56 protein-coding genes and 2 pseudogenes (2 of these 58 running past the window's edge) are annotated in these 56,817 nt (G+C 57.3%); 27 read left to right on the top strand and 31 right to left on the bottom strand.

The window, feature by feature from the left end; translation table 11 throughout:
- Positions 1 to 142: the start of a phosphoenolpyruvate--protein phosphotransferase gene (ptsP, locus tag MME58_RS03905; protein ID WP_055005650.1), read on the bottom strand. It extends 2,726 nt beyond the left edge of the window; 142 of the gene's 2,868 nt are visible here — the first part of the coding sequence; it begins with the start codon at positions 140 to 142; the stop codon falls past the left edge of the window.
- A 353-nt stretch (positions 143 to 495) separates the two neighbouring features.
- Here ptsP and cra point away from each other — a divergent pair, with 353 nt between their 5' ends.
- The gene (cra, locus tag MME58_RS03900; RefSeq protein WP_054986656.1) at positions 496 to 1,491 is read left to right on the top strand and encodes a catabolite repressor/activator; all 996 of its coding nucleotides are present in this window, start codon (positions 496 to 498) and stop codon (positions 1,489 to 1,491) included.
- A complete protein-coding gene (locus tag MME58_RS03895; protein WP_055005649.1) occupies positions 1,488 to 2,288 on the top strand; it encodes a TatD family hydrolase in 801 nt (266 codons plus the stop codon). Before cra ends, MME58_RS03895 begins: the two co-directional genes overlap by 4 nt.
- A gap of 6 nt (positions 2,289 to 2,294) precedes the next feature.
- Here the strand turns inward: MME58_RS03895 and ampE are convergent, their stop codons facing one another.
- The 3 genes from ampE to MME58_RS03880 all read right to left on the bottom strand — a co-directional run bounded on the left by ampE (position 2,295) and on the right by MME58_RS03880 (position 6,157).
- On the bottom strand, positions 2,295 to 3,131 hold the full coding sequence (gene ampE, locus MME58_RS03890; protein ID WP_122239071.1) for a regulatory signaling modulator protein AmpE: 837 nt from the start codon (positions 3,129 to 3,131) through the stop codon (positions 2,295 to 2,297).
- Positions 3,132 to 3,146: 15 nt separating this feature from the next.
- Positions 3,147 to 3,695, bottom strand: a complete 549-nt coding sequence (gene ampD, locus MME58_RS03885) for a 1,6-anhydro-N-acetylmuramyl-L-alanine amidase AmpD (RefSeq protein ID WP_055006434.1) — start codon at positions 3,693 to 3,695, stop codon at positions 3,147 to 3,149.
- A gap of 206 nt (positions 3,696 to 3,901) precedes the next feature.
- Positions 3,902 to 6,157: a DUF1631 domain-containing protein gene (locus MME58_RS03880; protein ID WP_055006433.1), complete on the bottom strand. Its 2,256-nt coding sequence runs from the start codon at positions 6,155 to 6,157 to the stop codon at positions 3,902 to 3,904.
- A 351-nt stretch (positions 6,158 to 6,508) separates the two neighbouring features.
- On the opposite strand from MME58_RS03880, the gene nadC reads away from it, so the two are divergent.
- Genes nadC through MME58_RS03865 form a run of 3 tightly spaced genes read left to right on the top strand, consistent with a single transcriptional unit; the run spans position 6,509 to position 9,795 of the window.
- Entirely contained in the window at positions 6,509 to 7,357 is an 849-nt protein-coding gene (gene nadC, locus MME58_RS03875) for a carboxylating nicotinate-nucleotide diphosphorylase (protein ID WP_055006432.1), read from the top strand.
- A 47-nt stretch (positions 7,358 to 7,404) separates the two neighbouring features.
- The gene (locus MME58_RS03870; RefSeq protein ID WP_055006431.1) at positions 7,405 to 8,493 is read left to right on the top strand and encodes a TIGR00266 family protein; all 1,089 of its coding nucleotides are present in this window, start codon (positions 7,405 to 7,407) and stop codon (positions 8,491 to 8,493) included.
- Between the two features lie 60 nt (positions 8,494 to 8,553).
- Entirely contained in the window at positions 8,554 to 9,795 is a 1,242-nt protein-coding gene (locus MME58_RS03865; protein ID WP_055006430.1) for a VWA domain-containing protein, read from the top strand.
- A 186-nt stretch (positions 9,796 to 9,981) separates the two neighbouring features.
- Here MME58_RS03865 and MME58_RS03860 read toward each other — a convergent pair whose 3' ends face one another.
- The 13 genes from MME58_RS03860 to MME58_RS03800 form a co-directional block, all read right to left on the bottom strand.
- Entirely contained in the window at positions 9,982 to 10,560 is a 579-nt protein-coding gene (locus MME58_RS03860; protein ID WP_054985708.1) for a TerD family protein, read from the bottom strand.
- Positions 10,561 to 10,597: 37 nt separating this feature from the next.
- Positions 10,598 to 11,173 (bottom strand): TerD family protein, encoded by a 576-nt coding sequence (locus tag MME58_RS03855; RefSeq protein ID WP_055006429.1) that lies wholly within the window; start codon positions 11,171 to 11,173, stop codon positions 10,598 to 10,600.
- A gap of 27 nt (positions 11,174 to 11,200) precedes the next feature.
- Entirely contained in the window at positions 11,201 to 12,235 is a 1,035-nt protein-coding gene (locus tag MME58_RS03850) for a TerC/Alx family metal homeostasis membrane protein (RefSeq protein ID WP_004663703.1), read from the bottom strand.
- Between the two features lie 26 nt (positions 12,236 to 12,261).
- On the bottom strand, positions 12,262 to 12,711 hold the full coding sequence (locus MME58_RS03845) for a tellurite resistance TerB family protein (protein ID WP_054985706.1): 450 nt from the start codon (positions 12,709 to 12,711) through the stop codon (positions 12,262 to 12,264).
- A 51-nt stretch (positions 12,712 to 12,762) separates the two neighbouring features.
- Positions 12,763 to 13,962, bottom strand: a complete 1,200-nt coding sequence (locus MME58_RS03840) for a TerD family protein (RefSeq protein WP_055006428.1) — start codon at positions 13,960 to 13,962, stop codon at positions 12,763 to 12,765.
- Entirely contained in the window at positions 13,959 to 14,552 is a 594-nt protein-coding gene (locus tag MME58_RS03835) for a TerD family protein (protein WP_054985704.1), read from the bottom strand. Before MME58_RS03835 ends, MME58_RS03840 begins: the two co-directional genes overlap by 4 nt.
- Before the next feature lie 47 nt (positions 14,553 to 14,599).
- Positions 14,600 to 15,346, bottom strand: coding sequence for an HAD-IB family hydrolase (locus tag MME58_RS03830; RefSeq protein ID WP_054985703.1), 747 nt, complete (start codon positions 15,344 to 15,346; stop codon positions 14,600 to 14,602).
- Positions 15,347 to 16,297, bottom strand: a complete 951-nt coding sequence (locus tag MME58_RS03825) for an HpcH/HpaI aldolase/citrate lyase family protein (RefSeq protein ID WP_055006427.1) — start codon at positions 16,295 to 16,297, stop codon at positions 15,347 to 15,349. It abuts the gene before it with no gap.
- Positions 16,297 to 17,391, bottom strand: a complete 1,095-nt coding sequence (locus MME58_RS03820; RefSeq protein WP_055006426.1) for a cysteine protease StiP family protein — start codon at positions 17,389 to 17,391, stop codon at positions 16,297 to 16,299. The genes MME58_RS03825 and MME58_RS03820 overlap by 1 nt, the downstream gene beginning before the upstream one ends.
- Positions 17,384 to 18,142 (bottom strand): HAD family hydrolase, encoded by a 759-nt coding sequence (locus tag MME58_RS03815; protein WP_054985700.1) that lies wholly within the window; start codon positions 18,140 to 18,142, stop codon positions 17,384 to 17,386. Before MME58_RS03815 ends, MME58_RS03820 begins: the two co-directional genes overlap by 8 nt.
- Positions 18,135 to 19,268: a phosphoribosyltransferase domain-containing protein gene (locus MME58_RS03810; protein WP_055006425.1), complete on the bottom strand. Its 1,134-nt coding sequence runs from the start codon at positions 19,266 to 19,268 to the stop codon at positions 18,135 to 18,137. Before MME58_RS03810 ends, MME58_RS03815 begins: the two co-directional genes overlap by 8 nt.
- Before the next feature lie 66 nt (positions 19,269 to 19,334).
- Complete coding sequence (locus MME58_RS03805) at positions 19,335 to 20,474, bottom strand: trypsin-like peptidase domain-containing protein (protein WP_055006424.1); 1,140 nt, start codon at positions 20,472 to 20,474, stop codon at positions 19,335 to 19,337.
- A gap of 54 nt (positions 20,475 to 20,528) precedes the next feature.
- Positions 20,529 to 21,527, bottom strand: a complete 999-nt coding sequence (locus tag MME58_RS03800; protein ID WP_055006423.1) for an ATP-grasp domain-containing protein — start codon at positions 21,525 to 21,527, stop codon at positions 20,529 to 20,531.
- Positions 21,528 to 21,646: 119 nt separating this feature from the next.
- Between MME58_RS03800 and MME58_RS03795 the strand changes: the two genes are divergently transcribed.
- Complete coding sequence (locus MME58_RS03795; RefSeq protein ID WP_122239075.1) at positions 21,647 to 22,192, top strand: DUF1523 family protein; 546 nt, start codon at positions 21,647 to 21,649, stop codon at positions 22,190 to 22,192.
- 45 nt (positions 22,193 to 22,237) lie between these two features.
- Here MME58_RS03795 and MME58_RS03790 read toward each other — a convergent pair whose 3' ends face one another.
- From MME58_RS03790 to MME58_RS27545, 3 genes and pseudogenes are all read right to left on the bottom strand, one after another.
- Positions 22,238 to 22,645, bottom strand: a complete 408-nt coding sequence (locus MME58_RS03790; RefSeq protein WP_055007281.1) for a PIN-like domain-containing protein — start codon at positions 22,643 to 22,645, stop codon at positions 22,238 to 22,240.
- On the bottom strand, positions 22,642 to 23,334 hold the full coding sequence (locus tag MME58_RS03785) for a DUF433 domain-containing protein (protein WP_055007280.1): 693 nt from the start codon (positions 23,332 to 23,334) through the stop codon (positions 22,642 to 22,644). Before MME58_RS03785 ends, MME58_RS03790 begins: the two co-directional genes overlap by 4 nt.
- A gap of 239 nt (positions 23,335 to 23,573) precedes the next feature.
- A pseudogene (locus MME58_RS27545) lies at positions 23,574 to 24,180 on the bottom strand (glutathione S-transferase family protein).
- A gap of 152 nt (positions 24,181 to 24,332) precedes the next feature.
- Here MME58_RS27545 and MME58_RS27540 point away from each other — a divergent pair.
- Positions 24,333 to 24,702, top strand: a pseudogene (locus tag MME58_RS27540) (winged helix-turn-helix transcriptional regulator).
- Positions 24,703 to 24,929: 227 nt separating this feature from the next.
- On the opposite strand, the gene MME58_RS03765 reads toward MME58_RS27540, so the two are convergent.
- Positions 24,930 to 25,358, bottom strand: coding sequence for a pilin (locus MME58_RS03765; RefSeq protein WP_055007278.1), 429 nt, complete (start codon positions 25,356 to 25,358; stop codon positions 24,930 to 24,932).
- 224 nt (positions 25,359 to 25,582) lie between these two features.
- Here MME58_RS03765 and pilB point away from each other — a divergent pair, with 224 nt between their 5' ends.
- The 5 genes from pilB to yacG are packed head-to-tail and all read left to right on the top strand — an operon-like array spanning position 25,583 to position 30,197.
- Positions 25,583 to 27,277, top strand: a complete 1,695-nt coding sequence (pilB, locus tag MME58_RS03760) for a type IV-A pilus assembly ATPase PilB (RefSeq protein ID WP_055007277.1) — start codon at positions 25,583 to 25,585, stop codon at positions 27,275 to 27,277.
- 2 nt (positions 27,278 to 27,279) lie between these two features.
- Positions 27,280 to 28,497: a type II secretion system F family protein gene (locus MME58_RS03755; RefSeq protein WP_055007276.1), complete on the top strand. Its 1,218-nt coding sequence runs from the start codon at positions 27,280 to 27,282 to the stop codon at positions 28,495 to 28,497.
- 1 nt (position 28,498) lies between these two features.
- Positions 28,499 to 29,371, top strand: a complete 873-nt coding sequence (locus tag MME58_RS03750) for a prepilin peptidase (protein ID WP_055007275.1) — start codon at positions 28,499 to 28,501, stop codon at positions 29,369 to 29,371.
- Positions 29,368 to 29,991, top strand: a complete 624-nt coding sequence (gene coaE / locus MME58_RS03745; protein ID WP_055007274.1) for a dephospho-CoA kinase — start codon at positions 29,368 to 29,370, stop codon at positions 29,989 to 29,991. The genes MME58_RS03750 and coaE overlap by 4 nt, the downstream gene beginning before the upstream one ends.
- Positions 29,988 to 30,197, top strand: coding sequence for a DNA gyrase inhibitor YacG (yacG, locus tag MME58_RS03740; RefSeq protein ID WP_002552020.1), 210 nt, complete (start codon positions 29,988 to 29,990; stop codon positions 30,195 to 30,197). The genes coaE and yacG overlap by 4 nt, the downstream gene beginning before the upstream one ends.
- 111 nt (positions 30,198 to 30,308) lie before the next feature.
- Here the strand turns inward: yacG and MME58_RS03735 are convergent, their stop codons facing one another.
- The 3 genes from MME58_RS03735 to MME58_RS03725 form a co-directional block, all read right to left on the bottom strand.
- Entirely contained in the window at positions 30,309 to 30,785 is a 477-nt protein-coding gene (locus MME58_RS03735; protein WP_241409118.1) for a hypothetical protein, read from the bottom strand.
- A 104-nt stretch (positions 30,786 to 30,889) separates the two neighbouring features.
- Complete coding sequence (locus tag MME58_RS03730; protein ID WP_055005981.1) at positions 30,890 to 32,410, bottom strand: SEL1-like repeat protein; 1,521 nt, start codon at positions 32,408 to 32,410, stop codon at positions 30,890 to 30,892.
- A gap of 390 nt (positions 32,411 to 32,800) precedes the next feature.
- Positions 32,801 to 33,268 carry a hypothetical protein gene (locus MME58_RS03725; RefSeq protein ID WP_055005980.1) on the bottom strand — a complete coding sequence of 156 codons (468 nt, stop codon included), beginning with the start codon at positions 33,266 to 33,268 and terminating at the stop codon, positions 32,801 to 32,803.
- Positions 33,269 to 33,395: 127 nt separating this feature from the next.
- Here MME58_RS03725 and MME58_RS03720 point away from each other — a divergent pair, with 127 nt between their 5' ends.
- The 12 genes from MME58_RS03720 (at position 33,396) to MME58_RS03665 (ending at position 45,269) form a co-directional block, all read left to right on the top strand.
- Positions 33,396 to 34,025: a DUF1780 domain-containing protein gene (locus tag MME58_RS03720; protein ID WP_003345130.1), complete on the top strand. Its 630-nt coding sequence runs from the start codon at positions 33,396 to 33,398 to the stop codon at positions 34,023 to 34,025.
- Positions 34,022 to 34,555: an MOSC domain-containing protein gene (locus tag MME58_RS03715; protein ID WP_055005975.1), complete on the top strand. Its 534-nt coding sequence runs from the start codon at positions 34,022 to 34,024 to the stop codon at positions 34,553 to 34,555. The genes MME58_RS03720 and MME58_RS03715 overlap by 4 nt, the downstream gene beginning before the upstream one ends.
- Positions 34,556 to 34,771: 216 nt before the next feature.
- Positions 34,772 to 36,070: an NAD(P)/FAD-dependent oxidoreductase gene (locus MME58_RS03710; protein WP_054988350.1), complete on the top strand. Its 1,299-nt coding sequence runs from the start codon at positions 34,772 to 34,774 to the stop codon at positions 36,068 to 36,070.
- A 493-nt stretch (positions 36,071 to 36,563) separates the two neighbouring features.
- Positions 36,564 to 37,778 carry a methyl-accepting chemotaxis protein gene (locus MME58_RS03705; protein WP_055005974.1) on the top strand — a complete coding sequence of 405 codons (1,215 nt, stop codon included), beginning with the start codon at positions 36,564 to 36,566 and terminating at the stop codon, positions 37,776 to 37,778.
- Between the two features lie 9 nt (positions 37,779 to 37,787).
- A complete protein-coding gene (locus tag MME58_RS03700; protein ID WP_002553206.1) occupies positions 37,788 to 38,156 on the top strand; it encodes a response regulator in 369 nt (122 codons plus the stop codon).
- A 23-nt stretch (positions 38,157 to 38,179) separates the two neighbouring features.
- Complete coding sequence (locus MME58_RS03695; RefSeq protein WP_054988348.1) at positions 38,180 to 38,470, top strand: STAS domain-containing protein; 291 nt, start codon at positions 38,180 to 38,182, stop codon at positions 38,468 to 38,470.
- Between the two features lie 46 nt (positions 38,471 to 38,516).
- Positions 38,517 to 40,622, top strand: a complete 2,106-nt coding sequence (locus MME58_RS03690) for a chemotaxis protein CheA (protein WP_055005973.1) — start codon at positions 38,517 to 38,519, stop codon at positions 40,620 to 40,622.
- A gap of 30 nt (positions 40,623 to 40,652) precedes the next feature.
- On the top strand, positions 40,653 to 42,305 hold the full coding sequence (locus MME58_RS03685; RefSeq protein ID WP_055005972.1) for a methyl-accepting chemotaxis protein: 1,653 nt from the start codon (positions 40,653 to 40,655) through the stop codon (positions 42,303 to 42,305).
- 36 nt (positions 42,306 to 42,341) lie between these two features.
- Positions 42,342 to 42,881, top strand: coding sequence for a chemotaxis protein CheW (locus MME58_RS03680; RefSeq protein ID WP_054988345.1), 540 nt, complete (start codon positions 42,342 to 42,344; stop codon positions 42,879 to 42,881).
- Between the two features lie 9 nt (positions 42,882 to 42,890).
- Complete coding sequence (locus tag MME58_RS03675; RefSeq protein ID WP_055005971.1) at positions 42,891 to 43,700, top strand: CheR family methyltransferase; 810 nt, start codon at positions 42,891 to 42,893, stop codon at positions 43,698 to 43,700.
- Entirely contained in the window at positions 43,697 to 44,230 is a 534-nt protein-coding gene (gene cheD, locus MME58_RS03670) for a chemoreceptor glutamine deamidase CheD (protein WP_055005970.1), read from the top strand. The genes MME58_RS03675 and cheD overlap by 4 nt, the downstream gene beginning before the upstream one ends.
- A complete protein-coding gene (locus tag MME58_RS03665; protein ID WP_055005969.1) occupies positions 44,193 to 45,269 on the top strand; it encodes a protein-glutamate methylesterase/protein-glutamine glutaminase in 1,077 nt (358 codons plus the stop codon). The genes cheD and MME58_RS03665 overlap by 38 nt, the downstream gene beginning before the upstream one ends.
- A gap of 33 nt (positions 45,270 to 45,302) precedes the next feature.
- Here MME58_RS03665 and MME58_RS03660 read toward each other — a convergent pair whose 3' ends face one another.
- From MME58_RS03660 to MME58_RS03645, 4 genes are all read right to left on the bottom strand, one after another.
- The gene (locus MME58_RS03660; protein ID WP_310886601.1) at positions 45,303 to 46,346 is read right to left on the bottom strand and encodes a hypothetical protein; all 1,044 of its coding nucleotides are present in this window, start codon (positions 46,344 to 46,346) and stop codon (positions 45,303 to 45,305) included.
- A 341-nt stretch (positions 46,347 to 46,687) separates the two neighbouring features.
- A complete protein-coding gene (ospF, locus tag MME58_RS03655; RefSeq protein WP_055005968.1) occupies positions 46,688 to 47,491 on the bottom strand; it encodes a type III secretion system effector phosphothreonine lyase in 804 nt (267 codons plus the stop codon).
- A gap of 166 nt (positions 47,492 to 47,657) precedes the next feature.
- Positions 47,658 to 48,491 (bottom strand): cellulase family glycosylhydrolase, encoded by an 834-nt coding sequence (locus MME58_RS03650; protein ID WP_162491455.1) that lies wholly within the window; start codon positions 48,489 to 48,491, stop codon positions 47,658 to 47,660.
- 534 nt (positions 48,492 to 49,025) lie between these two features.
- On the bottom strand, positions 49,026 to 51,149 hold the full coding sequence (locus MME58_RS03645; RefSeq protein ID WP_055005967.1) for an NUDIX hydrolase: 2,124 nt from the start codon (positions 51,147 to 51,149) through the stop codon (positions 49,026 to 49,028).
- Between the two features lie 882 nt (positions 51,150 to 52,031).
- On the opposite strand from MME58_RS03645, the gene MME58_RS03640 reads away from it, so the two are divergent.
- The 3 genes from MME58_RS03640 (at position 52,032) to MME58_RS03630 (ending at position 52,909) form a co-directional block, all read left to right on the top strand.
- Positions 52,032 to 52,229 carry a bacteriocin gene (locus MME58_RS03640; protein ID WP_055005966.1) on the top strand — a complete coding sequence of 66 codons (198 nt, stop codon included), beginning with the start codon at positions 52,032 to 52,034 and terminating at the stop codon, positions 52,227 to 52,229.
- Between the two features lie 63 nt (positions 52,230 to 52,292).
- A complete protein-coding gene (locus MME58_RS03635; protein WP_162838974.1) occupies positions 52,293 to 52,469 on the top strand; it encodes a hypothetical protein in 177 nt (58 codons plus the stop codon).
- Positions 52,470 to 52,693: 224 nt separating this feature from the next.
- Positions 52,694 to 52,909 (top strand): hypothetical protein, encoded by a 216-nt coding sequence (locus MME58_RS03630; RefSeq protein ID WP_055005965.1) that lies wholly within the window; start codon positions 52,694 to 52,696, stop codon positions 52,907 to 52,909.
- A 34-nt stretch (positions 52,910 to 52,943) separates the two neighbouring features.
- Here MME58_RS03630 and MME58_RS03625 read toward each other — a convergent pair whose 3' ends face one another.
- From MME58_RS03625 to MME58_RS03615, 3 genes are all read right to left on the bottom strand, one after another.
- Positions 52,944 to 54,560 carry an ATP-binding response regulator gene (locus MME58_RS03625; protein ID WP_055005964.1) on the bottom strand — a complete coding sequence of 539 codons (1,617 nt, stop codon included), beginning with the start codon at positions 54,558 to 54,560 and terminating at the stop codon, positions 52,944 to 52,946.
- A gap of 73 nt (positions 54,561 to 54,633) precedes the next feature.
- The gene (locus MME58_RS03620) at positions 54,634 to 55,995 is read right to left on the bottom strand and encodes a TolC family protein (protein ID WP_122239485.1); all 1,362 of its coding nucleotides are present in this window, start codon (positions 55,993 to 55,995) and stop codon (positions 54,634 to 54,636) included.
- A 14-nt stretch (positions 55,996 to 56,009) separates the two neighbouring features.
- Positions 56,010 to 56,817, bottom strand: partial view of a peptidase domain-containing ABC transporter gene (locus MME58_RS03615; RefSeq protein WP_055005962.1) — the 3' end only. Its footprint extends 1,331 nt past the window's final position; 808 of the gene's 2,139 nt are visible here — the last part of the coding sequence; the start codon falls outside the window, past its right edge; it ends in the stop codon at positions 56,010 to 56,012.

Raw genomic sequence — 56,817 nt, 5'->3', positions numbered from 1 at the left:
GCTCACGGTTCATCAGCCCGGTGAGGTAGCCCTCGGCCACCAGACCATCAGCGACCAGGTGGTCGGCAATCAGCTTAAGTGCGGCAGTTTTATCCACAGCCGAACGGGCCATGGATATTTGCTCCAGAGTGAGTTCGAGCATTGCCTTGACTCCTGTGCAGCGCCAGGGCGCCACCTGATTCTTGTTTTAATGACGATCACGTGATCGACAGCTTGGGGGATGCAAGTGATGCTTTGCCGGACATCGTATCGGACATCACTTTCATCTCGATTGCAGCAGACAACAGGCATGCTGAATCGTTTAATCTACAATTGCCCGGCACGTTACTCGATTCTGGGGCGTCATTGAAGCCCAGTCGGTCTGATCACTGTGGGACACTTCCCAAAATACTTGAAGCACATGGGAATTTCCTACGGTCTGGTGTAAAGATCATCGTCATAGCAAAAATAATTCGACTGTCCTGAGCCACTTACCTGACTAAAGGAAATTCCGGGGTGAAACTGAGCGATATTGCACGTCTGGCGGGTGTTTCTGTCACAACGGCCAGTTACGTGATCAATGGCAAGGCCGAACAACAGCGCATCAGTCCGGCAACGGTGGAGCGCGTCAAGGCCGTGGTCGAGCAGCATGACTTTCGGCCTAACCCACAGGCGGCGGGCCTGCGCAGCCGTCATAGCAAAACGCTGGGCTTCATCCTGCCGGATCTGGAAAACCCCAGCTACGCGCGCATCGCCAAACTGCTTGAACAGGGTGCCCGCAAGCTCGGCTATCAGCTGCTGATTGCCAGTTCCGATGACGACCCTGCCAGCGAACTCCAGCTTTTACAGCTGTTCCGTGCGCGCCGCTGCGATGCGTTGCTGGTCGCCAGTTGCCTGCCGCCCGGCGACGAGAGCTATCGGGACCTGCAGCTCAAGGGCACACCGATCATCGCCATCGACCGGGAAATGAATCCCGGGTTTTTCTGCTCGGTGGTCAGCGACGACCACGATGCAAGTCTGCAACTGACCCGCAGCCTGCTGCAGACCAGACCGCGACACATCGCCCTGATCGGAGCACGCCCCGAACTGAGCATCAGCCGTGCTCGGGCCGCAGGCTTCGAACACGCACTGGATGGTTTTGCCGGGGCAACCATCATCGAACACGGCGAAGCGTTCAGCCGCCAGTGTGGCCAGCGTTTGATGACCGAAATGCTACAGCGACAGGGGCATTTTCCTGATGCGCTCATCACCACGTCCTACGTGCTGCTGCAAGGCGTGTTCGACGTACTGCAAAGTCAGGCGCTGCAATCGACCCAACTGCACCTGGGGACATTCGGTGATACGCAGTTGCTGGATTTCCTTCCGCTGCCCGTCAACGCGATGGCCCAGCAACACCAGTTGATCGCCGACAAGGCCCTGCAACTGGCTCTGGCCGCCATTGAGAAGGATGATTATCAACCTGGCGTGCATGCCATTGCGCGGGCCTTCAAGCAACGCATTCACGAGGCGTGAGCATGACGCTGATCGACACCCACACCCACCTGGACTTTCCGGACTTCGATGCCGACCGCGATCAAGTCCTGGATAGCTGCCTGGCGCTCGGCGTGCAGCGCGTTGTGGTGCTTGGGGTATATCAGCGTCACTGGCAGCGACTGTGGGATCTCACAAAGGCCAACCCTGCCGTGCACGCAGCGTTCGGCCTGCATCCGGTGTACATCGATGAGCACCGTACCGAACACCTGACCGGGCTGGGGGACTGGCTGACGCGCCTGCAAGGCCATCCGCAACTGTGCGCCGTGGGCGAGATCGGTCTGGATTACTACGTCGAACATCCAGACAAGCCGCGTCAGCAGGCGTTTTTTGAAGCACAACTGCAATTGGCGTCAGATTTCAACCTGCCCGCCTTGCTGCATGTGCGCCGCAGTCACGCGGACGTGATAGCGACCCTGAAGCGCCACAAGCTCAAGCGCGCCGGCATCGTTCACGCCTTTGCCGGCAGCCGTGAGGAGGCACGCGAATACATGAAGCTGGGCTTCAAACTTGGCCTTGGCGGTGCCGCGACCTGGCCACAGGCGCTGCGCATGCACCGTGTTATCGCCGAACTGCCGCTTGAGAGTGTTGTGCTGGAAACCGATTCTCCGGACATGGCCCCCGCCATGCACCCCGATATGCGCAACAGCCCGCAGCATCTGCCGGACATTTGCCAAGCACTCGCGGGCCTGATGAAAACTACCCCGCAGCGCCTGGCTGAAGCGAGCACCGACAATGCCTTCGAGCTGTTTGGCTGGTCAAGAGAGAACGCTTGCTGAGCAGGATCAGAGCAACAGGGTCCACAGCGCAAACCCTGCGTACCAGACGATCGCAGCACGAACCAGCAGCTCCCAGAGCATGTCGAGACCGGTTACACCTTGCGGGCCGATCACCGGAGGCGGGACCTCGCTGGCGGCGCAACCCACACGTGTAATTAACTGCGCGGCGCTGATATTCCAGTTGAGCAGCTCGTGCAGCATGACCCGGCTGACCGCAACAAAATTGCCGACCAGCGCAAAGCTCGCGGCAAGCAATCTGACCGGCACCCAGTCAAAGGCGTGGCGCAACTGCCCTGCCCGCTCGACCAGCGCGGGTGTCCTGCCATGCTCGGCGGCAAGCGCCAACAGCCTGTAGGCGAGCGCGGCCACAGGCCCCAGCACGAAGTACCAGAAAATCACGGCAAAGAAACTCTGAAACGCCTGCCAGAGCACGTAACCCTGAACACCCTGCAGCAGTTGCTCGCCATTGTCCGCCTGTACGCTCATGTCGCGCTCGGCAACATGCACCGCCGCCTGCGCATCGCCACGCCTGCAGGCGTCGCGGAATGGCCCGAGAACTGCAATCAGGTCAACCCGGCCCAGGCTGTAGATCAGCACCAGCAGATGAATGGGCAGGACCAGCCAGCCGTAGGCCACCGAGCCGATGATGGTCAATGCCAGTTGCAGGATCAGGACAGGCACAAGAACCAGCAGCGCCAGCATGACCCATGGACGCGTCGCCGTTCGCGGACCGGCCTCGAGTTTTGCCAGCTCTTTCAGCCATGGCCCGTCGCGTTGAACACGCTGACGCAGAGCAGAAAACTTTTCGATAAGAACGGCCAGCAGTAGCACCAGAAAACTCATTGTTCGTCCCTCACATCAATCCAGCAAAGCCGCTCGAAACCTGGCCCAGTCAAAACAGGGGCCAGGATCAGTCTTGCGTCCCGGCGCGATGTCACTGTGACCACAGATACGCTCGGGGGTGATTGCCACAAAAGCCTGACGCAACTGACGCGTCAGGTCGATCAGTGCGTCGTATTGCGCATCGGTGAACGGCTGCTCGTCAGTTCCTTCCAGCTCGATGCCGACCGAAAAATCGTTACAGCCCTCACGGCCCTGAAAACTGGAAACACCAGCGTGCCAGGCGCGATCAAGACAAGAGACGAACTGAATGACGTCGCCATCACGCTCGATCAGAAAATGCGCTGAAACGCGCAGATCGGCAATCCCCACAAAGTAGGGATGCTCGGTGGTGTCGAGCTGGTTCTGAAAGAAGGCCTGCACCTTGCCAGTCTTGAATTGTGCGGGCGGCAAGCTGATGTTATGGATCACCAGCAGCGAGATCTCGCCGTCGGGTCGCGCATTGAAGTTGGGCGAAGGGCAATGCTGTACGCCGTCGCACCAGCCGCTTGCGGAGTCCAGTTGCATGAACGCTCCTTGATCGGGGATGAGTAAGTCGCGCTGATTATGCCCGTGACAAGAGCCGGTGTGGGGTCGGGTACAGATTTGCGGTGCGGGGGATACGCTATTCACCACCGAGCGGTGTGACGCGAAGCATCAGCAACTGCATGCCGACGCGGAGCGCCGGCACAAATAAGGAAACGACAGGAAGACAAGGGCTTCAAGGCAGGCGATCACGCGCCCTTGAGCTTGCGCAAGTTGCTGATGACCGACTCCAGTGCGCGATCAAACAGCAACGCGTCGTCAAGAATCCGCACCGCACCGCGACGAAATTCGATGGCAAGGCCGACGCGGGTCTTTTCCAGGACCTTCATGCCGGTCCGGTTGACGAACACATAGCGCCCCGTCGGCTCGACAATCGCGGTCAGCTTGCAGCGCAGCTTGTGCTCCTCATCTTCCTGAATCTCGACCCAGCAACCGACGCGCAGCTTGTCGACCATCTGCAGACCGGCGTCGTCGTCAGGCAGTTGCACGGTTGGCTCGTTGAGCATTCGCTCTTCAGGTGCGATCAGAACGATCTCTTCAACAACAGCCATCATCGGCGGGCCTTCAGCAGGGTACAAGCCGGTCGGCGGCGTATCGTCCTGCGCATCGTCCTCACTGCCTTCCTGCAACCGCGAGAAATGCTGGAACGCCTGAACGTGCAGCGATTCAAGCTGGCTGAAGAATTCGCTGGTGGCAAACGGATCGAATGCTGCGCTGGTCAGGCCATCACGCAGAGACTTGAGCAACCCCGGCACCAGGTCAAGCAGACGCTGGAGTGCCTGCGGATCGTCATGTTGCTCGACGCTCCAGATCAGCTCGTCCATGGTTGCCAGCCCGGCCTGCCACTCGCTGGACTCTTCGCCATGCTTGAGACAGGTCAGCAGAAGCACCTTGCTCCAGGCCTCCTGCAACAGGCGCACAACCACTTCAGGCAAAGTTCTGCCCAGCAGGCGCTGATTCAACTCATGCTGCACCTGTTGCCGAGCCAGTTCGGCGCGCGCGCGCCCTTCTTCGGCGTCACGGGTGCGCTGCTCAAGCAACTCGCTGCGACGGCGCTCGTCGCTGGTGAACGCCAGAAAATCTGCCAGCAACTCGGAAAAGATTGCCGGGTCATCGACAAAATCGTTGAGCAGACGCTGCACGATCTGTTCGACCCGCTGGTAGAGCGAGTCGCGCTGATAATCGTCGCGGCCGCCCCAGCCCAACGCGGCAGTGGCAATTTCGTTGAGCAGGCGACGGGCCGGATGGCTGCCACGACTGAAAAAGCTCTTGTCGAGCACCGCCACCTTGAGCATCGGGATCTGCAGGCGTCCGATCAGCGCACGCAATGACGGCGTCAGGTTGCGATCATCGAGAATAAACTCGAACAGCATGGCAATCAGGTTGATCACATCTTCATCGCCAACGCCGACAATTCTGGACTTGCCAGTCTTGACGTTGACCCGGGTCAGCAACTGCTCCAGCTGATCACGCAGGTCAAAATCGTCTGCGGTGTCCTGAGAGGGAACGTATTGCTGCAGGTGAGAAAGCAGGCGTAGCAGATCCTTGCTGGAAATCGGACGCACTTCGGCATTGGGCTCATGGCGCGGAGCGAGGTTGCCACGAACCTGCAGCAACAGCTCCTGCAAAGCAGAAAAAACCTCCTGCACGCCCTTGTCGAGCTTGTCGGCGGCTTCGTTCAGAGCAGGATCGGACATTTCGGAACCGCGGTTTCGCGGAGCGGCCCGGTCTGATGATCGGCGGGTCGGCAATGCCTTCATGTCCGGCAACACACCCGTCGCAATCAACAGCTGATTGGCTTCGCTGTACAGGTGGTCAGTGTTGGCCAGAACATATTTCTCGAACAGCTTGAGAATGATCAATTTGACCTTGATCTCGACACCAAGGCTGCGTCCGGCCTCCAGGAAAAACCTGCACAACATGGCCGGCCCCAGCGGGTTAGCGTCCTCGGTGATGGTCTGAGGAATCAGAACATTCAGGCGCGCAGTAAGCTGGCCCAGCGCCAGGCTGTCACGGCTCATGACCTTGCTGACCATCGCATCCACGGCCACCGTCTTTTCCAGGTCGTCGTTATGCACCAGCGCCAGTTTGTCGAAAGACACCGAGGAGGGAAGCACGGGCTCATGAATCTGATACTGGCCCAAAGCCAGAAAAGACTCATAAAATTTGTCGAGAAAGCCACGTTCTATGCTTTTGCGCTTGAGGCGCAAGTCACGCATGGCTTCAAAGAAGATGTTCTGGTCAGTGTTGCTGCGAGCACGATCAGCCATTTCGAACAGCGTGTCGTCGGCGTTGTCGAACAGCGCCTGCAATGCATCCTTGAGCTGCTGAGCGGCCTTGTCGCGGACCTGCAGCAACACAACGGGTAATCGGGCCAAAGGAGTACCGGCCCCTTGCGCGGGGAGCGATTTGCTCAACGGCACTACTTTTTCGTCGTTCGGCATTACACCCCCTGACAGGAAACAACCTGAACCCCATCACAAACGTGGCTTGCTATCCTCGCACTGTGAAGCGACCCGCTTGGCCTTGCACAACGTCAAAGTCATGACGTCAATTACAAGTCGGATTATCTTTCAAAACTTGTCATGAACGCCAGTGAGACTTCTTTCACTCTGGTGAGAAATGTGACAAGGCACTCATATGCTGCGATAGACCGCGATATTCGCTTTCCATCGCAAACGAATTTGCCAAACCGACCAACTGCATGTTCCCAGTGCCGCACCTGAGCATTGCCGCAGGTGGGTTCGCGGTGTGCGGTGCCTTATACTCGGACGACTTTGCTACTGGAGCCCGCTATGCCGAATTTACGAATTGCCGACCTGACCGCCGAGATCGAAGCCAATGTGCGTCGTGCATTGCTTGAGGATGTCGGCAGCGGCGATATCACCGCCCAATTGATTCCGGCAGAACGGCTGGCCAAGGCCACTATCATTTCCCGCGATGCAGCGGTGATCGCAGGAACCGCGTGGGTCGATACCGTCTTCCGGCAACTGGATCCTCGGGTGGCAGTGCACTGGCAGGTGAGCGACGGCGACCGGGTCAGCCCGAATCAGGCGCTGTTCCATCTGGAAGGCCCGGCTCGTTCGCTGTTGACCGGCGAGCGCAGCGCGCTCAACTTTTTGCAGATGCTCTCGGGCGTGGCCACGCGTGCGCAATATTTCGCTGACATGGTTGCCGGCACCCAGGTCAAGCTGCTGGATACCCGCAAGACACTGCCGGGCCTGCGCATGGCGCAGAAATACGCAGTTACCTGCGGCGGCTGCCACAACCACCGGATCGGTCTGTACGACGCATTTCTGATCAAGGAAAACCATATTGCAGCCTGTGGCGGCATTGCTCAGGCGGTAGAAACAGCGCACCGCATTGCACCGGGCAAGCCCGTGGAAGTCGAGGTAGAAAGCCTGAGTGAGCTCAAGCAGGCCCTGGACGCGGGTGCCGACATCATCATGCTCGATGAGTTGAGCCTTGATGATATGCGCGAGGCCGTGCGCCTGACCGCAGGCCGCGCCCGCCTGGAAGCCAGCGGTGGCATCAATGACGACACGCTGCGGGTGATTGCCGAAACGGGTGTGGATTACATTTCCATCGGTGCCATGACCAAGGACGTAAAGGCTGTGGACCTGTCCATGCGCCTGAGCCTCTGACCCATCACACACAGACGACTGTCACGATTCGCTCGGGAGTGGACGCTTTGGAACAATGGTTTGTCATGAATGCGGGCAAGCAGCTTGGCCCGATGGATGCGGACGCCGCACGGCTGATTGCCCGTGAATCACCCGGTGCATGGTGCTGGAAACAAGGCATGCCGGACTGGCAGCCGATCTATCAGGTGCCGCAGGTTCGTGCGATGAAGAAGGATGGCGTGACGCCCTTCCCGGCCCCGACACCGGACATGATCCAGCCGAAACCCTCCGGGCTGCCTGCACAATCCGCCCCGACACCTGCACCTGCACCTGCACCTGCACCTGCACCTGCAAAACGTCCTTCATTTACGCCAGACCCGAACGCATCGGGTGGCTATGGTCTGTCGCAGGCGACCGCCGGGGTGGACTTCAAGCTGTACGGTGCGGAAACACAGTTCGTCGAACTGGAGCTTGATCCTGGCGAAAGTGCCGTCGCCGAAGCCGGGGCGATGATGTACAAGACCTGCGACGTGCAGATGGAAACCATCTTCGGCGACGGCAGCAACCAGTCATCAGGGCTGCTGGGGTCGCTGTTCGGTGCCGGCAAACGCATGCTGACGGGCGAAAGCCTGTTCACCACAGTGTTTTCGCAACAAGGATCGGGCAAGGGACGCGTGGCATTTGCAGCGCCCTACCCCGGCACCATCCTGCCACTGAACCTGGGTGATTTCGACGGCAAGCTTATCTGCCAGAAAGACAGCTTTCTAGCCGGTGCCAAAGGCGTCTCCATCGGCATCCAGTTTCAGAAAAAAATCCTCACCGGTTTGTTCGGAGGCGAAGGTTTCGTCCTGCAAAAGCTGGAGGGCGACGGCTGGGTGTTCGTGCACATGGGCGGCACAGTGCGCAAGATCGAACTGGCTGCAGGCGAAGCACTGGACGTCGATACCGGGTGTCTGGCGGCCATGACGCAGACGGTCGATTACGATATCCGCATGGTCGGTGGCGGTATCAAGTCGATGTTGTTCGGCGGCGAAGGTGTGTTTTTCGCCAGGCTGACAGGGCCTGGCACGGTATGGCTGCAAAGCCTGCCCTTCTCACGACTGGCCGGACGCATGCTGGCAGCAGGGCCAGCCGGAGTGGGCAGAAGCGAACGTTAACGTCAGCATTTCGTCATTCGATCGGGGGCCATGCAGCGCCCCCATTGCCAAGGAAGAGACATGCAGATTACTCAAGGTCAACGCATTCCCCTGTCCAGCCTGATTCAGGGCACTGACCTCACACTGTCGATTGCCATCCAGTCTGCGCAGGTCATTGATTACGTCTGCTTCGGCATCGATGCCAACGGCAAGCTGTCGGACGATCGTTACATGATTTTCTTCAATCAGCCGAGCAGCCCCTGCCACAGTGTCAAACAGCTGAACGGCGGCGATTTCCAGCTATCGCTCGCGAGTTTGCCTGCCTCGATAGACCGGTTGGTATTTACGGCGTCCATTGATGGTGCTGGCACCATGAGCGAGATTCAGGCGAGCCATTTCAGCATCCGGCATGAGGGCCGCGAAGTGGCCCGTGGCGAGTTCTCCGGCGCAACTTTTGCCGCCGAAAAAGCAATCATGGTTGCCGATATCTATCGCAAGGGCGGCGAATGGCGCATAGCGTCCAACCTGCAGGGTTACAACGCCGGGCTGGATGCACTGGTGGTCCACTTCGGCGGCGAAGTGGCTGATGCGCCGGCACCCGCGCCGGCGGCACCTGCGCGAATTTCGCTGGAAAAGAAAATCGCTGACGCCGCACCGCAATTGATAAGCCTGGCCAAGAAGGCTCAGGTCAGTCTTGAAAAAGCCAGACTGACCGATACCAAAGCCCGGGTCGGTCTGGTACTGGATGCATCCGGCTCGATGAATCCGCAATATACCCGCGGCCATGTTCAGGAGGTGGTGGATCGCCTGATCCCGCTTGCCGTGCATTTCGATGACGACGGCGCACTGGACTGCTGGGCGTTCGGCGCCAAGCCGCAGCAACTGAGCGCGGTGACGCTGAGCAACTTTCAGCACTTCATCAAGACCGATCATGGCGGCTGGAAAGACTGGGAACTGGGCGCGCGCATCAACGATGAGCCCAAGGCAATGCGCATGGTCATCGACTATTACAGGAAGTCCGGTGACAAGACGCCGGTCTACATCCTGTTCATCAGCGACGGCGGCGTGCATCAGGACCGCGAAATTACCCGGTTAATGACCGAAGCGGCAAAGCTGCCGATCTTCTGGCAGTTCGTAGGCCTTGGCGGACGTGGTTACGGGATTCTGGAAAAACTCGATGACATGGGCGGCCGCGTTGTCGACAACTGTAACTTCTTTGCCCTGGACCGGCTGGATGAGGTCCCGGAAGAGAAACTTTATGACCTGCTGATGGAAGAGTTCCCGGACTGGCTGAAAGCGGCCAAGGCGGCGGGGATTTTGTAAAACATCGAGCGTGCTCAACTGGCGTGCGGAAGGCACTTGTATGCTGGAGCGCTCCCAACGACAACCTCTACTAGCGTGCGACGCTCTGCGTTGCCATGCCGTTCTGGACGCTCCGCGTCCTCTTTTCGACATAACAAAAAACCCCTGCCATCGCTGGCAGGGGTTTTTATTGTGCGTTGCCCGGGGTTAGCCGATTGCCACGCCGTGCGCCTCTGCCAACGGCTTCAGGCCGCCTGCAAAGCCTTGACCAATGGCCTTGAACTTGAACTCTTCGCCATTGCGGTACAGCTCGCCGAAGATCATCGCAGTTTCGGTCGATGCATCTTCCGACAGGTCGTAACGAGCGACTTCTTTGCCGTCCGCCTTGTTCACAACGCGGATGTAAGCGTTGGATACCTGACCAAAGCTTTGCTTGCGCTCTTCAGCCGAGTGGATAGTGACCGCAAAAACCAGCTTTTTGACCGCAGCGGCCAGACCGGTGAGCTTGACGTTCACCGACTCATCGTCGCCATCGCCTGCACCGGAACGGTTATCGCCCAAGTGCTCGACCGAACCGTCAGCCGATTTTTTGTTGTTGTAGAAAATGAAGCTGTTGTCGTCCAGCACCTTGCCATTTTCACCCACGATAAATACCGAGGCGTCCAGGTCGAATTCGGTGCCATCGGTAACGCGTGGATCCCAGCCCAGACCAACGGTAATTTCTGTCAGGCCAGGAGCCTCTTTCGACAGGGAAACGTTACCGCCTTTACTCAGACTTACTGCCATGTTCGTAATCCTTTCTGGAAAATTGGTTAGGCGCGAATCAGAAACTCATGCCGAAATGGTTGGCGACAGCTTTCAGGCCACCGGCGTAACCCTGGCCAACCGCACGAAATTTCCATTCCTGGCCATTGCGATACAGCTCGGCGAAGATCATTGCGGTTTCAGTCGACGCGTCTTCCGCCAGGTCGTAGCGAACAACCTCAGAACCTGACTTTTCATTCAATACGCGAATGAACGAGCCGCCTACCTGACCGAAATTCTGCTTGCGACCTTCAGCCTCATGAATGGTCACCACAAAGACGACCTTGTTCACATCGGCTGGAACACGGGTCAGGTCGACCTTGAGCACTTCGTCATCGCCGTCGCCAGCACCGGTACGGTTGTCACCGGTGTGTTCGACAGAACCATCGGCGCTCTTGAGCTGGTTGTAGAAAATGAAGTCAGCTTCACTGCGGACCTTGTCATTGGCGCCCAGCAGGAATGCGCTGGCGTCCAGGTCGAATTCCTGGCCGTCAGTGGCTCGCGGGTCCCAGCCCAGACCGATCAATACATTGGTCAGGGTCGGGTCGGTTTTCGACAGCGAAAGGTTGCCACCTTTTTGCAGGGTCAAAGCCATGATTCGTTTATCTCCTCTATCCAGTGTTTACGCTTTTTCTTCGGCGGGTTCTTCTTTACCCGGGAAGAGCAGGCTTGCAACGATACCGATGATCAACACGACGACCACAACCAGCAGGCTGGTATTGGCGCTGATCTCGTAACCGTGATGGAACAGGTGGTTGGTTGCGTTCAGACCCAGTTTGATGGCGATGAAGAACAGCAAAGCAATGACCGCTTTCTCCAGGTGCACCAGATAGCGCTTGAGGGCTTCAAGAACGAAATACAGGGTACGCAGACCGAGAATCGCGAAGAGCATCGCCGAGAACACGATCAGCGGCTCGCGGCTCACCGCGATGATCGCGGGCACGGAATCGAACGCGAACAGCACGTCGGATATTTCCGCCACGACCAGACACAGGAACAACGGAGTTGCGAACAGGGCACCCTTGGCAGCCAGCGTGATACCGGCGTTTTCTGGCTTTTTGACTTCTTCTTCCAGAACCGAGCGACGGACGAAGAAATTGCTGCCGTGCAGCTTTGGCCATACCGGGAACAGCTTTTTGGCGAAGCGATACGCCATGTGTTGCGAGTAGTCGACTTCTTCGTCGTCATCATCACCCGCTCTGAGCATCATGATGGCTGTCCAGGCAACGATGACCGCGAACACCACTTCGACCCAAGGGCCCAGAGCCAGGAGGCCGGTACCAATGGCAACGAAAATGCCGCGGAAGACGATGGCACCGATGATGCCCCAGTACAGAACGCGATGGCGCAGGCCATCCGGTATCTTGAACCAGGAGAACAGCGCCATGAACACGAACAGGTTGTCGACGCTCAGTACTTTTTCCAGCGCATAACCGGTAACAAACAGCGTCGCGACTTCAGAGCCGTGCTGCACATACAGGAACCCGGCAAAAGCCAGCGAAATGGCGACCCAGAAAATCGACCACGCCGAGGCTTGCGCAAGGGTAATTGGTTTGTTTCCCCGGTGGGAGAACATGTCGATAGCCATAGCCGTAATGGCCAGACCGACGAAAACCGCCATCGTGAGTGGAGGGAAGCCTAGAGAGGTGCTTTCCATTTAACTGCGTTCCTTAGGGTAAAAAATTACAGGTCGAAATCGGACGGGTTCAGGCCAAGCTCTCGACAGATCGTGCGGCACACTTCCCGCTCTTTCTCATCGAAGCTGCCATCGGCGCCACCGATAGCACAGCAGACGCGCACCAGCAAACGGGCAGCATCTTCTTTCTTTTTGATCTTGCCGATGGTTTTCAACGCTTCGGCACGGCCAATTTCAAAATCGAACTCGAACTTGGAGCAGGCATCCTGAAAACCCTGAATGACTTCCTTCATGTCAAAAACTTTCAGCTCCTGAGAGTTCTGAATGAAGCCTGCCATTTTCTGCTTTTCACTGGAGCTGATATCGCCGTCTGCGGCCGATACCAGAGCACAGCCGGAAACCACAGCCTCCATGAATTCACGATTCTTGAACTTCGAGACTTCCGAAGCCAGCTTGTCGCGAGCAGCTGTCGCATTTGTTTTCAACCAGTCCAGCATGTCTATCTCCCATGAGGCGGCACAGCCAGCCCAGAAATACCACGGTATTGTTTACTTGGAACCGGCAGCCCAGCGCATGCCCCAGCCATAGGCCTTGTCCATGTTGCTGTGGCCGTTATGGAAATCCACACGACGTGTCACCTTGACCGCACCATTGTCGTTTTCCAGCAAAGCAATTGCACACATGCCCTGACGCCCGCCCTCTTCGTTAAGGCGGACCTCGATAGGTGGCTGACCCGGCGCATGAATGGTGACGACCCCGTCGGTTTCTTTCCAGTTCGGCGCACCTTCATAGATGAACGCATAGACCAGAATGCGGCGGATCTTGTTCCAGTGCGCGCCATTGATGTGCAGCCATTCGCCATCACTGATCGAGCCGGTGCGGTCATCACCCATCAATTTGATGAAAGGCTCGGTGTCGAGCGAACCGAACGAGTTGCCCAGCGCCTGAACAGCGCCTTTCAAGCCGTCCTGCAATTCGAAGAGGCAGCCTACATCAAGGTCGATGGCATTGCTCTTCTTCATCGAGAAGAAGCCGCCGCCTTTGCTGTCACTGCGACGGTTCCAGTTCAGGTTGACCCGGATTTCTCCGAAACCGGCGCTGGATTTTTCCAGACTGATCGAAGCACGGGTCTTGTCCAGCGTGATCTTGCTGAGACTGACGGTCGACCTGACGGCAGGTGCAGGTGCAGGTGCAGGTGCAGGTGCAGGTGCAGGTGCAGGTGCAGGTGCAGGCTGATCCTGAGGCGCGGACACTTCAATGCCAAAGTTTTTTGCCAACGGCTCAAGGCCGCCTGCAAACCCCTGGGCCACGCAACGGAATTTCCACACGCCCTGACGCAGATAGAACTCGCCCAGGATCAGCGCGGTTTCTTTCATGCCGTTGGTGGGGATATCCGCTTCGATACCGCCAGTGATGCTCAATGCCAATCGTGACACGCTGCCAAAGCTGGCCTTGTTCTCGTAAAGGGTGGCCGTCAGGGCAACTTTCTCGATGACGGAGTCCAGACGGCTCGGGTCAAAACTGAACACAGCACGCCCGGCCGATGCTTCTGTTTGCTGGACCGCACCGCCGTTTACGCTTTTCTGGCCGTAGAAACACATGTCCTGGTCGCCACGCACCTTGCCAGTGCCGGTCAGCAGGAATGCAGACACGTCGATATCCGCATCCGCCAGCGGCGAGTAATTGACCTCGATCGTCAATGGACCTGCAGCGACTGGCGCGTTGGCGCCCGGGACAAGTCGGGTCATGCGCGCACAGCTCCAATCGCCAGTTCGACCAGGTCATCGGCAGTGCGGCCATTGGTAACCTGCCCTACCGCGGTGAAATCCCAGCCTGCCGGGGTACGCGCCAGGTAGGACATCACCACGCCGGTGTGCTGACCTTTCTCGGACAGATCGAAGCGACCCAGTTCGTTGCGGCTGCCCAGATCGACGATACGGCAGTAGGCATTGGCGACTTTTTCAAAATTCTGACCGGTGAACGAGTTGACCGTGAACACCAGGTATTTGACGGTGGCTGGCAGTTTCTCCAGGTCGACACTGATGGTTTCATCGTCGCCCGCACCTTCGCCGGTGCGATTGTCACCCGAATGCTGAATGGCACCGTCGCGTGACTGCAATTGGCGGAACCAGACAAGATCAAGAGGCTTCTTGTCGGCGTCGAGCATGATGCAGGACGCGTCCAGATCGATGTCACCGCCGCCACCGCCGAGCAATTTGCCGAAGAAGCCAGTGGCTTTTTCAGGGTCCCATCCAAGGCCCATGCTGACTTTCTTGAGGCCGGTCCCAGCGGTTTTCTCGAGTGAGATCGTCTGGTTCTTTGCCAAAGTGAGTGCCATTTTTCGCTCCATGTGGACGTCGGAATTCGGATAAAAGTGTTACAGCCTTACCGTGTTGGCCCGTCATTGCCATCAGGATTGTGTAACTTGGCGTTAACGGGACCTTTATAACGGCCTCGACGCCACGTCGGATGGAACAGACGCCAGTGCGCATCCTGAGCAGCGGCGAGCAATTCGTGATCCCCCCGCGTGTCGCCCCAGGCACGTACCCGGAACTGCGTAAGCGGCCCGTAAACACTTTCAAGACGCGCAACCTTGGAGTCGCAACGGCAGTTGCTGCCCTCGATCAGTCCGGTCAATTTGCCGTCGATGACTTCCAGATTGGTGCCGATCAGCTCCACTTTCAAGCGATCAGCGAAGGGTTGCAGGACCATAGCAGGCGATGCTGAACAAAGCGTGACAATGGCACCCTTCTCGATTTCGGCGGCGATCGATTCCAGCGCAGCAGGGCGCATGAGGCGACTCCAGTGCGACTGGCAGAACGCTTCGGCCTTTTGCTGCAGCCATTGCACCTCGACGCCGCTGAGAAACGCCTTGATAAGGCGGCCCTTCAGCTCGTCGCGGGTCACGCGCTTGGCCAGATAACCAATGCTCGGCAATACCAGCCGGGCCATGCGCACAGAGAAGGCACGTTGTCCGAAAGCGAACTTGAGAAACGGCACAAAGCTGTCGTGCCGGGTAATGGTCCCGTCGAAATCGAAAACCGCCAGCAGGCGTTGCTCCACTTCGATTTCAAGATCAGGCCCTGCTGGTTGAAGATCAGGTTCTACGGTTTCAAGGTCAGGTTCTATCATCTAGCTAACTGCCTCAGCGAGTCGAATGCTGGCATCCATGATCGAAGCGGGTGCGGATAACACTCCATGCCATTTGGCGCGCTCCATGATGTGGGTTGCCCATTTGTAATGGGTAGCCGGTTCACACATCGCATCGTTGTACTTGAACACTGCGGGGGCCACAGAGTTCAAAATCATCCGGGCGGAGTTCATGTCCTCCAGACTGACGCGGAGTGCATTCTGAATGATATTGACCTGCGAGGGGTGAATTGCCGTTTTACCGACCAGCCCGTTGGTAATATCCAGCGTCAGCTCATGCTCCAGAATGTCCGGAGTGGCCAGTTGCTCGAACACCGGCGCGGTGAGTGCAAAGCCCTGCGAGCCCATTACGCCAGCCAGCATCGGGATGACATAACCCATTGGGGTCGAATACAGGGTCATGGCCGGATTGCGACGCAGCCCCAGACAGCCCATCAGGTCATTGCCACCGATGCGCAAGGCAATTATCCGCTCGTAAAGGCTGGCCTTCAACGCCTCACCCAGCTCGACCATTGCCGTCGGATTGAACACTTCCGGTGTTTCCAGCGTAGGCATCAGCGCCAGCGCCGGGTTGGTCACAGCCTGCTCCCAGCTTGTCAGGCTTTTCAGCGAGAGCTTGGGGACAACGAACCCGTCAACGTGCGCCATCAGCGGCCAGTCGTTGAGAATCCGCGCCATCGCCGCGTCTCTCGGGCGAACGAACAACAGCGGACCATTGGCCGGACGGCCGCCACGGTCCTGAATGCGGGTCAGCACCTGGCGAAGGTTGACCAGCGCAGTGTCGACATCGATCAGCGCTACCGCATCTTCCAGGCACACAACCAACGAACGCAGCTCGGGAATCTTTTCACCGAACACCACATCGACGATGTCGTCCCGGGTAGCAGGCATGTACAGCGTTGCCCCCAGCGCGTAAGGCGAGAATAAGGCCATTAGCTCAGACTCCGAATGATGGTCACTGCCCGATAAGGGCCCAGGACATCGCCGACTTCTTCAACGGGAATGCCCGCTTTTTCTGTCAAATGCAGTAGCAACTGCACATCGCTGTCAGCGAGATTGCGTACCAGCACATGATCCGGTACGCGGCGCATCACCGCTCTAGTGGCTTCGGCAATGCCCGGCTTGATGCGATTGAGGTTATTGATCTCGAAGCGCTCGGCCAGGCGGTCGATCACCTGCAATGCGCCAGCCTTGAGTTCGGTTCGCTGACGCAGCGTCCAGGGTGTCAAGGTGAGCGTAGAAGTGTTTTGACGACGCTGGTTGTCGATCTGTTCAATAAAAGACTGCGTGACGTCGTGCCCCTGCAACTGCTCGTACACCACACAACCGTGCAGCCCGCCGTCGGTCGGCCAGATGGAGCGTGACACCAGACCGGACACCGTGGCACCCAGGATCCCGGAGGGAATCACCCAGTCTTCCGCCGACGCTGCCAGCCAGGCGCTGCCGCAGGGGTCGGCCAGCACGACCAGCCGTGGCTCATCGGGAAAACGTGCATCGCCCGCCAGACTGCGACGGATCTCACCTGAAATCGCACCCTTGCCGGTCCAGCCGTCGACAAACACGATGTTCTGCGCGCCATGGGCCTGGATGATGGCTTCCAGTGCCACGTTATCGATACCACGATCACGAACGATACTGATGCCGTAGTGATGCGTTTCGCGGCCAAGATCGATCAGCGCCCGACGCAGCAGCACACCCAGCGGCAAGCCGGCGCGTACAAATGACACCAGAACGATTTCAGCGCCGGTGCATTCCCGGTCAAGCGCCTGTGCCAGGGCTTGCACGTCACCGGCCATGCGCGTGCCGTTCTGGCTGAGCGCCCGCTCATACAACGCCTTGTGAGCGGCGCTGGGGGCAGACTCCTCGCTGATCATTTCCGAATAGTGCTTCTGCCGCGTCTGGATCAGGCGCTCCTTTTCCTCGACGCTGGTGGTCTGCATCGCGATGCTGCGCAGCAGAAAATGCACGTCATCGTGCAGATAACTGCCGCTGCCAACCGTGTCGAGCCCGTGAACGGGATCACTCATGTGCTGCTCCGACAAACATTTTCGCCAACTGACTGCGGGCAGGGGTCGCCCACCAATGGCACTCGTCCATGAAACCCAGGTCGGTAATGCTGTCGCCAAAACCGAGCACCGGGCGTTCGCCATTGATCGCCCTGTCGCGCCGCAGCCATTCCTGTACCGCGTAGCGCTTGGCCAGCCCCTCGGGCAGAAAGGCCAGATTGTTGCCATTGCCGTGAATGTGCATGCCATCGAGCAAGCCGCGGGCCTGCACTTCGGCCAGCACTTTGGTGAGGATGCTGTCATCGCTCTCGTTGTGCTTGGTCACCACGTAATGAAACAGCTGCGCCTCTTCAACCACCCAGCCGCGCAGTGAAAAACCCAGTTCCTGACCAATCGCCAGTGTGGTGGCAGACAGTTCATGCAGACGCGACTGATAGCTGGCCAGGGTCTGTTTCATCTGCTCGTTCCAGTCAGGGTCCAGTCGACCCATGACATCGAGCATCACACCACCGTGCGAACAGATCGCGCCTGCGGCGAACGGCAGTTTGACCCGACTGTAGGCCTCGACACTGCGTGCCGTCACCGGCACTACGTCCGAATGCGCCAGCAGCCAGTGCGCGAAGGACTTCTGCACGTTGGTCATGTAACCGTTGGCGTTACCAGCGATGTCGAGGGTTGCGACATGCTTTTCAATGTCAGCAGGGGTTTTGCGCGCGGTCTGGAACAGCGTGTCGTCCAGATCGACGAAGATCAGCGGGCGCTCGTTACTCATCGCAGATGACCTCGGCGTTCAGCGCTTCGATAAGCTCGGCAGGCACCGCCTGCCTTGGGGTTTCGGTGCAGATCAGCACCCGGTCGAACTGACCCGGCCTTACGTTGTAAAGAAAATTGGGAATGCCCAGCCCATAGTTGTCGGAGAAAGACAGCGCATGATCGATGGCATGCCCCAAGGCAATCGGTGAACGGCTGGTAGAGCTGAAATGCACATCGGCCCCAGCTTTTTCCAGACGCTCGGCCAGCAGAAACGGACGCCAGACGAACTCGCTGGTGCCCACGACCAGAACGCGTTCACCCGTTTTGACCGTGAGCCCGGGAGCCAGCGTATCGGCCACCGACAGCACGCCCATCCGCCCCCAGTCGTTGGCGGTCACCAGCGGCCAGTCGCCCATTGCGACGGTGCCGACCTCCGGCATGTCCGGCAATGGCGCACTCACGTCCTCATCGAAGGAATACGAGCCTTGCAACAGCGAGACCTGCTCCGCCACTGCCCCCATCGATGAGCTGACCGCTCCGGCCGACCAGTCGGTGAGCACGCAGGTCACCACCCGCTCGATCTTGCTCAACCCGGCTTCGACCAGCGCCTGATGCAGATTGATGAAGGTCTTGCCCGTCGAAGCCTCGTCGTCGACCAGCACCAGCGAGCGTGCGCCAAGCATCATCTCGCGTAACGCCGGATCGACAGGCAGATGAATAAGGTGAGCGCTGGCGTGGCTATGCTCTTCTTCAAAACGGGCAAACAGCTGGCTACCGGTCGGATGGCGCGTGCTGACCAGATACAAGGCATCAGGGCGCGTTTCGCTGTAGGCACGGTGTACCCCGGCACCGAGGCCGACTGCCGTTTCGGCCATGCCGATGACCAGCACCGGACCGGGCAGGTCTGCCGGGATCTTGTGCGCCAGGTCCTGAAAGCTTTTCAGCATCACGCCCGGGCGCGCAGGGATATGGCGCCCCAGCACTCGGGACACGAACAGAAAAGCACGCTTGGGGTTGCGCCGCTCGGCAAAGCCGAACAGGGAGTCCGGAGCAATGGTCGACGAATCGACACTGACATCGAGGCGACCACGAAGCAGATCAGCACGAAGCTTTGTAGGGTTGGAAAAAGCTGCGCTGCTGTCCATCGATAAATTCCTGATTAACGGGGCCGCAGCCCCAGACGCCTGCGGATTGAGCAGGCAACACCGATTTCATTGACGTGAGGCTTCAACGAGCCACAACGATGACTGGGCGGTGCGCGAGATTTCGGTGGTGGTGTACGACCTTTCCGCACGGTCATGCGGCGCATCGATGCGGCAAGCCTGCAGAAAGGACATAAGCAGTGCGGACTTCACGGCGAAGTTCATGTTTTGCCCGTCCGGCACGGTGGACGTCACCATGCCGATCACCGCACCACCGTTATCGAATAACGGACTACCACTGGACCCCGGCTGAATCGGGGCCGTGAACTGGAACAGGCTGGCGTCATTGTGCAGGCCGAACAAACCGGAGATACCGCCCTGAGTCACCTGCAGCCCGCCGCCGGAAATGGACGCCAGTGGATAACCCAAGACCGCTACGGTATCACCCGGCTCACAGCCCTGCCCGTCCCGGAATGTAACCGGAGACAACGGCGGTGCACCTTGCACGCGCAGCAGCGCGATGTCGTTGCGACGGTCGATCACCACCGGCTCGGCCTTGTAACGACCCTCCAGTGAAGTGATATAGAACACGCCCATGTCTTCGATAACATGCGCACAGGTCATGACGTGCGCAGGACCGACCACAAACGCCGTACCCGTCGCCGACTCATGCCGAGGCGCGCTACCGGCCGTTCCGGACGGGCGGCGCGGATGACGGTCGTCGACCTCCAGCCCGATCTTGCGCCCGAACGCCGACAGCCCATACGCAGAACCTTCGCTCAGCGCACGGAATTTCCACTGTTCGTTACGCTTGTAGAACTCGCCGATGATGATCGCCGCTTCGCCGTTATCGCGCAGGTCCAGGCGGTGCTCGATGTCGCCATCCACCATGAGGTGCAGGCTGCCGATATCACGGACCGGCCCCATGGCCGCATACACGTAGACCATCAACAGCACGCGATCACTGCCGCTCGGGAGCCTGTCCAGCCTGAGCGTACAGCCGACATCCTGAGGGCCGCCGCTCCACTCCATCCAGTTCTGTTCCTGATGCAGCAGCGCCGGATCGCCCATAGGCTGGCGCTTGTCGTTGACCGCCAGCAAGGCGACAGCGGCGTATTCACCGAACACCGAAGATTGACCGCTCTCCAGGTTCCAGGAGCAGTGGGCGCCAGCTAAAGCAGTATTTGCACCTGGCGCAAGAAGCTTCATGCCCGATCCTCCCTGATAAGAGCGATTAGTGATAGCAAAAATCTATTATCGCGATCAAACCCAGGCCCGTACAGCGACCGTGATGGCCTTCACGCGGATATCTTCAAGCCAATGTGTTTCCGGTTCTTTCAAGCCGAGACGGCGGGTCGCAAAAATACCCGGCAGGTTAACGCCGGTTTCACGCACATAACCGATGCCGCCCGAGTAACGCGGGTTGATTTCCAGCAAGCGCGGCTTGCCGTCGGCATCGTCGCGGGTCTGCACATTGATCAGCCCGTCGCAGGCAAAATGCTCCGCTGCGCGCACCGCCAGTTGCACCGCTTCGCTGTCACGCTCGAAGGTCTGATTGAGCCCCACCTTGCGCCGTCCGACGAAGGCAACCGCCTTGCCGTGCTCGCAAACCATGTCCACCGAGCACTCACTGCCCGGCATATACGGCATCAGCAACATCGCCGGAACGTCATCGGACTGGCGATAAGCATCAAGGTACGCCTGAAAGGTGGTTTCACGAGCATCCGGGTTGGCGAAACAGCGAAAATCGTCGACATCGGTCTTGAAGCGCCAGAAACCGCGGCCATAAATCCCGACCACCGGTTTGATACACACCTCGCCATATACCGACAACGCTTCGTAAGCCGCCTGCAACTCCTCGGCATTGCTCGCGGCGATTCCCGGAATACACGCCAGCCCTGCCGCCTCGGCCGCTGCCGTGAAGCGGCTCTTGTCATCGACATCCATGAAAGTCTGCCGGGACGTTCCGCCTGTGACGAGGTCAAAACCCTCGGCAACAAAACGTGCACGCTGCGCTTCGTAAAAGCTGCCTATGCGCCCGGCGACGATAACCCTGACGCCCAGCGCCCGAGCGGTCTCCAGCACCCAGTCGATACGCTCTTCATTGTCGACCGGCTCTTGCAGTGCCACATGGGCCTGCCCGGTAATTTCGGAGCGCTGCTGGCGATGGGAGGCGATAATCTGCACTGACGCGGGCAATGCGTCGCGCGCGCCCATGATCACTTCACGCTGGCTGGACTGCCCTTCAAGGAACCAAATCATGTCAATCTCCGGGAGACAACGCCATCCGCAACGGCCTTGTCGAATTTTGTAATAACTGTTTTGCTTCGAAATGTTCGGATTAGGGCAAAGTCACGCAATTTTAAACAGAGGACGCTGGTATGAAGTGGCTTAAAAGGTCGATTTGGCTTGTGGTATTCGTTGCACTCGGGATCGGCGCATTAAGCCTCTATTACGTCCTGCCGCGCCATGATGTCGTGATGATCACCGGCGTGGAAGTCAAAAGAATGGACGCCGACGGCGTCATCAACGCCGAAAACCCGGCAGACGGCCCGACCCGCGACGTGTACTTCATCAACACCGAAGACCCGGACAGCAAAAAGGTCGTGGTCTACCGCAACGAAGACACCGGCTGGAGCTTCCCGTGGTACTTCAAATTCGACTCCGCCGACATCCAGGCCAAAGCCCAGGGCTACTCGCGTGACTCCCAACAGCTGGCGCTGATTCGTTATTACGGCTGGCGCATAACGATCCTGTCGATGTTTCCCAACGTGACCGAGGTTGAGGCGGTGACGAGTCGTGATCAGCCGTTTCCGATTTTTAATACGGTCTTTTTTGTGGTGGTGGGGTTGCTGGTGGTGATGGTGGTGGTTGGGGTGAGGAGGCGGTTTAAAGGGCGGGCGCGGGTTGATGGGGTGGTGAGGTAATTTTTCGTACTTTAGATACTGCGAAAAGCCCGGTCTATGATCGGGCTATATATGGAGCTGCTGGAACTTGCGGGCCGCAGAAAACGTCCATGGCACACGAAAGGCTGCGCCGCCTTCGATTAACAAAGCCTGCTCGGTAATTGAAGGCCACCACCTGACCAGGTTTTCTGCCTTGTTCCAGTAGGTCATTTTCCCCCATTGCCTGGCAAGGCAGAAAATGGGCATCCCACACTCCCGGAATGCCCGACGCTCAGCGTCTCCCTTGGAAAACTTGTCCTGAGACACGACCGCCCAACCGCCTTCTTTTTTGAGATGGGTCACCCAGTCAATATCAGCGGAGTTGGCAGGGAATCTTTCACGCAGCGATACCACTGAGTGACCTTCACTCTTTGTCAGCTCATTGAGCGCTCTGGCGATAGCGGGCGGCAGATTGTTATCGATCAAAAAATTCAAGCCGCGATCCTGTGCTCAAAATTGACTGCGGCTTCCACTGCTGCAGGCGGAATCTCATAAAGTAACGCTACACGCTTCGCGTTCTGGCCTTCAGCCAGATAAGAATGATAGATCGCTGCTGTGTCGATTCCCGTCGTTGCCAACACCGGTTTGCCAAAATTCCTTGCCGGGTCCAAAACAACTGCCTTGCTTCGCTTTAATGGATACCAGCGCTTTGCCGACTCTTCACCTGCGTAATCAATGCCCTCGTACAGAGAGGGCGTAATGACCTGCTTGAACGCGTATTGCCGCTTCACCAGATCCAGAAGCGCCTCATCACCCGTTTCATACAGAACGGTCGCGAAAATATCTCGTCCGTCAGTTTGAAAACGTCTGCACGTAAACGGGTAGAGCTGGCCGAACATTTCTCTGGCTTGTAACGAGGCGCTGCGGATCGCTTGCAAGCTGACGCCGTGCTGGCGAAACGCATGGACAAAGCGAATTTCCAGCAGGTCGTGGAAGCCGAGCAGCTTGTCGTCCAGAAATGCGACCTCTGGCGTCCAGAGGCCGGGGTGATCGACGCCTGCCGCGCTATAGCCGAACATCCATCTGCGAATGTCTTTCGCCGGAATGCCGGTGTATGAGGACGCTTCTGCTGGGGTGTATAGGCCCACACCGAGGAGGCGGCTGGGTGATGTAGTGGTGTTCATAGCTCCTCTCTTCATGTGTAGGGTAATCAGGAGAGTAATTCTGGGCTTGATTCGGATATCAATCAACGGACGTTTTGATAACCGAAGCGGATCAGGAAGTGACCTAATGCAAAAGCTGAAATTTCCTACGATGCCATCGTGATAACACCAAGTAATCGAATCAAAGCGCCCGCAACGAAGCACATCCGCCGGGGGCGCTATTGTTTAAAAGGTGAGTCTAACCTGAGTCTTAAGCAGGCTCAGGTCTTGTTGAACAGTTTGGGCAAACCCTTCGCTTTCAGTACAGCCTTGACGGATGGACGTGCTTCTACTCGCGCCACGAACGCTTGCAAAGCAGGTTGCGCTTCCAGCGAAATGCCAAAATTGACAGGCCAGCGTGTTACCGCGAACAGGTAGGTGTCGGCAACGCTGAAATCGTTACCCAGCAGGTAATCAAGACCATTCGCCAGCAGACCATTCAAGTAGGTTTGTTTGGCGATGACCGGGCGCTGGGCGTCGGTGGCATCCACCCCCTTCGCCAAATAGAAAAGCGGTGTCCAGGCCTTGTGATATTCAGCAGCCAGATAATTGAGTATCTCCTGCAGCCTTGCGCGCTCCAGCGTCCCGTTGGCTGGCACCAGCATTGGTACGAAGTGGTCACCCAGATATTGCCTTCAGTCAGAACAGCACCGCCATCCAACCCCAACGCAGGAACAGCCCTTTGGGGTTGATCGCGTAATAGTCATCGCCGGATTCAATCGTATGCTGCCGCAGATTGACCTTGACCAATTCGTGAGCGACACCCGCTTCGTGCAACACGATGTGAGCAGCAAGCGAACAGGAGCCAGGTGAGTAGTAAAGCTTCATAGGTGATTGTTCCGGTGGCTGAGAATGACCAGATCCTAGCACTCAGATAACTTTTTATAGCTGGTAACTTAAGGTTACTCTAGTTCTCCGGTTGCCGTTATGTAACCTGGTTACGCTCTGGAAACTCGCGATCCGACAAGGAAAACCCTGCCATGTCATTGAAAATGCGCAAAAGCAAGTCAACCATCCCGTCCCCGAATGCGCGATAGCGGCGTGCATGTGGCTCCTGAGCGGTGTCTGGACTCCAAATTTGCTGTGGAGTTAAAGTGGTGGGCCTCGGCGATTCGGCGAACTGCGCGTCGACATCCCCGGTATTTCGGCAAAGATACTGTCGGTAGGCTTGAAGAGGTGGGAGATAAAGGTGTGGTTGTTCGGACGGTGCTGGCGACTTCGCCACCTCCTGCGGAGTACAGTCTTTCGGAGTTGAAATTGGAGTTGCTGCCGGCGATTGCGAAGATTGAATATCGGTTGAGGTTGAAGCGGGGGAAGGACGTGGCAGATGGTGTGCGACTTGAGAATTAAATTCCGTTAGTTGCAAGCAACAGATACAGTCTTGAGTTTGAAATACTTGCCTGAAAAAAAAAGCAAAGAGAGAAGGCTCGACCAGCATAGATCGAAATTTTTCTCTGATTAATACTGAGAACTGCCCCCTACAAACTTATAGCAAAGACAATCCTGTGCTAACAGGCTATCTAAATCGGCCTCTTTAACGCTAACATTAAAGAGGCGCGATTAGCTGCATGTTGGAATTAGTTTTTCACGTAACCCTGTGTCAAACAACCACCGCTGTACTGCCAAGTAAGAACGTCGGTGTTACCAACCAAGCGGGTAGGGGTCAATATGCAGGTATCCGCAGCAGCAATGCCCTTGTAAGCATTAGGTGTACCGGTGATAACCGCTGTTGTAGCCGTAATACCAACGCTAGCCAAAGCACCTGGGGTGGCGGTTGGAAGAGTGATGCCTAATTTTGCTGCAGTATCGCATGCGGTGAGGTCAGTCGTCTGCGCATAGCAAACGGCGACGGCAGATTTAACGGCGTCCATAGCCAACACGACCTCTGTGTAAGCCGCTTTTCTGGTGTAATTCTGATATGCAGGCAGTGCCACCGCAGCCAGAATCCCGATGATCGCCACTACGATCATCAGCTCGATCAACGTAAAACCTTTTTGTGTTTTCATAGCTTACTTCTCCGAGGCGTCAGTTTTTAGTGCCTTGATCCACCTAAAGCACACGGCGTGCCAAAGTGCAATGCGTTGCGAACCATTTGGAAAGCCGTTATCCGTGGCATCAGGTTGCTCCGTAATCCGCAGAAACTGACAATTTACGTCACATCCCGCACTGCCATTTGGCAGCACCGCCCGACTGCGCTATAACCCACCCATTGTCTGTGTCTGGTGGTTTTATGACTGATGCTGTCCTCACTGGTTTGGCCAAGCAATTGGTCCTCGCCGAGCTCCTTACTGAACCTGTTGCGCAGCAAGCGTATCAACAGGCGCGCCGCGACAAGATTTCGTTGGTGAGCTATCTGGTTCAGAACAAGCTGGTCAAAAGCCTCACGCTGGCGGAATTGGCTTCTGATCAGTTCGGCGTGCCGTTCATGGACCTCGCCAGCCTGGACAAGGAAAGCCAGCCTAAAGGTCTAGTGAGTGAAAAGCTGGTTCGGCAGCATCACGCCCTGCCGCTCTGGCGACGAGGTAACAAGCTGTTCATTGGCATATCGGATCCGACCAATCATCAGGCTGTGACCGATATTCAGTTCAGTACTGGCCTAAACACCGAAGCGATTCTGGTCGAAGATGACAAGCTGACCACTGCGATAGATCGATTTTTTGACAGTGATAGCGGTCTGGGCAATCTGGAAGATGTCGATCTGGGTGTGGATATCGAACCGGCTGATGGTAAGGAAACGTCCCTCGCGACGCAGAATGACGCTGACGATGCCCCGGTGGTCCGTTTCGTCAACAAAATGCTGTTGGATGCCATCCGGTTAGGATCGTCCGATCTACATTTCGAGCCCTACGAAAAGATCTTTCGCGTGCGCCTGCGTACCGATGGCATTTTGCATGAGGTTGCCAGGCCGCCGATTCATCTGGCAAATCGTATTGCTGCACGCCTGAAAGTCATGGCGAGCCTCGACATTTCGGAACGGCGCAAACCACAGGACGGCCGGGTCAAGTTACGAATGTCCAAAACCAAAGCTATTGATTTTCGTATGAATACCTTGCCCACTCTATGGGGCGAGAAAATCGTGATGCGGATTCTCGACCCGACCAGCGCACAGATGGGCATCGATGCTCTGGGCTACGAGCCAGAGCAAAAAGCACTGTATCTGGAGGCGCTGAAACAGCCGCAGGGCATGATTCTAGTGACCGGCCCCACGGGTTCCGGCAAGACCGTTTCTCTGTATACCGGTCTGAATATCCTCAATACTGTGGACATCAATATATCCACGGCCGAAGACCCGGTAGAGATCAACCTAGAAGGTATCAATCAGGTCAACGTCAACCCGCGTCAGGGGCTAGACTTTTCTCAAGCATTGCGCGCGTTCCTGCGTCAAGATCCCGACGTGATAATGGTCGGTGAGATACGAGACTTGGAAACGGCAGAAATTGCCATCAAAGCCTCGCAGACCGGGCATATGGTGCTTTCCACACTGCACACCAACAGCGCAGCGGAAACGCTGACTCGACTGCATCATATGGGTGTCGCGGCATTCAACATTGCTACGGCAATCAACCTGATTATTGCGCAACGGCTGGCACGTAAGCTGTGCAGCCACTGCAAGAAAGAATTGGATATTCCTCGCGAGACACTTATTCAGGAAGGTTTTCCAGAAGAGAAAATCGGCAATTTCAAGATATACGGCCCGGTGGGCTGTGAGCACTGCAACGGGGGTTACCGAGGCAGGGTGGGCATTTACGAAGTGGTCAAGAAAACACCGGAACTGGAACGCATCATCATGGAAGAAGGCAACTCGCTGGAGATCTCTAGACAGATGCGCAAGGACGGTTTCAATGACCTTCGCACATCAGGGCTTTCGAAAGCCATGCAGGGCATCACCAGCCTTGAAGAAGTCAACCGCGTGACCAAGGATTAAACATGGCCAGCAAGGCAGTCAAAGTCATCGTTTACACATGGGAAGGCGTGGACAAAAAAGGCGTCAAACTTAGCGGAGAATTAAGCGGCCACAATCCGGCGCTTATCAAAGCACAATTGCGTAAACAGGGTGTCAACCCTACCAAGGTGCGCAAAAAAGCTGCCTCGATCTTCGGCAAGGGTAAAAAAATCAAGCCTCTAGACATCGCTTTTTTCTCTCGGCAAATGGCGACGATGATGAAAGCCGGAGTTCCGCTGCTACAGTCGTTCGATATTATCGGTGAGGGTGCAGAAAATCCGAATATGCGAGCGCTGGTAGGCTCACTCAAACAAGAAGTATCAGCAGGTAACAGTTTTGCAACGGCTTTGCGGCAAAAGCCCGAGTACTTTGATGATCTCTTTTGCAACCTCGTGGATGCGGGCGAGCAAGCTGGTGCTCTTGAGAGTCTGCTGGATCGAGTAGCAAGCTACAAAGAAAAGACAGAAAAGCTCAAAGCAAAAATAAAGAAAGCCATGACCTACCCCGCTGCTGTTTTAATCGTTGCACTTATTGTGTCCGGCATTCTATTAATTAAAGTAGTTCCGCAGTTTCAGTCAGTTTTTGCAGGCTTTGGTGCAGAACTCCCTACGTTCACATTGATGGTTATAAGTCTTTCAGAGATTGTGCAGAAATGGTGGCTGGCGATTGCAGGCATGTTTTTCTTCAGCATTTTCATATTCAAACGTGCTTATAATAAGTCTCAGAAATTTCGCGACAGCCTTGACCGTCTTTTGCTGAAAGTCCCCATCATTGGGCCGCTGATTTTTAAGTCATCAGTAGCGCGTTATGCCCGCACGCTCGCAACAACTTTTGCCGCTGGAGTTCCGCTAGTAGAGGCTCTCGACTCTGTCGCAGGGGCAACGGGCAACGTGGTGTTCAGAAACGCTGTGAACAAGGTTAAGCAAGACGTGTCCACCGGAATGCAGCTTAATTTCTCAATGCGCTCTACTGGAGTTTTTCCCAGTTTAGCAATTCAGATGACTGCCATTGGAGAAGAGTCTGGTGCGTTGGATAATATGTTGGATAAGGTCGCAACTTATTATGAGGATGAGGTCGACAATATGGTAGACAGTCTGACCAGCCTTATGGAACCTATGATTATGGCCGTTCTCGGTGTGGTAGTGGGCGGATTGGTCATAGCAATGTACTTACCGATTTTCAAGCTCGGAGACGTTGTCTGAAATGCCTCTCCTCGACCTACTGGCCAGCTCCCCCCTGGCCTTCGTCACCACCTGCTGCATCCTCGGCCTCATCATCGGAAGCTTCCTCAACGTGGTCGTCTACCGCCTGCCACTAATGATGGAGCGCGACTGGAAAGCCCAATCCCGCGAAATGCTCGGCCTGCCCGCCGAACCCGATCAGCCTGCCTTCAACCTGAACCGCCCCCGCTCCAGTTGCCCGCACTGCGCGCACAAAATCCGCCCGTGGGAAAATCTGCCGGTCATCAGCTATCTGCTGCTGCGCGGTAAATGCTCGCAGTGCAAAGCGCCGATCAGCAAACGCTACCCGCTGGTCGAGCTGACCTGCGCAGTGTTATCAGCCTACGTCGCCTGGCATTTCGGCTACGGCTGGCAGGCGCCGGCGATGCTGGTGTTGAGCTGGGGGCTGCTGGCGATGAGTCTGATCGACGCTGATCACCAGCTGTTACCTGATTCTCTGGTGCTGCCATTGCTGTGGCTGGGCCTGATCGTCAACGCTTTCGGGCTGTTCACCTCGCTGAATGATGCGCTATGGGGAGCGGTGGCCGGCTATCTGGCGCTGTGGTCGGTGTTCTGGCTGTTCAAGCTGGTGACCGGCAAGGAAGGCATGGGTTATGGCGACTTCAAGTTGCTGGCCATGCTTGGCGCGTGGGGCGGCTGGCAGATTCTACCGTTGACCATCCTGCTGTCGTCGCTGGTGGGCGCGGTGCTGGGGGTGATCATGATGCGTGTGCGCAGGGTCGAAAGCGGTACGCCGATCCCCTTTGGTCCTTATCTGGCCATTGCGGGGTGGATCGCTTTGCTCTGGGGTGGTCAAATAACCGACTCTTACATGCAGTTTGCCGGTTTCAGATGACTCACCCCGATCAAAAACCCTGGATTCTTGGCCTGACTGGCGGCATTGGTAGCGGTAAAAGTGCAGCGGCACAGTGCTTTATCGACCTTGGCATCGACACCGTGGATGCCGACCACGCCGCCCGCTGGGTGGTCGAACCGGGGCGCCCGGCGCTGGAACAGATAGCCGCGCATTTCGGCAAGGGCGTGTTGCAGGCCAGCGGCGAGCTGGATCGTGGCGCGCTGCGCAAGCTGATCTTCGAAAACCCCGAGCAGCGGCGCTGGCTGGAAGCGCTGCTGCATCCGTTGATCAATCAGGAAATCGTCAGCCATCTGGCCAAGGCCAAATCGCCGTATGCCATTCTGGTCTCGCCACTGCTGGTCGAGTCCGGGCAATACCGCATGGTTCAGCGGCTGCTGGTGATCGATGCTCCGGCGCACCTGCAGATAGAACGCACCATGCTGCGCGACAGCTCCAGCCAGGAGCAGGTCGAAGCCATTCTCAAGGTGCAGATCCAACGTGAAGACCGCCTGCGTCATGCTGACGATGTGCTGGTCAACGACCGCGACCCTGACTGGCTGATCAGCGAGGTCGAGCGGCTGCACCACTTTTACCTTACTTTGCGTGGAGGCCAATCATGAGCCAACCAATGACCGTTCAATGCCCAACCTGCGACGCCCCTGTGGAATGGAGCGCGGCCAGTCCAAGCCGCCCGTTCTGCTCAGAACGCTGCAAACTGATCGACCTGGGAGCCTGGGCTTCTGAAGAGCATGCGATTCCGGTGAGTCCGGATGCTGAGGATGAGTTGTTCTCAGGTGATCTGGAGGCTCCGCATCGGGGGCATTGATCGACACGGTCCCAGACAACTCTCTTCTTGCCAACGGACGAGTGACTAGAGCGACGATCCGAGTTGCACACGAAGGCTGTCTCACAGTCGCCTGACTCCAAGCGGCTGTGGTCAGCCTCTCGAGGGTATATTCACCCGCCCCCTTTTCTTGCCCCCAGAAACAGCAATCAGAATATCTCGTGCAGACCAAACCCAGCCGCCCAGCAAAAGACAGGGAATCAGTATGGAAAAGAATTGATGAAAGTCAGAAAAAGGTCTCTTGGCAACCCCCACTCCAACAATCCCCAGAATAAAAAGACAGAAAAATAAATAACCGAGCATTCTAAAAAATAAACAAATAACGTTTGAAAAACTTATACTCTCCACCCACACCACACCCCGTCGTGAGAAAAATGTACTCCAACAAGCGTGACATACTGTTGACCACCCAAAGCACGTAAACTGATAGACCGATATCTGAACTCCCGCGTCAAGAAAAATCCAAGCATACATGGCGTCCATTATCTCACCCGTAGCTCTTAAATGCCCAGTCACATAATAGAGACCTATACCGCCCAACACGTAAACCACCAAACCCAAAATAAACACTGCCAGGTTCCTGCTTCAGGATAATTTTACCTTCACTGCCACATCAGCCTTTTCAGCCCCACATGACGCTTCTACCAGCGCGCTAATAAACTGCGCAAAAAAGTCTATTTCAGGTAGTTACCAATAGCAACGCTCTTGCTTCTACAAACCTCGTGCGACAGTCTGTCTCCATCGATAGTCTTCCCGAGATCCATCTCCTCGACAACCTTACGTATTGCGTCTTTGTAGACCTTGCTGTCAGGATTTATGCTAGACGCGCATTTCATCAAGGCATAGCTAATCACTGAATTTTTCGAAACGCCCAAACCTTTCCCATAGATTAAGCTGAGGTTCGCGAAAGCGGCGGCGTCGTCCTGCTCCGCTGCCTTCCAGTACCAATCCATAGCTTTCGGGTAATCCTGGGGAACACCATAGCCATGTTTGTACATGTTGCCTAACTCGTTTTCCGCATAGGCAATTCGCTCCGCAGAGAGCGCACGAAAATACAGCAGCGCTTCTGCATAGTTACGTTCGACACCACGCCCCTCTTTCAGCATGCGCGCAAGCTGATACTGGGCACGCGGCATATTTTGAGCAGCCGCTAATCGGTACCACTTTGCAGCTGCGGCGTTATCAACAGCACCGCCACGGCCCGATTCAAAAAGACTTGCAAGATCCGCCTGCGCAACGGCAAGCCCTTGAGTAGCTGCGAGCCCAAGCCAATAACGAGCCTCTGTGTAGTCCGTCGCCACTCCTTTGCCAACGATAGAAAAATACCCAATCTTGTACTGCGCAGGGGCATAGTCAGCTGAAGCGCTACGCCTATACCAGGCAAGGGCGCTTTTATAATCCTGTTCTACACCTGCGCCATACTCATAGGCTTGGCCCAGCGCCAGTTGACCGACAGGGTCGTTTCCCGCAGCGGATTTTTCATACCATTTAAATGCCTCACGCTCATCTCTCTCGACGCCCTTTCCGTCCGCGAGGCTTTTAGCCAGGTTTCGTTGCGCAAGGGTGTCGCCCTTCTCGGCTGCCAATTTGAGAAAGCGAAAACCTTTGGCCGCATCACGGTCGACACCACGACCTTCGATGTATCCCACGCCCAGAATATTCAACGCCTCGGCATCACCGCTGTCAGCGGCACGCTGTATGAAGTCTACCGCTGACGCTTCATCTTTTTCTACGCCTCTTCCTTCGCCAAGCATAAGTGCGTATCGGGACTGCGCAGCAGGCAAACCTTGTTCCGCAGCGACCTTATAAAACTCAGCAGCCTTTGCTAGATTTACAGCTGTGCCAACACCGTTTTCGTAAAAAAAACCTAACCTGTATTGAGCCAGCACCAGCCGTTGTTGTGCGGCGGCAGAGATATTCTCAAAGGCCTTTATCGCATCTTTGGAGACACCTTTACCCTCCTCATACTGCAACCCGATGTAGTACTCGGCCTGAGCATTGCCTTTTGCAGCCTCTTTTTGGAAGAGAGAAAATGCTTGCTGATACAGTCCTTGACTGTACGCATCCAGGCCCTTCTGCATTGATGCCAATGCACTCGTTGAAAGACAAAAGAACAAAAAGCCGGCGAAGAGTGCATCAGCTTTCAATATCCGCTTCCTGAATACATGTTTAGAGACCCTCATCACCCGCCACATTCGCCCGCAGGCATTTGGCGTTGAACAGGCACAGAACGCTTGTGCGTAGGTAAAAATGCAGATCAAGATCGCCCGACCCAGAGAGAAAAATAGCTTCATTTACGATCCATGTGAGAAGAAACCCTGAGTACCATTTGACTGGCTTTTCATGCCTTCGGCGCTGGACAGAAAAGCTTTAGGCGACTGAATGGAAATCTACCACGCGCTATACACACGGCAAAAAAATTGAAAGCGGCACAGTCTATTTTCATAGCCATCGCCTTGAGCGGTGAGCAAGCGCCTTATAAATGCTCGACCCCAGATCAGGCAGGTTTATCTAACCCATGCTTTGATCCCAACCTGAATCTGCCCTAACGCAGTACATGTATAAGCAAGTGCGCAAGCACGCCGTCAAGACTGAGGCTTCTCCAACGCAGCCCTCAACGCATCCGCACTGCCAAACTGCTGCTGACTGACCAACTGCCCGTCGCGCAACTGTAACCACAGCACTTTATCGTCATCGCCTGCGTACTGCGGCACGATGCGCGCTTCTCGATCAAGCATTACGCGATAGCTGTAATCCCGCATTTTGGGGATGGCGAACATTTTGGCGATGAGGGTCGGCATTTTCTGGATGTCAGCGACGAACACCGTCTGGCGCGATTCCAGAAAGCCTTTGGGCTTGTTCTGAAGGGCGGCATTGACCAGCTTGGCGGCGTCCATGCTGCGTGCGACGAGCAGGGTTTGCGTGTGGTTATTCAACGTATAGGGCTGGTCGTATTGATCAAGCAACGTCCAGGAGGATAGACGTTCGTCGACTTGCAGAGCGTTGGCGGTGAGGGGCAGCAAGGCCAGCAGCAGGATGGGCAGGAGCTTCACAGATCGATCCTCGATAAAAGCAGCGCCTGCGAGCATTTATGGCAGGCAATCAAAAAATGAATTGCCAGTCTACACCCCGGCATTCACTCTTCCAGTCATGGCAACTTGAACGCTAAGCTAGCCCCCTATGGATGACTCAGACTACCTGCGCCTGTTGACGATCCAGGCCGAACAAGCCAACGCCTTTCTGTCCAATGCGCGGAAGTGGGAGCGTGAGCGTTGGGTTTGTCAGCGGTTGTTGCAGGGGCTGAACATTGCGCATCGCAATGAGGACTTCACCCCCGCCAGTCAGGAGCCGCCCGATGTGCTGTTTCGTGACGGGCGTTTCGAGGTGTTTTTCGTACTCGACGAGGGGCGGCGTCTCAATGACGAGTGGCGCGAGGAACTGGCGCGACGACGAAGCGCGTTCTCGTTGAGCCAGCTGGTACGTCGGGAAGCCAAGCCCAAGCGGATTCCTGCCTCTGAACTGCTGCACCGACTCGCCCCTACCCTGCGCAAGAAATCCACCAACTATCGCGAACGCGGCATTGATCTGGGCGGGCTGGATATCATCGCCTTCGCCAGTCTCAAGCGTGAGGTTCTGGACCTCAACAGTCACTTTCCGCCGCCGACCGAGTACCTGCGTCAGGGCTGGCGTTCGTTGTCGCTGGTGGGGCCGACCTTCGCTCGGGTATTGTTCGCGCATCCGGGCGCTCCGGATTTTCTGCGTACCAATCTGGGGCGCAGTGTCGTTTTCGATGTTGGAATCAGTTTATGAGCCCCTTGCAGGAACTGCTGGCCGATGTGCCTCAACAAGGTCGCGTGCGCTGGATAGGCGTGCGCCCGCAGTCGCGGGTCGAGATGATCGAGCTGGATGCAGTGGAGGCGCGTCGCGAAGCGGGTCTGACCGGCGACCATTCACGGCCTGGCCCGCGTAATGCGCGGCAGGTGACGTTGATTCAGTGGGAACATCTGGCCGTGATTGGCTCGTTGCTGGGCCGTGCGGCGGATAACCCTGTCGTGCCGCAGGACTTGCGGCGCAATCTGGTGATCAGTGGCATCAACCTGTTCAGCCTGAAGAATCGACGTTTCAGAATAGGTCAGGCTATTTTCGAAACCACCGGCTGGTGTCAGCCTTGTGCGCGGCTTGAGCAGCGCCTCGGCCACGGCACCTTTCAAGCGGTGCGCGGGCATGGTGGAATTACTGCGCGAGTGTTACAAAGCGGAATCATCCGCCTGGATGACACGCTGCAGGTCGAGCCGCTCGAAGTCACCGATCCCTGGCCCCCTGCCCGCCAGCACGCCTGAGACGACGGATAAATTGAGCAGCCCTCTGAACCCGGAACCGCAAAGGTGTGTCGAAGAGTACCTTCAGGCAAACCGCTATCCAGTCGAGCGCAGGCCGCTACTGATTCCGGTATTGCCGTGATGAACCTGTTATCGAGCCTTCTGACGCTATGAGCTGCCTTGCGCTCGCGAAGATCGAGCTCCCCCCGAATTCCTTAAACCTTCCGAGTAATCCTTATGACGCATCGTATTGTTATCGTTGGCGGAGGCGCTGGCGGTCTGGAGCTGGCTACCAGTCTGGGCAAGACCCTGGGCAAGAAAGGCACGGCCAGTGTCACGCTGGTCGACGCCAACCTGACGCATATCTGGAAACCGCTGTTGCACGAAGTGGCTGCCGGTTCGCTCAACTCGTATGAGGACGAGCTGAACTACGTCGCTCAGGCCAAGTGGAACAACTTTCAGTTCCAGCTCGGGCGCATGACCGGCCTGGACCGCGCCAGCCGTCAGATTCATCTGGCCGAGACGCTGGATGAAAACGGCGCAGAACTGGTTCCGGCGCGCAGCCTGGGTTACGACTCACTGGTGATCGCGGTGGGCAGCACCACCAACGACTTCGGCACCAAGGGCGCAGCAGAGCACTGCCTGTTTCTCGACAGCCGCAAGCAGGCCGAACGTTTTCACCAGCAACTGCTCAACCACTACCTGCGCGCCCACGCCGGTCAGGCCGACAGCGCGCAGGAAATTACCGTGGCCATCGTGGGCGCTGGCGCCACCGGTGTCGAGCTGGCGGCAGAGCTGCACAACGCGGCGCATGAGCTGGCAGCTTACGGGCTGGGCCAGATCAAACCGGAAAACCTGCGTATCACGGTGATCGAAGCCGGGCCACGGGTGTTGCCTGCGCTGCCAGAACGCATCGGCGCGCCGGTCCACAAGACCCTGGAAAAGCTCGGTGTGACGGTACTGACCAACGCAGCAGTCAGTGAAGTGACCGCTGATGGTTTGATCACGGCTACCGGGCAGCTCATCCCGGCCAGTTTGAAAGTCTGGGCGGCAGGTATTCGTGCCCCGGCGTTTCTGCATGAACTGGATGGCCTGGAAAGCAACCGGATCAATCAGTTGCAAGTGCTGCCGACGCTGCAAACCACCCGTGACGAGAATATCTTCGCGTTCGGCGACTGCGCAGCCTGCCCGCAAAAAGGCACCGACCGCAACGTCCCGCCCCGCGCCCAGGCTGCTCACCAGCAGGCGTCACTCCTGGCCAAATCGCTGCGCCTGCGGATCGAAGGCAAGACACTGCCGGAATACACCTACAAGGACTACGGGTCACTGATCTCGCTGTCGAGCTTCTCGGCAGTCGGCAATCTGATGGGTAACCTGATGGGCAGCGTGATGCTTGAAGGCTGGCTGGCGCGGATGTTTTATGTATCGCTGTACCGCATGCACCAGATGGCGCTGTACGGCACCTTCCGCACCCTGATGCTGATGCTGGGCAGCAAGATCGGCAAAGGCACCGAGCCGCGAATGAAGCTGCACTAACAGCCCGCGCCGGGCTTATTGCCATACCGGCGCTGGAGCGTACGCAGCGATAGCCTCGACTATCGTGCGACGCTCCGCGTCGGCATGCCGCTCTGGACGCTCTGCGTCCTCTTGCGATGCAGAGCGTCGCGAAATGCATTCCACAGCGCTCAGCGTTTTATACAAGTCTGCTTTAGATTCTGGCCGGAGGCCGTGGGAGCGGACGGGCGACGCTTCGCTTGTTCGCGAAGACAGTGTTTCAGGCGACGCATTTTCGGCGATTATGCCGGCCCTTTCGCGAACAAGTTCGCTCCCACGTCCTGCGGGCAGAAGCCTGAAAACCCACTTCCGACGCTGACTTGCAGCGTTCTGAATACCCGCTATTTTTAAAGTGATCGGGCTCTACACGCAGTGATCAGACGGAAGGCACCCGCACAGGTATAAAGTTCGTCTACGCCACGCAGATAACTAGGGAGTCGTGTATCACGCTGCACTGTTCAGGGATCGAACCCATATGTCGAATCAATTCAGCAGTACTCCTGCGCAAAGCCATCCACGCTTTATCTGGTTTCCCCTGATTCCTGTCATACCTGCCGTTGCCTGGATACTGACGCAATCGGGTACGCGCCCTGCCGAACTGGTTGCGTGCGCTGCCCTTGTTGCCATTGGCGTTGGCGCTGCTTTCTGGGCTGCTCAGTCACAACGTAATGAAGTGCGTCGCGCCGTGACTCAAGCGCTGGACCATCATCAGGCGCACAGCGGGCAAAGCGCCGCGACGGCCACCAGTACCCAACTCAATGAAATCTTCCTCGGTGCCATGCCGATCTGGGCCAAACAGGTTGAAAGCTCACGTCAGCAGACCGAAACCGCCATCGTCGAGCTGAGCAGCCGTTTCATGGGGATTTCCGAGCGTTTGCAGGAAACCGTGCAGGCCTCGCAACACGCTGCCGGCGAACTCGACGGTCAGAACGCCGATGGTGCGTTGAAAGTCCTGTCCCAGAGCGACAGCGAGCTGAGCCAGGTAATCGACTCCCTCAAGGCCACCCAGGCCAGCCGCGACCAGACGCTGTCTCAGGTTCGCAGCCTGACCGCCTACACTGGCGAATTGCGCACCATGGCCGCGGACGTTGCCGCCATTGCTGCACAGACCAACCTGCTAGCCCTCAACGCCGCCATCGAAGCCGCACGCGCAGGCGAAGCAGGCCGAGGTTTCGCCGTGGTAGCCGACGCGGTGCGCAGCCTGTCGAGCAAGTCCAGCGAAACCGGTCAGCAGATGTCCGCCAAGGTCGACATCATCAACAACGCCATCACGCAACTGGTGCAGGCCGCCTCCAGCGGTGCCGACCAGGACAGCCATTCGGTGGCGGCTTCCGAGCAAAGTATCCAGAACGTACTGGAGCGCTTCCAGAGCATTACAGGTCGCCTGGCCGAATCCGCAGACCTGCTCAAGCAGGAAAGCTACGGGATTCGCGACGAAATGACCGAGGTGCTCGTAAACCTGCAGTTTCAGGATCGGGTCAGCCAGATCCTGACCCACGTACGCGACAACATCGACTCTTTGCATGCGCACTTGCTGCAGGCCAGCCAGTCTCCCGATCAGGCCGTCGCCATCGACGCACGGCAATGGCTGGCGCGTATGGAGTCCACCTACGCGACCGACGAGCAACGCCGTACTCACCACGGTGAATCGGCTGCCCAGCAGAATTCGCAGGAAATCACATTTTTCTAGGAGTAGATCATGGCTAAGAGTGTTTTGGTGGTCGACGATTCAAGCAGTGTCCGGCAGGTGGTCGGCATCGCGTTGAAAAGTGCCGGATACGACGTTATCGAAGCCTGCGACGGCAAAGATGCACTGGGCAAGCTGACCGGGCAGAAAGTGCACCTGATCATCAGCGACGTGAACATGCCGAATATGGATGGCATCACGTTCGTCAAGGAAGTGAAGAAGCTGGCCAGTTACAAATTCACGCCGATCATCATGCTGACCACCGAGTCTCAGGAATCGAAAAAAGCTGAAGGTCAGGCTGCCGGCGCAAAAGCGTGGGTCGTCAAACCGTTCCAGCCAGCACAAATGCTGGCGGCTGTTTCCAAGCTGATCCTGCCCTGAGACCCCGGTCCCTGGAGGCCAGCATGCCGACGCCAGACGAGAGTGCCACCGACACTGCACGCGTGCAGATAGATGGCGAGCTGACGATTTACACCGTGACCGAACTTGCTGCCCGACTGCTGCCACAGATCGGCGCTGCGGCACGTCTGGAGGTGGACCTTTCGCAGGTCACCGAGATGGACGGTGCGGGCCTGCAATTGCTGGCGGTCATCCAGCGAGAAGCCGGCAAGACCGGGACTTCGCTGCATTTGACCGGGCAAAGCAAAGCGGTCAGCGAAACCTTCGAGTTATGTAATCCGGGTGTCGTGCTGTAGCGCGTCCATTTGCAGTACTGCCCAGTGATCGATCAAGGAAGTCACCGTGAGTATTAATCTCGATCAGGCACAGCAAACGTTCATCGTTGAAGCGCGTGAGCTTTTGCAGGCTATGGAAGAATCCCTCCTGCAGCTCGAAGGCGAACCCGGCGATCAGGATGCGATTGGCGCAGTTTTCCGCGCAGCGCACACTATCAAAGGCTCGGCGGGACTGTTCGGGCTGACGCCCATCGTCAGTTTTACTCACATCGTCGAAGACGTGCTGGATCGTCTGCGTGAGGGCAGTGTTTCGGTTGACGCGAGGCTGATCGCGGTGCTGCTCAAATCCGGCGATCACATGCTTGAGTTGATCGACGTGGTGGCCAGCCGTGGCGAGCAATTGCAGGCACCTGCTCTGGAACGCGAAGCGGCATTGCGCCAGGCATTACAGGTCTATCAGGCCCCCGCCAATGCCCAGCCTGCCGACGATGCGCGAGCGCCGGACGTGATCGATGAGCCGCCGGCCGAAGGGTTATGGCATATCTCGCTGCGTTTTGGCGTGGATGTGTTTCGTAATGGTATGGACCCGCTGTCGTTCCTGCGCTACCTCAATACCCTGGGGCAGATGGTTCAGGTCACGACGGTAACCGACAGCATTCCGGCAGTGGAAGCGTGGGACCCGGAATCCTGTCATCTGGGTTTCGAGATCGATTTCCGCTCTTCTGCCGGGCACGCCGCGATCAATGAAGTCTTCGATTTTGTACGTGAAGACTGTGCCGTAGAAATAACCCTCATAAACGAGCCCGCAGACGGCATCGAGCCAACCGGTACAGAACTGGTCTCGCAGACCGGACACAGCCCTGCGGTTGCCAGCGGCGAACTGCTGGGCGATCAGCGTGCTGTGCCGCGCACGCCCGCTACGGCTACGGCAGTAGAACGCCCACCCTCTTCGGGCAGCGAACAGAAAAGCAAGGACGGCCGTTATGTGCGCGTCAACGCTGACAAACTTGATGAACTGATCAACCTGGTCGGCGAGCTGGTCATTGCCAGCGCCGGTGCCAATCTGCTGGCCCGTTCGTGTGACAACGACCCGCTTCAGGAAGCCAGTTCGACCGTTTCAGGCCTGGTCGAGCAAATTCTGGACGGTGCGTTGCACCTGCGCATGATCCCCATAGGCGACACGTTCAATCGTTTCCGCCGCGTGGTGCGCGATGTCAGCCAGGAACTGGGCAAGGACATCGACCTGATTATCAACGGTGCGGAAACCGAACTGGACAAGACCGTCGTCGAAAAGATCGGCGACCCGCTCATGCACCTGCTGCGCAACTCCATGGACCACGGCATCGAAAGCGCCGAAGCGCGCCGTGCGGCAGGCAAACCGGCCAAAGGCCATTTGAGCCTCAATGCGTACCATGACTCGGGCAGCATCGTCATTGAGATCGCCGATGACGGTGCCGGACTCAACCGCGAGCGAATCCTCGACAAAGCCCAGCAACGCGGGCTGGTGGCAGCTGGCGCAAGCCTCACTGATCAGGAAATCTACAACCTGATCTTCGAACCCGGTTTTTCCACCGCCGAGGCCGTCACCAACCTGTCGGGGCGTGGTGTCGGCATGGACGTGGTCAAGCGCAATATCACCTTGCTGCGCGGCACCGTAGACCTGGACAGCCAGCCCGGTGAGGGCACCATCGTGCGCATTCGCCTGCCGCTGACGCTGGCAATCATCAACGGTTTTCTGGTCGGCATCGATCAATCGACTTACGTCATCCCGCTGGACATGGTGCAGGAATGCATCGAACTGGACGAACAGAATCGTCACCTGACCCGGGACAGCGGCTATCTGGACCTGCGTGGCGAAGTGCTGCCGCTGGTCTACCTGCGCGACCATTTCAATCATGAAGGCCCGGCCGCGCGTCGCCAGAACGTCGTGGTGGTGCGTTACGCCGAACATAAGGCCGGGCTGGTGGTAGATGACCTGCTGGGCGAGTTTCAGACGGTCATCAAACCTCTGGGCAAGCTGTTCGGCGCACTGCGCGGTATCAGCGGCTCGACGATTCTGGGCAGCGGAGCAGTGGCGTTGATTCTCGACATCCCGGCTCTGCTCAACCAGATCGTACAGATGGAAGCCCGCTCGACCCAGGCGCCTCAATCCCTTTTGCCCACTTCTCGCTGACGGATTCGCAATTCCCAAGGAGTTACTTCAATGAAATGGTTCTACGATCTGAAGATTTCCACCAAGCTGATTACCTCGTTTCTGGTGGTTCTGGCGTTGACCGCAGCCATGGGAGTTTTTGCCATCATCCAGCTCGGCCAGGTCAACCAGGCCGCTCAGGACATCAAGGAAAACTGGATGCCGTCCATGCGTGCGGCGTCAGGCATGCGCTTTTATGCAGCTAACTTCCGGCTGAAGGAAAACCGCCACATTGCTGCCGACACTGCCCAGGAAAAGACGCAGATGGAGCAGGAAGCTGCAGAGTCCCGCAAACAGTTTGAAACGCGACTGGCCACCTACGACAAGCTGATCATCAGCGATCAGGACCGGCAGATGTTCAGTGCCGTAAGTGCCTCGTGGTCCGCCTACCTGAAAGTCAGCAACGACCTGTTCGAGCTTTCCCGGCAGGGCCAGGAAACCGAAGCGCGTGCATTGCTGCGCGGTGAGTCCAAACTGCACTTCGACGAAGTGACCAACCAGTTGCAAAAAATGGTCGAGCTCAACGACGCCGGGGCAACCGCCGCCGGAGAAAAGGGCACGAGCCTGTACGAAAGCGCGCGCATCTCGATCATCGCCGTACTGGTTGCAGCCTTGTTGGTCGGCCTGGGGCTGGCACTGTTCATTGCACGGATCATTTCCCGCCCGCTCAAAGAAGCAGCGACTGCCGCCGAGCAACTGGCAGAGGGCAATCTCAACGCGCACATCGGTCACGGCTCCAGGGACGAGACCGGCATGGTGCTGAACGCCATGCGCAATATGGTCGGCAAGCTGTCGCATATTATCGGCGAAGTACGCAATGCCGCCGATAACCTGGCCAGCGCCTCGGAAGAAGTCAGCGCTACCGCGCAGTCGATGAGTCAGGCCACCAGCGAACAGGCCGCCAGCGTCGAAGAGACCAGCGCATCGGTCGAGCAGATGAGTGCCAGCATCAACCAGAACACCGAGAACGCCAAAGTCACCGATGGCATGGCCAGCAAGGCCGCCAAGGAAGCCACCGATGGCGGCGAATCGGTACAGCAGACCGTGGTCGCGATGAAGAAAATCGCACAACGCATCAGCATCATCGACGACATCGCTTACCAGACCAACCTGCTCGCCCTCAACGCGGCCATCGAAGCGGCCCGTGCGGGCGAGCACGGCAAGGGTTTCGCGGTAGTGGCCGCCGAGGTGCGCAAGCTGGCTGAGCGCAGTCAGGTCGCCGCCCAGGAAATTGGCGAGCTGTCTTCGAGCAGCGTGGAAATGGCCGAGAAGGCGGGCAAGCTACTGGACGAAATGGTCCCGTCGATCAACAAGACCTCTGACCTTGTGCAGGAAATCAGCGCAGCGTCGGAAGAACAGGCGGCCGGTGTGGCGCAGATCAATACCGCCATGACCCAACTCAACCAGGTTACCCAGCAAAATGCCTCGAGCAGCGAAGAATTGGCCGCTACCGCTGAAGAAATGAGCAGTCAGGCCGAACAACTGCAACAGGCCATGAGCTTCTTCACCCTTGATGCGTCGCCAAGGGGCGTCCCACAAGGCGGCCCTGTCGACAGCCGCAGCAGCCCGAACCGCCAGCCGTCGCGTCCGCCGCAACAGGCTCCGCGCAAGGCATTTGCGCAAAGCATGGGAGCCCCGGACGAATCGGAATTCACCCGGTTCTGATTGCCGGCTTCGTTAGCGATTCAAAGGGAGAACGACATGGGCTCATTGGTCACGACTCGGCAGACCGCCCCGGCGGTCGAAGAAGAGGCGCAGTACCTGACTTTCATGCTCGGTGGCGAGATGTTCGCCATCGGCATTCTGGGCATCAAGGAAATCATCGAGTACGGCAGCCTGACGGTGGTGCCGATGATGCCCGCCTTCGTGCGCGGGGTGATCAATCTGCGCGGCGCGGTGGTGCCCGTGGTTGATCTGTCGGCGCGCTTCGGGCGACAGAACTCGGACATCACACGACGCTCGTGCGTGATCATCATCGAGGCCAACAGCGAGGACGGCCAGCCCCAGGACATCGGCCTGTTGGTCGATAACGTCTCGGCAGTGCTGGAAATACCGGCCTCGCAGATCGAACCGCCACCGAACTTCGGTGCGCGCATTCGTGCCGACTTCATCAGCGGCATGGCCAAGGTCGACGGCAAGTTCGTGATCGTCCTTGAGGTCGATCGCGTGTTGTCCATCGATGAAATGTCCAGCCTGGCAGAGGCTGGCCAGTCACTGCCGCCCGACACCGACGCGACGTGAGGCCTGCACATGCCTGATACAGCGTCGCTCACCGATCGCGAGTTCGGCCAGTTCCAGGCCTGGCTGTACAACGCTGCGGGCATCAAACTGACGCTGGCCAAGAAAGCACTGGTGGCAGGCCGTCTGTTCAAGCGCCTCAAGCACTACCGGCTGGACAACTATGGCGAGTATTTCAAGCTGATCATGGGCGACCAGCGCAATGGCGAGCTGCAAGTGGCGCTCGACCTGCTGACCACCAACGAAACGTACTTCTTTCGCGAGCCCAAGCACTTTGACTTCCTGCGCCAGCAGGTCCTGCCCAAAGTGACGCCGGGCAAGGTGTTTCGGATCTGGAGCGCCGCCAGCTCTTCCGGCGAAGAGCCTTACAGCCTGGCCATGACGCTGGCGGAACATCTGGGCACCACCCCCTGGGAAGTGGTCGGTTCGGACATCAGCACTCGCGTGCTGAGCAAGGCGCGCAGCGGGCACTATCCCATGGAGCGCACCGAAACCCTGCCGCAACCGTTGTTGTTCAAATATTGCCTGAAGGGCATTGGGCGACAGGAAGGCACCTTTCTGATCGACAAGTCGTTGCGCAGCCGGGTCAGCTTCGTGCAGGTCAACCTCAATGACACCCTGCCCGATCTGGGTGAATTCGACGTGATCTTTCTGCGCAACGTAATGATTTATTTCGATCAGGAAACCAAGAGTAAAGTCGTTGCGCGATTGCTGCCGCGTCTCAAGTCAGGGGGTTATTTCATCATCAGCCATTCGGAGAGCCTCAACGGCATAAACGACACGCTGAAACTCATCTCCCCTTCGATCTACCGCAAACCATGAACACGCCGGTCGGCGTTGCCGAGATAGTCCTGGCTCCCGGAGAAGTGGTCTTCCAGACTCGACCGGTGCGCCTGCGCACGCTGTTGGGCTCATGTGTTGCGATCACGTTCTGGCACCCGTGGCGGCGTATCGGCGGGATGTGCCACTTCATGTTGCCGGGGCGCATTCGCAAGCATCAACCACTGGACGGCAAGTACGGTGATGAAGCGATGGAAATGCTTATCCGCCATGCGCTGGCCAGCGGCACGTTGCCGGAGGAGTATCAGGTCAAGCTGTTCGGCGGCGGCGAGATGTTTCCTGCACAGCGTCAGGATCAGCAGATGCAGAACGTCGCGGATCGCAATATCCATGCGGCGCTGGAACTGGCCGACCGGCACCGTCTGAAGCTGACGGCTCAGGACTTGGGCAGCACTGGTCATCGCAACATCATTTTCGACCTGTGGAACGGAAACGTATGGGTCAGGCACCAACCAATGGAAGCAATTGAAAAAGATGCCAAACAAAAAAATCAGCGTATTGCTGGTCGATGATTCGGCCGTCGTTCGCCAGGTACTCGTGGCAATTCTCAACGACACCCCCGATATTCATGTGATGGGCGCGGCGTCGGACCCGATTTTCGCCATGGGCAAGCTGGCTCAGGAATGGCCGGACGTCATCGTGCTGGACGTGGAAATGCCACGCATGGACGGCATCACCTTTCTCAAGAAGATCATGAGCGAACGGCCGACGCCGGTGGTGATCTGCTCGTCGCTGACCCAGAAAGGCGCGGAAACCTCGTTGCAGGCACTGTCTGCCGGGGCGGTGGAAATCATTACCAAACCCACCACCGGCCTGAAGAACTTCCTCATTGATTCGGCCGCCGAACTGGTCGCGGCAGTCCGTGCTGCGGCAAACTCCAATGTAAGGAACCTCGGCAAGCGCGCTGCCGCACCGGTGTTGACGCCTGCCAGCAAACTCACTGCCGACGCCATCCTGCCTGCTGCCAGCGGTCATGCCATGGCGCAGACTACCGAGCGGATCGTAGCCATCGGCACCTCGACAGGCGGCACCCAGGCGCTGGAAGCGGTGCTGACTGCGCTGCCCAGAGTCTGCCCGGGTATCGTCATCGTCCAGCACATGCCGGAAAAATTCACCGCCTCGTTCGCCGAACGCCTCAACGGCCTGTCACAGATCGAAGTACGCGAGGCCAGAAACAATGACCGCATCCTGCCCGGCCTGGCCCTGATTGCGCCCGGCGGCAAGCACATGATGGTCACTCGTAGCGGTGCCTTTTACCACGTGCAGGTCATCGACGGCCCGCTGGTCAACCGGCACCGTCCTTCCGTGGACGTGCTGTTTCGCTCCGTGGCCAAATTCGCCGGCAAGAATGCGACAGGCATCATCATGACCGGCATGGGCGACGACGGCGCACGCGGGCTCAAGGAAATGCTTGATGCCGGCAGCTCGACAGTCGCCCAGGACGAAGCCAGTTGCGTGGTGTTCGGCATGCCCAAGGAAGCCATCAAACTGAACGCTGCGCAACGCATCATGCCGTTGCAGGAGATTCATCAGGCGATCCTGCACAGGTAACGTCAGCGCGCTTGCCGATCAGCTCAGGACACGTCAGCGCTCGCCATAAGCAAGCCGCCCGGTGACTGCAAAACCTTGCTCAAGCATCACGATTTTTTCCGGCTGAAAGTAATGCCCTGGATTGAGCAGAATTTCCTGCTCACCCGCTTCGCTGATGCTCATATCCGGATTGTGAGCATCCTGAATGGCATCCACGTGGATACCCGCAACGCGGTCGGCCTTGAAGCGGAAAAAGATCGACGAGGCATCAACGCGATTGCTCTGCAGATCACGCAGCGTTTGACGCCGCAACACTTCAGATGAAAGGTCACCGCTTGAAAGGTCCACCGTATACCTGGCTCTGCCCAACCCTCGCTCATCCGACACACTGGAGAATTCTACTGCCGCGTCCGCGCTGGATGTCGTACTGAGAAAACCGTTGAAGCGCAGCGCCTTGCCCGAGAGCAGAGCGTGCAGCGCAGACTCGCCATTGAGTTGAGTCGTGAACAGATCGTCATGCCCTGTCGCACCTTTCAACAGAGAGACACCTGAAATACGCGGAGCGGCATGAATGAACTGTCGTAAAAGAGCCGTTTGTGGCGCCAACTGGGTTTCGATGTGGGTCTTGTGGATTTCAAACTCCTCGGCGTTCAGTTCGCCCGCCTCGTAATGTCGAGCAAAATCACGGACAAAATTATTCACCTCGGCTTCGTTGTGGTATTTAGGGTCGAGCGATTGCAAGTAGTGGCTCAGAGAGCGATAACCCATCGCGCTGATATTCATCAGATAGTTATCGCCATAATCCTGCTGATAGATATGCAATGCATCAACGACTTGCCTGCCCTGCGAGGGTGAATAGCGGCTAAAGTGCTGCAGACTGTTATGTGCAATCCTGCTTTTTTCTGTCGGGAAATTATTCAGCTGATTGTTGAGGATATGCTGTTTTTCAAGCTCTGCCGCGTGCGCCAGTCGGTGGCGCTGATTTAAAACCTGTTGGGCAGAGGCAGGCGCTATGCCTCTTTGCCCCCATTGCGTGGTGTGCACTGTCTGGGAGGTTGCAAACGCAGACGCAAACCCGGTCCGATTCATCGCGGTCAATTGAACAGGGTGTCCTCCGACAAGCGCCACGGTGTTGCCTGGTCTGGCACGATGAGCCTGTTGTGAAGCACTGGGTGCTTGCGAAGGACGCTGGCTACCGGAAGGCTGATTGTAGAGATAAGCATGACTGGCAGAGTGTTGAGAAACTGGATTCGGCATGACATTTTTCCTGTAAGGCGCCTCGTTGTACGACGGCTTTTTTCTAGTTCCAATACGTGCTTTGTAAGCACGCAGGTAGCACGTGGGGTGATCACAGAATCTGCACACACCCGATCAAGGGTTGCGGGCAATGTGATGTAAAGAGAACTGGTTGGTATTCAACGATCCACAGCCGGACCTGTTCAGCGGGTCCAGGGCGGTGGCAGCAACGAGCGACTTCCGGCATTCGGCATCGCTGGCGAGGCGACCATGTCAGGCGATGAAACCAGCTGGAAAAACGGCTCTGTTTGCAGTTCATTGACCTGGCTGGCTGATCCCGCTCTTTCGCTTCGGTGCTCATTGCGATAAGACGCATACGCCCAATGCCCGGGGGCAACATCCGATGCAGGGCGATGACGGCTCTGCGCTACGCCGGCGGCTCGTAACGCATGCTCGATGCTGCTGATCATGCCCCTCATTTTTCCCATGTATTGAGGGCTGTAAGTGTTATCCGCGCGGTCAGGCTTGGCATACAGGGTGAACTGAGCCCCCTGCGTAACACGCGCTTGTTCAGCCGACGAGTGTGTCTGCACACTATTCATGTCGGTCACTTTCCACTTGTCGACAGGACTGTCGTCCGCTTGCAAGAGTTTGCCTATTGCATCAAATGCGCTGGCGACATGTTCGGGCGCAACACTCAGGTGAAACTTGTCACCGGCAAAGTCACCCTTGCTCTTGGGCTCCCGGCGATCCATGTGAATGAACAGGTCAGTCCCTGTCGCCCTGGAGGTATTGAAAACCGTCCAGCCACCATGATTTTCACCCCGCGCGCGCTGCGCTACCGCGTACGTGGGGGCACGATGATTCAAGGCAAAGCGCGTTTGAGTGTTGGCGCGCACTTCTCCCGGATTCAAACGGCTTAGTTCGGCGCTTGTGTCCTTTTTGACAGGGGGTGGCGTTAACTGGGTGTTCAACTTCAGATTGAGCATGGGTTTGGTGACAGCCATGGCTTTGATTACCTCCTTTTTCAGACAAATAAAGAGCAGAGGCGGCGACGCTGTTGCCTATCGTCGCCCTCCCCTGTGTTGATACGCTGAATGGATCGCTGGCCACCTTTGCAGGTAACCCGGCGACGGTCAGTTGATGAGCGTGATCAGATGTCCACGAGCAATGTCAGGAAAATTGATCGTTGTTAGAGAAGCCGATGTCGTGCTTGATCTTTCCGTTTCTGAACTGGTCCATCCACGGCAGGACATCGGCACCAGCGGCTTTCAGCGCATCCATGTTGTCGTTCACAGCCTGGTTGGCCCCGTCGCGCTGTTCAAAGTTACCGCCCCCGGTCCAGTTGGCGTTGCCGACTTCGCCGATCTGAGGTTTGAAGCCCGCGCCCGTCAGCGCCTTGATCTCCGATGACAGGCGTGAAGAAGCGTCGGCACCGCTGGCGTACTCATGGATACTGCCGATCAGGCCGGGGTTGTTGCTGCCATTGGCGGCCTTCAATTGATCGGCGTATTTGACCAGCCCGCTTTCCCCGCCAGCGGTCAGGCCACCTCCCCAATTGCTGTCTTCCACCACAATGTCGCCTTTGTAGCCTGCGTCTCGCGCAGATTTGATCAGCGTGCTTTGCATATCGGCCCAATCCTGGGTGGCGCTCTTGCCGCCCTCATTGAACGTGTCGAGTACAAAGCTTGGGTGTTTTCCGAGTGCCGAAACTACGTTTTTGATATCGTCAGCGGCTTGTTTGAGTTTGTCCCCGGACAAGACGTTGCCACCGCCGCCATTGGCGTTGTCACGAAACGTGAACTGAACCTTGACCCCTTGTTTGTCACCGGCATCGACCATCGCTTTGAGCTTGGCCATCTGCGCGGGGTCATTGATCTGGTCGTGAGTCATTTGTATGCGAAGTGTTCCGCCGCCGGCACTTTTCACATCGTCGACCATTTTTCGCGCCGCCTCAGGGGAAGCAATCCGGTCAGGAACCGTATTCGCGCCGCCATGAGTGCCCAGGCCAGCGTTATTGAAGGCACGACCGTCATCAGGCTGCCCGGACCGGCTTGAGTCTGGAGTCGAATGAGCAGCACTGCCGGGAGAAGCAGAAGCCGGCCCTGGTCCGGACGACGCAGAGGGCTGGCGCTGAGAAGGATCACTGGCAGAAGAACGACCCAGCAGGTTTTTCAGCAACGCATAAATGAGCGTCTTCAACGCCTCGACCAGGTCATTCCGATCGGCTCCACCGGCTCGTGCATTCGCTGTGGTGGCTGTTGGCGTGCCATTCCCCCAACTGACGGTATTGGGCGAACGATGGGTGTTTTCTGGAGGAAGAAAGTGCACCGCATTGCTCGATGACTTCCCGGAATATTCCGAACCCGACGCCTGGTTGCCCGACGGGGCAGGCAACCAGGCGTGGCCATTATTGCTTACGGGTGTGTTCATACTCATTTCATTACTCCTTTCCTGTGGAGGTAACGCGTTTGGGTGAACTGTTTTTTCGCAGGGTTTGAAGATCCTTCTACCGTCCGTCAGCGCTGAAGCATCCGATGCTTAGTGGAAGGAGGTCTTTTGGAAAACCTTCACTGCGTCCAGCAAGATGGTTGTGTCCAGCTCGCTGGACAGCAATCTGCCGGCCTCGGTAAGCCTGGCCAGCTTCAGGCTTTGAGATTCAAAACCCATGTCAGAAGGTGTTCCATCCACGCGTTTGGCAAGGTAGTAACGGGTGCGTGACGTTGTTCTGTCGTAATCGCCAATGAAGCCGTAGAGCTGAACGTGTAGTCCGGTCTCTTCATAGACTTCCTTGACCGCGTTGGTCCTCAGGTTCAGTCCGTTTTCCAGACCGCCCTTGGGGAAAGAATGAGCGGTGCCGAATACATGGTTGGTCGGCTCGGTGACCCATACCCTGCCATCGGGCTCGAAAACTATCGCACCGCTGGCTGAGCGAAGACGATCATGCTTCTGGAACGAAGGCTCTGCGAAAGCGACAGCGCGCGTTCTGATCCGACTCCACTCCGTAAGCGTTCCAGGGGCCTGAAATGATTTGAACGGGGTATTGTTCAGGCTGCCCCGGACAGAACGGTGAGGTACGAAAACAGCCGTTCGGGATGAATCACGCCATGTGTCCACGCCGCTGGGTAACGTTGGATTTTTAACGGTGATTACCTGGCCGAGCTCATTCTTTCGAGGATGAATATAAGGGAGCTCTTGCTTCACACTGACCAGCCACCTTTTCCTTCTGATCAACACTTCACCGAGTGCCTCACGTGCGAGACGATTATCAGGGCCGTGTTTTGCACAGAGTTCGGCAATGCGTGCGTCCGGTATTTTTTCTATCGCCGCAATGCCGGCGCGGATGTCATTACGCTCAATATTCTGGAAGACATAACTGGACGTGTTTTCTTTACGAGACAGCAGGGTGACCAGTTCCATAGGCGTGACACCGAAGTTACCCTTACGCTCGCCACCGGCGCGGAAGACCAGTGCGCCGCCCAGGTCGATACGCACAGGCTTGTGGTTGTGGCTGAACACAACATTGTCCCCCTCCCTGCCGATGACATCCCAGTTGCCCAACCAGACGTCCACAGCAAAGCCGCACTTCAACTGGCTACTCCTTGCCATCGTCGCAAGGTCTTTTTGAGTTCCGTCTACAAGTCGGGAAATCAACGCGGGCTTGCCATGCCGGGACGCCAGCCGCACATCGGGGACAGCAACACCTGCGGCGCTATACAGCTTGGAAGCGAGCACTTCATTGCGAAAGGAGGCAAGCGCTTCGTTATGGAAGTTATCCGTAGAACGCCCTGTTTTCACATACCATTTAACGCCATCAGGGGCCTGAAACAATCCGCCCGGGTTAGAACCTTTGGCCGTCGAGAGTTGTTTCCATTTATCCGTCTCGAGCGCGGCGAGTTCGTCTCCCCTTTTTGACCGGCCCAAAACGGTCATTTTGACAACCATGCACTTGTCTTTCTGGGTGACCTCCGTGATTTCGTAGCGATTGGTGATATCCAGAATGACTTCATGTTCACTCTTGCCGGCTGCCGACGAGGGCAACCGGCTGATGCTAAGTGTCACGCCCTTCGCACCACTGTGTTTGAGCTCTGGAACGGGGGGCATTGCCTCCAGCTCAAAAAGGATGGGTACTTCCTTTTTCCTGATTGCGTTGGTCAGCGCGAAGCTTTCTGAAATGGCCGACACTGTCGAGGTACTGGCCACGCCCCGTCCGGAGTAACTGCCGTCCGACAACTGCATGCCATGCACAAGGCCATGTGCTACTTCACGGCTGTAATAGCCCTTGGGAAGAGTCAGCAAGATCGACGCAGACGCTCTGCCCAGCGATATCCCCCGATAAAGCAATTTAGAACGGCCCGGTTCAGCCAACTCAATGGAATAGCGCGGAATGGCGGCCCTCAGAACAGCAAACTCTTCGTTGGTTGTTTCAGCCGCTGTGTACTTCTGCAACAGCAGCATGAAGTCTCTGCCGTCTATTGATTCCAGAACGTTGTTCTGCCGGTTTGCCAGATGACGCTCATCGTGGGTGTCGAAATGGGTCAGCGAGACTTTTCCAGTCCGTCCTCGAGACACAAAGTTAGGCACCAGGTCACTGTGTGATGTCGAGGCACTTTGAGCGTTGGAAGACCCAAGGTGACTGAACGAGTGTTTTATGGGATTTATCATTAAACATTCCTGCACATTCGTCGGGGGCAAGTGATGAAATTTCGTCATTGGCAGCACAGGCATCAGGACGTTCAACTGGCCCAAAGGCTGTCAGCCGATGCTCGTAAAGCAGATAGCCACTTTCTGAATCGAGCGAGTCATGAATACATCCGATTGATCATGGGCAGCCCGAAATAAGCAGCTCATTGCCACCGCCCGGCAAATATCGAAAATAAGCACTGTTTATAATCGGTTGGATATTCTTCATGGCGAAGGCTCATCGGCTAAACCCGTTAGAAAATTGAGTAGATGAGTGTCGCAGTGCGCCGTGAGGTTCCATTAAATAACGAGAAGAAGTTACAGTATAAAAAAGTATCACTGCGAGTGATTCAGAATACTGGAAAAATCTTTAAACCCGATAGAGCCGGGTTTAAGCCACGTTATTTTTATCGCCCCTGTGCAGCCATGTGGTCAGTCGTAAGTTATACGACAACCTATAAGAAAGTCACTGCTGCCCGCCGGCGCATTAGAAGTTTCAAACAGAGCACGTTCATTAAACAAAGGCATGCCGCACACTTGCCAACCACCAACGAGGCTTGGCAGCACTCTTTTCAGTGAACGTTCGACAGGCGTCTGCCTGCTACGGAGCGCAGAGCAATGGTCGAGTACTTGACAATGTTGCCGACAAATAAAGCACCCGCGAATAATGGCTTTATAATATTAACCCGCTCAGTTAGCACACCTGTACTATTTAATTAGCGAGCACAGTCGTTAAGTATTGTCCCTGCCACTCGCGAGTCACCGGCGCTCAGAGAACCGCCGACGACAACGCGGTTGGTCTACTGACCAGACAGGTTAAACACTACGATAACGAGGTAACGTCGAATGAATAAGGAATCGATCATGCGCGAACTGACTCATGAAGAACTGGCACAGATATCCGGCGGCATGAGCGTAGGAGAAGGTGTTGCAGCCATCGGCGTAGTGGCCGCTGCAACGGCGCTGGCCCCAGTGACGGCGGTCGGTGCCGGGGTCATATTGGCTGGCGTGGCAGGTGCCGCCGCGATTGACGCTTTTCAGACCTACCAGATGGCGCAGTGACACGCCTGCCATTCCGAATGGACAGCGCAGTGCAATGACCCACTGGGCATACAGGAGAACATTATGATGCCTGATCGTCATAAGCTCTTTGGGAAGACCGTTAATTCGTCGAAGCTGTTCTGGCTGGCAGCGCTAGCGTTTCTGATTGCCGCCAGTCTTGATTTTCAATGGTATTACATCGGGCTGGCCGGCATGTTCGTAGCAATGGCCGCCACCCATCAACGTCGGCAAGAAGTCTAGGGTTCAAACACGTCTGCCCACAGACTGCTGTCTTTGCAAATGCTGCACGGCGAGTGCGCTCATGGTTGACGTGCTCATTATCAAGTGCCTTTCAACGGTTGATCCGGCTACAGACACGCTCGGGACGCTAGCCTCTGGACGCCGTTGACAGCACCTGATAATCGAGCCCCTGAATAACCGGCCTCGCTTGAAGCGTTTTTTTCATAACGACCAAGAGGTTTGACATGAATAACCGCAATCAGAAAAACACAGTCGATGGCTGTTCGGCTCATGCGCATTTATTGACCGACGCCGAGATGCACAGCGTCTCCGGCGGTGCCGATTTCACCATCATGCCGGTGCCCGGTATTGGTGTAATCAAACCGGACCCGATCTGCGTCTACCCATTCCCTGACGTGCCCCCGCCGTCGGATATTCGCGGCCCCGTCATCACCGTCTGATGCACCTGTATTCCCTGGCCCGCGTGCCTGCAGGTCAGGGAGTACTCAACCTCCGCTCGCGGATCGAGAGCAGGTTCAGGCGCAGTTCCGAAGGGCGCAACGGTTTGGACAGCACTGACACCTCTGCGCCCTGCATGGACTCAAGAACAACGTCCACCTCCCTCCCGGTAACAATCAGGGCGGGGACATCCCAGCCACGGGCGGCGCGTATGCTCTCGATACAGTCCAGCCCATTGGCCACGGTACCCAGATCGTAATCGGCAACGATAATGTCGCAATCGGTAATCAGCCCTTGCGCCGAACGGGCTGTCTGTACCTCACATCCCCACCTTTCGAGCAGCGCTGCAGTGGCCATCAGAACGTTCTGGTCGTCTTCCACCAGGCAGACCCTGACCCCTTTGAGCAGACTCTCGCCCAACGTTTTTTTGCGGACCACCCGCACAGGTGCGCTCACCTCTTCGAGTCCATGAATGGTGACCGTCGTCCCACGATCTATCCGCGAAACAATCGCGATGTGCACATTGAGGATCTGGCTGAGCCGCTTGACGATCGACAACCCCAGCCCCACGCCCTCCACGTCCTTGTCGCGTACATGGCGGATCCGGTAGAACTCGTCGCAGACTCTGGGCAGATGTTCAGCAGCAATACCCCGCCCCTGGTCATGCACACTGATAGACAGGTGCCCCGCGTGACTGCGCACACCGATCAGCACCGGGTGGTCAGGCGCATACTTGAGGGCATTGGAGATGATGTTCTGCACCATCGTGGCGAGCAGCGTGGCATCGACTCTGACCCATCGCCGACAGGGGCGCACTCTGAGCTCCACACCGGCCCAGCGAGCCGCCGCCGCGTTCTGATGCGCGACTTCATTGAGCATGTCGCCCAGATTCACTACATCCAGCTTCGCTGAAACCTTGCCACTGTCCAGCGTGTAAATGTCCAGAATAGAGCGAAACAGTTGCGACACGTTGTGCAGGGAACGATCGATGTTGTCGACCAGTTGACGCTCGTGATCGCCCAGCGCGCTTGAGCGCAGGCAGGCAGTAAACATGCCTATGGAGTGAATGGGCTGACGCAGGTCATGGCTGGCCTGAGCCAGAAACCGCTCTTTCTCGCGATTGGCCACGGTCGCCTGCTCTGACGCCTGACGAGCCCTCACCAACAGAATGTGAGCGTAGGCAGGCACCAGAATCGTGACGGCGACGAGCATCAGGACCATGAACGGCTGCGCCTGCCAGTAAGGCGTCAGTTGATAGGTAATCAGTATCGCCAACAGGGCCAGAGACGCGGCAATTGCAAGATAGCGCGAGCCAAAGCGCATGCCGTTGCCCAGAGTGACCCAGACCATCACGCTGAAAATCGGCAGTGTGGCTTCACCGCCAACAATCAGCCCGACAGAAATGCCAGTGTAGTCATGCACCATGCCCAGGACGCGGCGCAGTGGAAACACACCTGGGTAACTGATGATGTGCTGGCGCAGCAGCAGAGACACCACCAGAAAACCCGCATAGTAGAAAATGATGGGCTGGTAGGTGGCAACGCTGAGCCCCGGCAGAAAACCGATCAACGATACGTAGGTGATCGCAAATGTCGCCACGATCAACCTCAAGGTAGCCTGATCCAGCTCAGCGTTTTTCTTTCTGTCTTTCATCGACACACCTCGTTCGCAGCGAACCGGAACCGCTCACCCTATGCAGTTGATCAGGCAAGTCCCGTGACGGCGTTCAGTCGCCGATGTTCAGGCTGCCAAGATCGGATGCCAACTGCAGCTTGGCGTTATGCCAGTTGACCAGAGACTCCACGCGCTTCTGAGTGGCCGCGCTCAGATCGTTTTGCGAGCGCAGGAGCTCCAGAATACTGCCTACGCCCGCTTTGTAACGACCCTGGGCAATTTCGTAAGACTTGCTGGCACTCTCGACAAAAAGACGACTGATGGCCAGCGCCCGGGTCCTGGACTCCAGTGTCTGTCGACTTTTCCAGACACTGAGCGCGATGCTGTTTTCCACCTCGTGCAGGGCCTCTTCCCGGGCAGCGCTTTCGTAACCGGCGGCCCGCGCCCTGCGCCGATTGAGAAAACCATCGAAAATCGGCACGGTGATCTGCACACCGACGGTCCAGGTGTTCACCTCCTGACGGGTCGAAACCTGTTCGATAGGCGTGTCCTGGCGGCTGTAATTGCTGAACAACGACACCGTCGGCAGCCCTTGGGCGCTTGCCGCATCGGCCTTGGCGCGGCTTGCCGCCCAGTCGGCACGGGCCTTTTCGATAGCCGGATGCCCTGCCCTGGCCTGCTCCATCAGACTGCTGACGTCGCCCAGAAACACCATTTCATCAGCCCCGGGCTCATCCAGCGCAACCAGTTTGAGCGGTGCTGCCGGTGACAACCCCAGCTGGCTGGCCAACTCGCCTTGCGCTGCGGCCAGATCCCCCTCCGCCATGACCCTCTCCAGCTGCGCTTCGGCATAACTGGATTGAGCCTGGAGGCGATCAGTCTGCTCACCGGCCCCGGCGCGATATTTCGCATCAGCGGCTTTCAGACTATTGGCCGCCAGACGTTCGGCGCTGAGTCTGGCTTGCAGCAGCGCCGTGTTCGCCTGTACCTGATAGAAAACCCTGGCAGTGGCAAGCATCGACTTTTGCACTTCTTCAACCCGGCTGCTGCTGGCGACATTCAACAACTGCCGGGCACTTTCGACTTTTGCGGCGCGCAGGCCAAAATCGAACAGCACCCAGTTCAGGTTGAGACCGTAGACGCTGGTATTGGAGTTCAGTCTGGAGTCCGCTTCGGGAAACCCCGGATAGCGCGTGGTCTTGCCAGCGCGGCCTTTTTGAAACTGACCCTGCACGGTCGGATAGTAAGCCGAATGCTCGGCATCCAGTTCTGCCTGCCGAGCCAGCTCGGTCAGCCACACCTCACGCAGTTTCGGATCGGCGCACAATGCGACAGAGACTGCTGTTGCCAGACTCAGCGCGTCAGGCAGTCGACTGGAGCCGGGGCACGCGTCCACACGGGCGTCCGCCATGCATAACGAGGCGGCCAACACGCCGAAAACGCACCACATGGACCGCCAGCGAGTACGGCGCATCATGCCCGCGAGGCTCACGCTGAAGGAGCTTCGTTGAGCACTGGACCATCGTAGGCAACCCGGCCTTGCGCAAGCGCCACAACCCGATCCGCCGTACGGATGGTTTCCGGACGATGGGCAACGATGATGCGAGTGATGTTCAACGCCTGCAGCGCCTGATTGACTGCTGCTTCACGAGCGATGTCCAGGTGGCTGGTCGCTTCATCGAGAAACAGTAGCTGCGGCCGTTTGTAGAGGGCACGGGCCAGTAACACCCTTTGCTTCTGACCTCCGGAAAGCACCGTACCCATGTCGCCCACCAGGGTGTTGTAGCCCATTGGCATCTGCGCAATGTCATCATGGACGGCAGCCAGACGCGCGCATTGCTCGATCCACTGCTGGTCGGCACCGGTCTCGAAAAAGCTGATGTTGTCGCCGATGGAACCGGCAAACAGCACATCGTCCTGCAGCACCGTGCCGGTGATACGACGCAGCCTGCCCATGCTCTCTGCCCCGACCGGCAAGCCATCCAGCAGAACGCTGCCTGCGCAGGGAGCCAGGATGCCCAGCATCACATTGAGCAGGGTACTTTTGCCGCCCCCCGACGGGCCGACGATGGCCACCGATTCGCCTGCGCGGATATGGATCGACACATCGTCCAGAACGTAGGGTTCATGCTCGGAATAGCGAAAGCGCAGTTGACGCACTTCAAGGCTGGGCACCCTGTCGTTGCCCGCCTCATCGAACGCCTGTGGACCGGCAATCGGCTCGGCATCGTGCAGCACGATATCGGCCAGACGCTCACCGTGCAGGCGCAGCATGATCACGTCGACAATCTTGTCG

This window comes from Pseudomonas syringae pv. tagetis (genome assembly GCF_022557255.1).
Classification (GTDB): Bacteria; Pseudomonadota; Gammaproteobacteria; order Pseudomonadales; family Pseudomonadaceae; genus Aquipseudomonas; species Aquipseudomonas caricapapayae.
This window is presented reverse-complemented; position numbering and strand designations above follow the sequence as displayed.

What these genes read in the sequence shown, in the direction of transcription:
- MME58_RS03855 (WP_055006429.1), bottom strand. Translation starts at nt 11,173, where the DNA reads ATGGCTTTGACCCTGCAAAAAGGTGGCAACCTTTCGCTGTCGAAAACC.
- MME58_RS03830 (WP_054985703.1), bottom strand. Translation starts at nt 15,346, where the DNA reads ATGATAGAACCTGACCTTGAAACCGTAGAACCTGATCTTCAACCAGCA.
- MME58_RS03840 (WP_055006428.1), bottom strand. Translation starts at nt 13,962, where the DNA reads ATGACCCGACTTGTCCCGGGCGCCAACGCGCCAGTCGCTGCAGGTCCA.
- MME58_RS03640 (WP_055005966.1), top strand. Translation starts at nt 52,032, where the DNA reads ATGCGCGAACTGACTCATGAAGAACTGGCACAGATATCCGGCGGCATG.
- MME58_RS03710 (WP_054988350.1), top strand. Translation starts at nt 34,772, where the DNA reads ATGACGCATCGTATTGTTATCGTTGGCGGAGGCGCTGGCGGTCTGGAG.
- MME58_RS03785 (WP_055007280.1), bottom strand. Translation starts at nt 23,334, where the DNA reads ATGAACACCACTACATCACCCAGCCGCCTCCTCGGTGTGGGCCTATAC.
- MME58_RS03815 (WP_054985700.1), bottom strand. Translation starts at nt 18,142, where the DNA reads ATGAGTAACGAGCGCCCGCTGATCTTCGTCGATCTGGACGACACGCTG.
- MME58_RS03765 (WP_055007278.1), bottom strand. Translation starts at nt 25,358, where the DNA reads ATGAAAACACAAAAAGGTTTTACGTTGATCGAGCTGATGATCGTAGTG.
- MME58_RS03680 (WP_054988345.1), top strand. Translation starts at nt 42,342, where the DNA reads ATGGGCTCATTGGTCACGACTCGGCAGACCGCCCCGGCGGTCGAAGAA.
- MME58_RS03715 (WP_055005975.1), top strand. Translation starts at nt 34,022, where the DNA reads ATGAGCCCCTTGCAGGAACTGCTGGCCGATGTGCCTCAACAAGGTCGC.
- ampE (WP_122239071.1), bottom strand. Translation starts at nt 3,131, where the DNA reads ATGAGTTTTCTGGTGCTACTGCTGGCCGTTCTTATCGAAAAGTTTTCT.
- yacG (WP_002552020.1), top strand. Translation starts at nt 29,988, where the DNA reads ATGAGCCAACCAATGACCGTTCAATGCCCAACCTGCGACGCCCCTGTG.
- MME58_RS03625 (WP_055005964.1), bottom strand. Translation starts at nt 54,560, where the DNA reads ATGAAAGACAGAAAGAAAAACGCTGAGCTGGATCAGGCTACCTTGAGG.
- MME58_RS03635 (WP_162838974.1), top strand. Translation starts at nt 52,293, where the DNA reads ATGATGCCTGATCGTCATAAGCTCTTTGGGAAGACCGTTAATTCGTCG.
- MME58_RS03805 (WP_055006424.1), bottom strand. Translation starts at nt 20,474, where the DNA reads ATGAAGCTTCTTGCGCCAGGTGCAAATACTGCTTTAGCTGGCGCCCAC.
- MME58_RS03630 (WP_055005965.1), top strand. Translation starts at nt 52,694, where the DNA reads ATGAATAACCGCAATCAGAAAAACACAGTCGATGGCTGTTCGGCTCAT.
- MME58_RS03860 (WP_054985708.1), bottom strand. Translation starts at nt 10,560, where the DNA reads ATGGCAGTAAGTCTGAGTAAAGGCGGTAACGTTTCCCTGTCGAAAGAG.
- MME58_RS03730 (WP_055005981.1), bottom strand. Translation starts at nt 32,410, where the DNA reads ATGTGGCGGGTGATGAGGGTCTCTAAACATGTATTCAGGAAGCGGATA.
- MME58_RS03810 (WP_055006425.1), bottom strand. Translation starts at nt 19,268, where the DNA reads ATGGACAGCAGCGCAGCTTTTTCCAACCCTACAAAGCTTCGTGCTGAT.
- coaE (WP_055007274.1), top strand. Translation starts at nt 29,368, where the DNA reads ATGACTCACCCCGATCAAAAACCCTGGATTCTTGGCCTGACTGGCGGC.
- MME58_RS03820 (WP_055006426.1), bottom strand. Translation starts at nt 17,391, where the DNA reads ATGAGTGATCCCGTTCACGGGCTCGACACGGTTGGCAGCGGCAGTTAT.
- MME58_RS03865 (WP_055006430.1), top strand. Translation starts at nt 8,554, where the DNA reads ATGCAGATTACTCAAGGTCAACGCATTCCCCTGTCCAGCCTGATTCAG.
- ampD (WP_055006434.1), bottom strand. Translation starts at nt 3,695, where the DNA reads ATGCAACTGGACTCCGCAAGCGGCTGGTGCGACGGCGTACAGCATTGC.
- MME58_RS03880 (WP_055006433.1), bottom strand. Translation starts at nt 6,157, where the DNA reads ATGCCGAACGACGAAAAAGTAGTGCCGTTGAGCAAATCGCTCCCCGCG.
- pilB (WP_055007277.1), top strand. Translation starts at nt 25,583, where the DNA reads ATGACTGATGCTGTCCTCACTGGTTTGGCCAAGCAATTGGTCCTCGCC.
- MME58_RS03695 (WP_054988348.1), top strand. Translation starts at nt 38,180, where the DNA reads ATGCCGACGCCAGACGAGAGTGCCACCGACACTGCACGCGTGCAGATA.
- MME58_RS03720 (WP_003345130.1), top strand. Translation starts at nt 33,396, where the DNA reads ATGGATGACTCAGACTACCTGCGCCTGTTGACGATCCAGGCCGAACAA.
- nadC (WP_055006432.1), top strand. Translation starts at nt 6,509, where the DNA reads ATGCCGAATTTACGAATTGCCGACCTGACCGCCGAGATCGAAGCCAAT.
- cheD (WP_055005970.1), top strand. Translation starts at nt 43,697, where the DNA reads ATGAACACGCCGGTCGGCGTTGCCGAGATAGTCCTGGCTCCCGGAGAA.
- MME58_RS03835 (WP_054985704.1), bottom strand. Translation starts at nt 14,552, where the DNA reads ATGGCACTCACTTTGGCAAAGAACCAGACGATCTCACTCGAGAAAACC.
- MME58_RS03705 (WP_055005974.1), top strand. Translation starts at nt 36,564, where the DNA reads ATGTCGAATCAATTCAGCAGTACTCCTGCGCAAAGCCATCCACGCTTT.
- MME58_RS03850 (WP_004663703.1), bottom strand. Translation starts at nt 12,235, where the DNA reads ATGGAAAGCACCTCTCTAGGCTTCCCTCCACTCACGATGGCGGTTTTC.
- MME58_RS03795 (WP_122239075.1), top strand. Translation starts at nt 21,647, where the DNA reads ATGAAGTGGCTTAAAAGGTCGATTTGGCTTGTGGTATTCGTTGCACTC.
- MME58_RS03645 (WP_055005967.1), bottom strand. Translation starts at nt 51,149, where the DNA reads ATGATAAATCCCATAAAACACTCGTTCAGTCACCTTGGGTCTTCCAAC.
- MME58_RS03755 (WP_055007276.1), top strand. Translation starts at nt 27,280, where the DNA reads ATGGCCAGCAAGGCAGTCAAAGTCATCGTTTACACATGGGAAGGCGTG.
- MME58_RS03620 (WP_122239485.1), bottom strand. Translation starts at nt 55,995, where the DNA reads ATGCGCCGTACTCGCTGGCGGTCCATGTGGTGCGTTTTCGGCGTGTTG.
- MME58_RS03750 (WP_055007275.1), top strand. Translation starts at nt 28,499, where the DNA reads ATGCCTCTCCTCGACCTACTGGCCAGCTCCCCCCTGGCCTTCGTCACC.
- MME58_RS03675 (WP_055005971.1), top strand. Translation starts at nt 42,891, where the DNA reads ATGCCTGATACAGCGTCGCTCACCGATCGCGAGTTCGGCCAGTTCCAG.
- MME58_RS03845 (WP_054985706.1), bottom strand. Translation starts at nt 12,711, where the DNA reads ATGCTGGACTGGTTGAAAACAAATGCGACAGCTGCTCGCGACAAGCTG.
- ospF (WP_055005968.1), bottom strand. Translation starts at nt 47,491, where the DNA reads ATGGCTGTCACCAAACCCATGCTCAATCTGAAGTTGAACACCCAGTTA.
- MME58_RS03665 (WP_055005969.1), top strand. Translation starts at nt 44,193, where the DNA reads ATGCCAAACAAAAAAATCAGCGTATTGCTGGTCGATGATTCGGCCGTC.
- MME58_RS03800 (WP_055006423.1), bottom strand. Translation starts at nt 21,527, where the DNA reads ATGATTTGGTTCCTTGAAGGGCAGTCCAGCCAGCGTGAAGTGATCATG.
- MME58_RS03825 (WP_055006427.1), bottom strand. Translation starts at nt 16,297, where the DNA reads ATGGCCTTATTCTCGCCTTACGCGCTGGGGGCAACGCTGTACATGCCT.
- MME58_RS03685 (WP_055005972.1), top strand. Translation starts at nt 40,653, where the DNA reads ATGAAATGGTTCTACGATCTGAAGATTTCCACCAAGCTGATTACCTCG.
- MME58_RS03700 (WP_002553206.1), top strand. Translation starts at nt 37,788, where the DNA reads ATGGCTAAGAGTGTTTTGGTGGTCGACGATTCAAGCAGTGTCCGGCAG.